General features: G+C 62.8%; 51 protein-coding genes and 2 pseudogenes (2 of these 53 running past the window's edge). 25 read left to right on the top strand and 28 right to left on the bottom strand.

Annotated features, from left to right (window positions below; genetic code table 11):
• From BM416_RS02840 to BM416_RS02810, 7 genes are all read right to left on the bottom strand, one after another.
• On the bottom strand, window positions 1–746 hold the 5' portion of the coding sequence (locus tag BM416_RS02840; protein ID WP_092485146.1) for a MocR-like pyridoxine biosynthesis transcription factor PdxR. Its footprint begins 688 nt before the window's first position; 746 of the gene's 1,434 nt are visible here — the first part of the coding sequence; it begins with the start codon at window positions 744–746; the stop codon falls past the left edge of the window.
• Window positions 747–816: 70 nt separating this feature from the next.
• Window positions 817–1,584, bottom strand: a complete 768-nt coding sequence (locus tag BM416_RS02835; protein ID WP_027608558.1) for an SDR family oxidoreductase — start codon at window positions 1,582–1,584, stop codon at window positions 817–819.
• A gap of 10 nt (window positions 1,585–1,594) precedes the next feature.
• Window positions 1,595–2,662 carry a phosphotransferase family protein gene (locus BM416_RS02830; RefSeq protein ID WP_092485143.1) on the bottom strand — a complete coding sequence of 356 codons (1,068 nt, stop codon included), beginning with the start codon at window positions 2,660–2,662 and terminating at the stop codon, window positions 1,595–1,597.
• 129 nt (window positions 2,663–2,791) lie between these two features.
• Entirely contained in the window at window positions 2,792–3,745 is a 954-nt protein-coding gene (locus tag BM416_RS02825) for a 2-hydroxyacid dehydrogenase (protein WP_092485140.1), read from the bottom strand.
• A gap of 127 nt (window positions 3,746–3,872) precedes the next feature.
• Window positions 3,873–4,397: a cysteine hydrolase family protein gene (locus tag BM416_RS02820; RefSeq protein ID WP_092485137.1), complete on the bottom strand. Its 525-nt coding sequence runs from the start codon at window positions 4,395–4,397 to the stop codon at window positions 3,873–3,875.
• Window positions 4,398–4,672: 275 nt separating this feature from the next.
• Complete coding sequence (locus tag BM416_RS02815) at window positions 4,673–5,104, bottom strand: hypothetical protein (RefSeq protein ID WP_371856027.1); 432 nt, start codon at window positions 5,102–5,104, stop codon at window positions 4,673–4,675.
• A 52-nt stretch (window positions 5,105–5,156) separates the two neighbouring features.
• The gene (locus tag BM416_RS02810) at window positions 5,157–5,657 is read right to left on the bottom strand and encodes a DUF4822 domain-containing protein (RefSeq protein ID WP_092485134.1); all 501 of its coding nucleotides are present in this window, start codon (window positions 5,655–5,657) and stop codon (window positions 5,157–5,159) included.
• Window positions 5,658–6,099: 442 nt separating this feature from the next.
• On the opposite strand from BM416_RS02810, the gene BM416_RS02805 reads away from it, so the two are divergent.
• Window positions 6,100–7,377: a serine/threonine transporter gene (locus tag BM416_RS02805; protein WP_092485131.1), complete on the top strand. Its 1,278-nt coding sequence runs from the start codon at window positions 6,100–6,102 to the stop codon at window positions 7,375–7,377.
• Between the two features lie 144 nt (window positions 7,378–7,521).
• Window positions 7,522–9,171, top strand: a complete 1,650-nt coding sequence (locus tag BM416_RS02800) for a SulP family inorganic anion transporter (RefSeq protein ID WP_092485602.1) — start codon at window positions 7,522–7,524, stop codon at window positions 9,169–9,171.
• Window positions 9,172–9,417: 246 nt separating this feature from the next.
• Here the strand turns inward: BM416_RS02800 and acnB are convergent, their stop codons facing one another.
• On the bottom strand, window positions 9,418–12,027 hold the full coding sequence (gene acnB / locus BM416_RS02795; protein ID WP_092485128.1) for a bifunctional aconitate hydratase 2/2-methylisocitrate dehydratase: 2,610 nt from the start codon (window positions 12,025–12,027) through the stop codon (window positions 9,418–9,420).
• Between the two features lie 396 nt (window positions 12,028–12,423).
• Here acnB and BM416_RS02790 point away from each other — a divergent pair, with 396 nt between their 5' ends.
• A complete protein-coding gene (locus BM416_RS02790) occupies window positions 12,424–12,894 on the top strand; it encodes a DUF1289 domain-containing protein (protein WP_065928006.1) in 471 nt (156 codons plus the stop codon).
• A gap of 34 nt (window positions 12,895–12,928) precedes the next feature.
• On the opposite strand, the gene BM416_RS02785 is transcribed toward BM416_RS02790, so the two are convergent.
• Complete coding sequence (locus BM416_RS02785; RefSeq protein ID WP_092485125.1) at window positions 12,929–13,792, bottom strand: universal stress protein; 864 nt, start codon at window positions 13,790–13,792, stop codon at window positions 12,929–12,931.
• Between the two features lie 148 nt (window positions 13,793–13,940).
• On the opposite strand from BM416_RS02785, the gene BM416_RS02780 reads away from it, so the two are divergent.
• Entirely contained in the window at window positions 13,941–14,543 is a 603-nt protein-coding gene (locus BM416_RS02780) for a MiaE family protein (RefSeq protein WP_027608547.1), read from the top strand.
• Here the strand turns inward: BM416_RS02780 and BM416_RS02775 are convergent.
• The gene (locus BM416_RS02775; RefSeq protein ID WP_092485122.1) at window positions 14,499–15,698 is read right to left on the bottom strand and encodes an MFS transporter; all 1,200 of its coding nucleotides are present in this window, start codon (window positions 15,696–15,698) and stop codon (window positions 14,499–14,501) included. The genes BM416_RS02780 and BM416_RS02775 overlap by 45 nt on opposite strands.
• A gap of 157 nt (window positions 15,699–15,855) precedes the next feature.
• On the opposite strand from BM416_RS02775, the gene BM416_RS02770 reads away from it, so the two are divergent.
• Both BM416_RS02770 and BM416_RS02765 read left to right on the top strand, forming a co-directional pair.
• Complete coding sequence (locus tag BM416_RS02770; RefSeq protein ID WP_092485119.1) at window positions 15,856–16,563, top strand: response regulator; 708 nt, start codon at window positions 15,856–15,858, stop codon at window positions 16,561–16,563.
• Window positions 16,564–17,841, top strand: a complete 1,278-nt coding sequence (locus BM416_RS02765; RefSeq protein WP_065942047.1) for an ATP-binding protein — start codon at window positions 16,564–16,566, stop codon at window positions 17,839–17,841.
• 75 nt (window positions 17,842–17,916) lie between these two features.
• Here BM416_RS02765 and BM416_RS02760 read toward each other — a convergent pair whose 3' ends face one another.
• The 4 genes from BM416_RS02760 to BM416_RS02745 form a co-directional block, all read right to left on the bottom strand.
• Complete coding sequence (locus tag BM416_RS02760; protein ID WP_092485116.1) at window positions 17,917–18,708, bottom strand: MipA/OmpV family protein; 792 nt, start codon at window positions 18,706–18,708, stop codon at window positions 17,917–17,919.
• 19 nt (window positions 18,709–18,727) lie between these two features.
• Window positions 18,728–20,551, bottom strand: a complete 1,824-nt coding sequence (locus tag BM416_RS02755; protein ID WP_092485113.1) for a serine hydrolase domain-containing protein — start codon at window positions 20,549–20,551, stop codon at window positions 18,728–18,730.
• A gap of 94 nt (window positions 20,552–20,645) precedes the next feature.
• Complete coding sequence (locus BM416_RS02750; RefSeq protein ID WP_092485111.1) at window positions 20,646–21,134, bottom strand: GFA family protein; 489 nt, start codon at window positions 21,132–21,134, stop codon at window positions 20,646–20,648.
• 33 nt (window positions 21,135–21,167) lie between these two features.
• Window positions 21,168–22,058, bottom strand: coding sequence for a LysR family transcriptional regulator (locus BM416_RS02745; RefSeq protein ID WP_092485108.1), 891 nt, complete (start codon window positions 22,056–22,058; stop codon window positions 21,168–21,170).
• A gap of 334 nt (window positions 22,059–22,392) precedes the next feature.
• On the opposite strand from BM416_RS02745, the gene BM416_RS02740 reads away from it, so the two are divergent.
• From BM416_RS02740 to dctM, 8 genes are all read left to right on the top strand, one after another.
• On the top strand, window positions 22,393–23,211 hold the full coding sequence (locus tag BM416_RS02740; RefSeq protein ID WP_092485105.1) for an HTD2 family dehydratase: 819 nt from the start codon (window positions 22,393–22,395) through the stop codon (window positions 23,209–23,211).
• Window positions 23,212–23,240: 29 nt separating this feature from the next.
• Entirely contained in the window at window positions 23,241–24,404 is a 1,164-nt protein-coding gene (locus tag BM416_RS02735) for an acyl-CoA dehydrogenase family protein (protein WP_092485102.1), read from the top strand.
• A gap of 10 nt (window positions 24,405–24,414) precedes the next feature.
• Entirely contained in the window at window positions 24,415–25,764 is a 1,350-nt protein-coding gene (locus tag BM416_RS02730) for an MmgE/PrpD family protein (protein ID WP_092485099.1), read from the top strand.
• 9 nt (window positions 25,765–25,773) lie between these two features.
• A complete protein-coding gene (locus BM416_RS02725) occupies window positions 25,774–26,967 on the top strand; it encodes a CaiB/BaiF CoA transferase family protein (RefSeq protein ID WP_092485096.1) in 1,194 nt (397 codons plus the stop codon).
• A 14-nt stretch (window positions 26,968–26,981) separates the two neighbouring features.
• Entirely contained in the window at window positions 26,982–27,794 is an 813-nt protein-coding gene (locus BM416_RS02720) for an HpcH/HpaI aldolase/citrate lyase family protein (RefSeq protein WP_092485093.1), read from the top strand.
• 155 nt (window positions 27,795–27,949) lie between these two features.
• Window positions 27,950–28,933 carry a TRAP transporter substrate-binding protein gene (locus BM416_RS02715; protein ID WP_092485599.1) on the top strand — a complete coding sequence of 328 codons (984 nt, stop codon included), beginning with the start codon at window positions 27,950–27,952 and terminating at the stop codon, window positions 28,931–28,933.
• A gap of 47 nt (window positions 28,934–28,980) precedes the next feature.
• Window positions 28,981–29,613, top strand: coding sequence for a TRAP transporter small permease (locus tag BM416_RS02710; RefSeq protein WP_027608529.1), 633 nt, complete (start codon window positions 28,981–28,983; stop codon window positions 29,611–29,613).
• Window positions 29,613–30,893: a C4-dicarboxylate TRAP transporter large permease protein DctM gene (gene dctM, locus BM416_RS02705; protein ID WP_027608528.1), complete on the top strand. Its 1,281-nt coding sequence runs from the start codon at window positions 29,613–29,615 to the stop codon at window positions 30,891–30,893. Before BM416_RS02710 ends, dctM begins: the two co-directional genes overlap by 1 nt.
• 56 nt (window positions 30,894–30,949) lie before the next feature.
• On the opposite strand, the gene ampC is transcribed toward dctM, so the two are convergent.
• A complete protein-coding gene (ampC, locus tag BM416_RS02700; RefSeq protein WP_092485090.1) occupies window positions 30,950–32,104 on the bottom strand; it encodes a class C beta-lactamase in 1,155 nt (384 codons plus the stop codon).
• 127 nt (window positions 32,105–32,231) lie between these two features.
• Between ampC and BM416_RS02695 the strand changes: the two genes are divergently transcribed.
• Window positions 32,232–33,110 carry a LysR family transcriptional regulator gene (locus BM416_RS02695; RefSeq protein WP_092485087.1) on the top strand — a complete coding sequence of 293 codons (879 nt, stop codon included), beginning with the start codon at window positions 32,232–32,234 and terminating at the stop codon, window positions 33,108–33,110.
• Window positions 33,111–33,238: 128 nt separating this feature from the next.
• Window positions 33,239–33,364: pseudogene (locus BM416_RS30295) on the top strand (DUF2252 domain-containing protein); the annotation flags it as partial.
• A gap of 147 nt (window positions 33,365–33,511) precedes the next feature.
• Here the strand turns inward: BM416_RS30295 and yghX are convergent.
• Window positions 33,512–34,399 carry a YghX family hydrolase gene (gene yghX / locus BM416_RS02690; protein ID WP_092356890.1) on the bottom strand — a complete coding sequence of 296 codons (888 nt, stop codon included), beginning with the start codon at window positions 34,397–34,399 and terminating at the stop codon, window positions 33,512–33,514.
• Between the two features lie 44 nt (window positions 34,400–34,443).
• A complete protein-coding gene (locus tag BM416_RS02685; protein WP_092485084.1) occupies window positions 34,444–34,938 on the bottom strand; it encodes a PaaI family thioesterase in 495 nt (164 codons plus the stop codon).
• 86 nt (window positions 34,939–35,024) lie between these two features.
• Between BM416_RS02685 and BM416_RS02680 the strand changes: the two genes are divergently transcribed.
• The gene (locus BM416_RS02680; RefSeq protein WP_092485081.1) at window positions 35,025–35,582 is read left to right on the top strand and encodes a YceI family protein; all 558 of its coding nucleotides are present in this window, start codon (window positions 35,025–35,027) and stop codon (window positions 35,580–35,582) included.
• Here BM416_RS02680 and BM416_RS02675 read toward each other — a convergent pair.
• Complete coding sequence (locus BM416_RS02675; protein WP_092485078.1) at window positions 35,579–36,469, bottom strand: DMT family transporter; 891 nt, start codon at window positions 36,467–36,469, stop codon at window positions 35,579–35,581. The two genes, BM416_RS02680 and BM416_RS02675, sit on opposite strands and share 4 nt — an antisense overlap.
• Window positions 36,470–36,557: 88 nt before the next feature.
• Between BM416_RS02675 and BM416_RS02670 the strand changes: the two genes are divergently transcribed.
• A complete protein-coding gene (locus tag BM416_RS02670; protein WP_092485076.1) occupies window positions 36,558–37,883 on the top strand; it encodes an aminotransferase-like domain-containing protein in 1,326 nt (441 codons plus the stop codon).
• Between the two features lie 23 nt (window positions 37,884–37,906).
• Here BM416_RS02670 and BM416_RS02665 read toward each other — a convergent pair whose 3' ends face one another.
• Window positions 37,907–38,335, bottom strand: coding sequence for a nuclear transport factor 2 family protein (locus BM416_RS02665; protein WP_024075865.1), 429 nt, complete (start codon window positions 38,333–38,335; stop codon window positions 37,907–37,909).
• Between the two features lie 222 nt (window positions 38,336–38,557).
• Between BM416_RS02665 and BM416_RS02660 the strand changes: the two genes are divergently transcribed.
• From BM416_RS02660 to BM416_RS02645, 4 genes are all read left to right on the top strand, one after another.
• Complete coding sequence (locus tag BM416_RS02660; protein WP_074846959.1) at window positions 38,558–39,652, top strand: SMP-30/gluconolactonase/LRE family protein; 1,095 nt, start codon at window positions 38,558–38,560, stop codon at window positions 39,650–39,652.
• A 101-nt stretch (window positions 39,653–39,753) separates the two neighbouring features.
• Window positions 39,754–39,972: a DUF6434 domain-containing protein gene (locus BM416_RS30745; protein WP_065928033.1), complete on the top strand. Its 219-nt coding sequence runs from the start codon at window positions 39,754–39,756 to the stop codon at window positions 39,970–39,972.
• The gene (locus BM416_RS02650; protein WP_092485073.1) at window positions 39,969–40,439 is read left to right on the top strand and encodes a RidA family protein; all 471 of its coding nucleotides are present in this window, start codon (window positions 39,969–39,971) and stop codon (window positions 40,437–40,439) included. The genes BM416_RS30745 and BM416_RS02650 overlap by 4 nt, the downstream gene beginning before the upstream one ends.
• Entirely contained in the window at window positions 40,439–41,176 is a 738-nt protein-coding gene (locus tag BM416_RS02645; protein WP_092485070.1) for a CPBP family intramembrane glutamic endopeptidase, read from the top strand. Before BM416_RS02650 ends, BM416_RS02645 begins: the two co-directional genes overlap by 1 nt.
• Before the next feature lie 493 nt (window positions 41,177–41,669).
• On the opposite strand, the gene BM416_RS02640 is transcribed toward BM416_RS02645, so the two are convergent.
• The gene (locus tag BM416_RS02640; RefSeq protein WP_092485067.1) at window positions 41,670–43,376 is read right to left on the bottom strand and encodes an amidase; all 1,707 of its coding nucleotides are present in this window, start codon (window positions 43,374–43,376) and stop codon (window positions 41,670–41,672) included.
• Window positions 43,377–43,432: 56 nt separating this feature from the next.
• A complete protein-coding gene (locus tag BM416_RS02635) occupies window positions 43,433–44,218 on the bottom strand; it encodes a helix-turn-helix domain-containing protein (protein WP_092485064.1) in 786 nt (261 codons plus the stop codon).
• Between the two features lie 83 nt (window positions 44,219–44,301).
• Between BM416_RS02635 and BM416_RS02630 the strand changes: the two genes are divergently transcribed.
• On the top strand, window positions 44,302–44,607 hold the full coding sequence (locus BM416_RS02630; RefSeq protein WP_092485061.1) for a DUF2834 domain-containing protein: 306 nt from the start codon (window positions 44,302–44,304) through the stop codon (window positions 44,605–44,607).
• A 74-nt stretch (window positions 44,608–44,681) separates the two neighbouring features.
• Here the strand turns inward: BM416_RS02630 and BM416_RS02625 are convergent, their stop codons facing one another.
• Both BM416_RS02625 and BM416_RS02620 read right to left on the bottom strand, forming a co-directional pair.
• Window positions 44,682–45,851: a GGDEF domain-containing protein gene (locus tag BM416_RS02625; RefSeq protein ID WP_092485058.1), complete on the bottom strand. Its 1,170-nt coding sequence runs from the start codon at window positions 45,849–45,851 to the stop codon at window positions 44,682–44,684.
• Between the two features lie 110 nt (window positions 45,852–45,961).
• Entirely contained in the window at window positions 45,962–47,173 is a 1,212-nt protein-coding gene (locus BM416_RS02620) for an MFS transporter (RefSeq protein WP_092485055.1), read from the bottom strand.
• Window positions 47,174–47,270: 97 nt separating this feature from the next.
• Between BM416_RS02620 and BM416_RS02615 the strand changes: the two genes are divergently transcribed.
• Complete coding sequence (locus BM416_RS02615) at window positions 47,271–48,092, top strand: AraC family transcriptional regulator (RefSeq protein ID WP_092485052.1); 822 nt, start codon at window positions 47,271–47,273, stop codon at window positions 48,090–48,092.
• Here the strand turns inward: BM416_RS02615 and BM416_RS02610 are convergent.
• From BM416_RS02610 to proP, 3 genes are all read right to left on the bottom strand, one after another.
• On the bottom strand, window positions 48,049–50,658 hold the full coding sequence (locus BM416_RS02610; protein WP_092485040.1) for a bifunctional diguanylate cyclase/phosphodiesterase: 2,610 nt from the start codon (window positions 50,656–50,658) through the stop codon (window positions 48,049–48,051). The genes BM416_RS02615 and BM416_RS02610 overlap by 44 nt on opposite strands.
• 207 nt (window positions 50,659–50,865) lie before the next feature.
• Entirely contained in the window at window positions 50,866–51,372 is a 507-nt protein-coding gene (locus BM416_RS02605) for a GAF domain-containing protein (protein WP_092485038.1), read from the bottom strand.
• 52 nt (window positions 51,373–51,424) lie between these two features.
• Window positions 51,425–52,927: a glycine betaine/L-proline transporter ProP gene (gene proP, locus BM416_RS02600; RefSeq protein ID WP_092485036.1), complete on the bottom strand. Its 1,503-nt coding sequence runs from the start codon at window positions 52,925–52,927 to the stop codon at window positions 51,425–51,427.
• A gap of 519 nt (window positions 52,928–53,446) precedes the next feature.
• Here proP and BM416_RS02595 point away from each other — a divergent pair.
• Window positions 53,447–54,850, top strand: coding sequence for an MFS transporter (locus BM416_RS02595; RefSeq protein ID WP_065942081.1), 1,404 nt, complete (start codon window positions 53,447–53,449; stop codon window positions 54,848–54,850).
• Between the two features lie 97 nt (window positions 54,851–54,947).
• Here the strand turns inward: BM416_RS02595 and BM416_RS02590 are convergent, their stop codons facing one another.
• Window positions 54,948–55,868 (bottom strand): bifunctional helix-turn-helix transcriptional regulator/GNAT family N-acetyltransferase, encoded by a 921-nt coding sequence (locus BM416_RS02590; protein ID WP_092485033.1) that lies wholly within the window; start codon window positions 55,866–55,868, stop codon window positions 54,948–54,950.
• Between the two features lie 56 nt (window positions 55,869–55,924).
• A pseudogene (locus BM416_RS02585) lies at window positions 55,925–56,196 on the bottom strand (DMT family transporter) (it continues 717 nt past the right edge of the window).

Genomic DNA, 56,196 nt, shown 5'->3' with positions numbered 1-56,196 from the left:
CGTGCGCCATCGGGGATCCGGTCGACCTGGATGCCTTGCTCATCGACGGAAACACCGATGACCCGCGCGCCCATCGCCATGAATAACTGGCGCGCAGGGCTGTAGCCGGGGTCTTCCATGGCGACGATGCTGCCCGGTTCCAGCACCACGCGGGCGATGAGGTCCAGGGCCTGCTGCGCGCCGTTGGTGACGACGATGTCGCTGTCGCGGCATTGGACCCCACGGGAAAACGCGATATGCCCGGCGATGGCGCTGCGCAGGGCCGGCAACCCTTCCGGCTGGCTGTAGAACCCACTGTCCCGGGCGATGCGCCGCAACGCGTCCTGGGTGCAGCGCCGCCATTCATCCTGGGGGAACTGGTTGCCGCTGGTGGCACCGCCGATAAATTCGTAGCGCAACGTGCTGTCGCGAGTGGGATGGCGCATGGGCGAGGGCAGTGACTGCCACTTCCCTAGGTTGGCGGCGCAGGCCAGGTCGGTGGCGGTCTGCACGCGATTCGGCTGTGGTGCCCACGCGTTGACGAAGGTGCCACGGCCAATCTTGCCCACCAGCAGGCCTTCGTAGGTCAGGGTGGCGTAGGTGTCGGATACGGTCTTGCGCGATACGCCTAATTGCTCGGCCAGCAGGCGGCTGGGTGGCAGTTGCGCGCCCGCCGAGAGGCGCCCGGTGGCGATGGCTTCACGCAACTGCTGATAAAGCTGGGCCGCCAGGTCCTTACGCCCGTTGATGACGATGTGGAGTTCCATGTTTCATCCTGAGACAGATCGATCTGCGCCAAGGTTACGCGTAAATCGATCTGTAGAAACCCAGGCGTACTCAGGACAGGAAGCCGCCATCCACATTCAGCGACACACCGGTGGTGTAGCTCGACGCATCGCTGGCCAGGTACAGCACCGCACCGGCCATCTCGCTCGGGTCGGCCACGCGCTTGAGCGGGATCTGCGCCAGGGCCATTTTCAGGATCGCGTCGTTCTTCACCAGCGCCGAGGCGAACTTGGTGTCGGTCAGGCCCGGCAGCAGGGCGTTGCAACGAATGCCGAACTCGGCGCATTCCTTGGCGAACACCTTGGTCATGTTGATCACGGCGGCCTTCGTCACCGAGTAGATGCCCTGGAACACGCCCGGCGAAATGCCGTTGATCGAAGCGACGTTGATGATGCTGCCACCGCCGTTCTCGCGCATCAGCTTGCCGGCTTCCACCGACATGAAGAAGTAGCCGCGAATGTTCACGTCAACGGTCTTCTGGAAAGCGCCGAGGTCGGTGTCCAGCACGTTGCAGAACTGCGGGTTGGTCGCGGCATTGTTGACCAGTATGTCCAGGCGGCCGAACTGTTCACGGATGCCGGCAAACACCTGGGTAATCTGCTCCATTTCACCGATATGGCAGGCAATCGCCGTGGCCTTGCCGCCGTCGGCGATGATCGCGTCCGCCACATGCTGGCAGCCTTCGAGCTTGCGGCTCGAGACGATCACGTGGGCGCCTTGCTGGGCCAGCAGCTTGGCGATGGCTTCACCGATGCCACGGCTGGCGCCGGACACAAAAGCAATCTTGCCGTCGAGGTCGAACAGGTGGGTCTTGGACATTAGCGATTCCTTAGAGGGCTGATTTACCGATGACATTCAGGCTCATCTGCTCCAGCAGCTTGTTCATCTGGATGAACTGCGCAAAGCGTTTGTCCTGGGTCTGGCCGTGGAAGAAGCGGTAGTAGATCTGCTGCACGATGCCGGCGAGGCGGAACAGGCCGTAGGTGTAGTAGAAGTCGAAATTGTCGATCTGGATGCCCGAGCGTTCGGCGTAGTAATCCACGAACTGGCGGCGGGTGAGCATGCCGGGGGCATTGCTCGGTTGGCGGCGCATCAGTTGTACCGGTGCCGGGTCGCCGGCTTCGATCCAGTAGGCAAGGGTGTTGCCCAGGTCCATCAGCGGGTCGCCGAGGGTGGTCAGCTCCCAATCCAGCACGCCGATGATTTGCATCGGGTTGTGCGGGTCGAGGATCACGTTATCGAAGCGGTAGTCGTTATGCACGATGCTCGAGGTGGGATGGTCGGCGGGCATCTTGTCGTTGAGCCACGCACGTACCTTTTCCCAGTTGGGGGCGTCGGGGGTCAGGGCCTTTTCGTAGCGGTCGCTCCAGCCACCAATCTGGCGTGCCACATAACCTTCAGGCTTGCCCAGGTCGGCCAGGCCGCAGGCGCGGTAGTCGACCTGGTGCAGTTCGACGAACTTGTCGATAAAGCTCTTGCACAACGCCTCGGTCCGGGTGGCATCCAGGCCCAGTTCGGCGGGCAGGTCGGAGCGCAGGATGATGCCGTTGACCCGTTCCATCACATAGAACTCGGCGCCGATCACCGACGCGTCGGTGCAGTGCACATAGGCCTTGGGGCAATACGGGAAACCATCCTTGAGCTGGTTGAGAATGCGGTATTCGCGGCCCATGTCGTGGGCGGACTTGGCCTTGTGGCCAAAGGGTGGGCGACGCAGCACGAATTCCTGGCCGGGGTATTCCAGCAGGTAGGTGAGGTTGGATGCACCGCCGGGGAACTGGCTGATCGTGGGCGTGCCGCTCAGGCCAGGGATATGGGCCTTGAGGTAGGGATCGATCAGGCTGGCATCAAGTTCTTCGCCTGGGCGAATCTGGGTCGATTGGTCGTTAAGCGCCATGCTTATCCCTTCTGCTTATTCTAAAGGCGTCGGACTATTTCCTAATCTAATGCGCACCACCGCCCAGCGACAAGGTCGGGGCGGCTTAATAGGTTAGCGTGTTGAAGGGTGATCAGCCTGCCTGATCGGTCATTTTTCGGGCGCGGGCAATACAACCGGGGTGAGCACCGGACGGCCGGCGAAGTATTCCACCAGGTTGTCGGCCACGCGCTGCACGGTGTCGTGGGCGGCCTCCGGAGACAGGCCGGCCACGTGGGACGTGAGCACGGTATTGCTCAAGCGCTTGAGGGCATCCGGCACCATGGGTTCATCGTCGAACACGTCCAGCGCCGCGCCCCCGATACGGCGTTGTTCAAGGGCGGTGACCAGGTCGGCGGTAACCACCACGCTGCCACGGCCGATATTCACCAGGAACCCGTTCGGGCCGAGGGCGTCCAGGGCGTGGCGGTCGATCAGGTGGCGCGTGCCGGCGCCGCCGGGCGTGGCCAGGATCAGGAAATCCGAGTTGCGCGCCAGCTCCACGGCCGTGGCGCAGTAGGTGTAGTCCACATCATCGCGCGGCTGACGGTTGTGATAGCTCACTTCCATGCCAAAGCCCAGGGCCGCGCGCCGGGCGATCTCCAGGCCCACCGCGCCGAGCCCGAGGATGCCCAATTGCTTGCCGCCCAGGGACGGGCGCATGACCTTGGGCCATTCGCTGCGGCGTACCGCTGCGTCCGTCTGGGGAATGCCGCGCACCAGCGACAACAGCAGCGCCATGGCGTGGTCGGCCACCGATGGCGCATTCACCCCGGCGCCATTGGTGACCACGATGCCGCGATTGCTCGCGGCCTGCAGGTCGACATGCTCATAACCTGCGCCGATCACGCAGATGATCTCCAGCAGCGGCAGGGCCGCGATTTCTTCGGCATACAGCCCCAACGGGCCACGGGTGAGCACCGCCTTGATCTGCCCGCCATGGGTCTTGATCGCCTGGGCGCGCTCGCTGGGTGTGGGCGCCAGGATCACATGAAAGTCGTTGCTCTCGATGATTTGCAGGTATTCATTGATGGTTTCAACCAGAACCAGAACAGTGGTGGTCATCGGAAGGCTCTTCCTGAAGGGTTTGAGGGCATCAGTATGCGGGATTTGCAGGAGGGCGCGTTTTGCTCGGGTAGAAAAAATCTACGACTGCAGGCGCGAGCACGCTTGCTCCTACAGTCTGTACCGGTCAGAACCGGACGTCAGCCGCTTTCACACTCAGCCCAAACGCCCCCGCCAGCGTGGCATTGTGATGCGCGATGATCGCCTCGGCCTTCAGCGCCGGGGTGTCCATGCAGGTATGGGCGTCTTCAGGCACGATCACCGAGAAGCCCAGCTCTACCGCCACGCGGCAGGTGGTGTCGATGCAGTACTGGGTTTTCATCCCGACGATCACCAGTTGATTAACCTCCAGGGCTTGCAGTCGTCGGGCCAGGTCGGTACCCAGGAAGCAACTGGGGCGGGTTTTGTCGAACAGATGGTCGTGAATCTCGTCTACCTGCAGCCCTTGCCACAGTTGCCAATTCGGACTGCCTGCAGCTATCGGCGAGCCCGCCGGGCCGGTATGGCGGGCGACCAGGATCGGCGCGCCGGCTTCACGGGCGCGGCCGATCAACGAGTTGATGGTGCCCAGCACGCGCTCGCGTTCAAAGGGTTTGTCGGGGCCATCGTACAAGCCGGTTTGCATATCGATGATCAACAGGGCGTCAGCCATGGTATTGCTCCTTGTGAGTGCCAGTCGACGGAGCAATAAAAAGGCCCCGTCCATTGCTGGCGGGGCCTTGGGTTGAATTCGTGAAGTGTCTAGCTCAAGCATCCACGGCAACCGCACGACCCGCCTGGAGCGGTCGTGGTGGTGGTGCGGGTGAGGAACTGCTGAAAAAGGATCATGGGCCGATCATGCTGGGACAGGTGCGGGGCTGTCAAATGCATCAGGTGCCGAAAAAGTTGCGCCCCAGCCGGAACAGGGGCGCTGCTGCCAGCAGGAGATCACTGCGGGGGGCTAAGTCGTGCCTTTTCCTGCTCGGCCTGAGCGATGGGCATGAAATTATAGGTGGGGAAGAATTCCGTGGTGTAGACCCCCCATGCGGTGTTTTCGATCGCCAGGTTGACTTCCGCCAGGCGCGACGCCGGCAGGCGCAGCACGACGACTTGCCCGATACCCATGGTGATGTTCCAACTCAGCACTTCCACCCCGGCAGGCGGGAACACCTTGTGAAATTCCTGCTTGGCCAGTTGTTGTTTCAATTCGCTCAACGGGCGTGATTGATCGTGTTTAAGAAATACGGTCAACATGACGGCGTTGTCCGCTGTGGCAGCAGCGTTTTCTGCAGGAAGGGCTGTTGAAGTGTGTGCAATCGCTGCACCGGGTAACAGTGTCACGGCCAGCAGTGCGGGTATTAACAGTTTGCGCATATTCATTATCAGGTGCCTTGTTTGTTATTCGGGTTTATCACTAAACATGAATGTTTAATCAGTTCGACATAACTGTCTTCATGGGGCCGATGTAGGGGGCGTGTACCACATAAATCCGAACGGGCGGGTTAGTGCTGACCATGTCGCGCGGCACTTCGCGGGAATAAGTGAATTCGCTGCTGTCGAGTTTTTCGAGTCTTCTGACAATGGTTCTGGTCGGGCCAACGTCAGGAACCAGGATATGGGTCTTTTTATCGCCAGTGACCAGGAAATAACCGCCGCCGCCATCGGCATGCTTCGAGCGGCCGGTATCGGTGTAGAAGAACTCATAGCGATTGCGCTGCGGGTCCCACATCGATATGCCGACCACGCCGGGGTAGCTGGCCTTGACGTCGGTGTCCGGCTCGCCTTCGATATAAACCTTGGTGGTCAGCCATTGAGGCGAGGAAGCCAGTGCGTGAACGTCAGGTTCAGACGCGGTTTGATTGGCGTAACTTTCAGACGAGCAGAGTAGGCCCGTGATCAACAATCCAGCAAAAACAACAGTGAGTCTTCGCATGTTGGAATCCTTGTTATTTTAAATAAGCATGTTGTTCTTCGATTGGAGCGGGGCGATGTTAGTTGGGTTTTTGGCGATTGCTCAATGGCTGTGTAGGGTTGTGTAACAATTGCAAAGGCGTCGTGGTTAAACTTTTAACTGGATACGAGAGATTTCTTTTTTTGCTGTAGGTGACTTCTCTAAAAGTATGGGGAGTCTCTTGACTAGAGTCTTGGATCGCGCTCGTCAATGGCGCCTGGCAGCCACTCGAGCAACCCGCGGCACTCCCCCGAAACCACTGTCCAGGGCCGCGCTTGAGCCTCTGCACCGCATAACCGTTCCTCAGCTAAGTCTTTGCTTATTCACGAGAATCCCGGACAATCCGGCCCCTTCTATGGTCGGGGCGCTGCCTGTCAGGTTTTTCTGACTCGTCCCGGCCGTGTAAATGCGGAGATCCGACCGGATGAATGATCAGGCCAATAGCGTCGACGAACGCTATGCAACGACACCTGCAACCCTCTCAAGCTGGAGCCGCCAGGACACCACCTGGATGCTTGGCCTGTTCGGCACCGCCATTGGCGCCGGCACCTTGTTCCTGCCGATCAACGCCGGCCTGGGCGGCTTCTGGCCCTTGGTGATCCTGGCGATGCTGGCGTTCCCGATGACGTTCTTTGCCCACCGTGGCCTGACCCGTTTCGTACTCTCCGGTCGCGCGGGTTCCGACATCACCGATGTGGTCGAAGAACATTTCGGCATCAAGGCCGGTGCGTTGATCACGCTGCTGTACTTCTTCGCGATCTTCCCGATCCTGCTGATCTACAGCGTGGCCCTGACCAACACGGTCAGCAGCTTCATGGAGCACCAGTTGCACATCATGCCGCCGCCACGGGCGCTGCTGGCGTTTGTGCTGATCCTCGGCCTGCTGGCGGTGGTGCGTTGCGGTGAGCAGGTGATCGTCAAGGCCATGAGCCTGATGGTGTACCCGTTTATCGTCGCCTTGCTGTTCCTCGCGGTGTACCTGGTCCCCCATTGGAACGGTGGCATCCTCAGCACCGCGAGTGTGGTGCCGGCGCCGTCCGCGCTGCTCAACACCCTGTGGCTGGCGATTCCGGTGATGGTGTTTTCGTTCAACCACTCGCCGATCATCTCGGCTTTTGCGGTCGACCAGAAGCGCCAGTACGGCGAACACGCCGATGAGCGCAGTTCGCAGATCCTGTCCCGCGCGCACCTGTTGATGGTGGTGATGGTGCTGTTCTTCGTGTTCAGTTGCGTGCTGACCCTGTCGCCGGCGCAACTGGCTGAAGCCAAACAGCAGAACCTGTCGATCCTGTCGTACCTGGCCAACCACTTCAACAACCCGACCATCGCGTTTGCCGCGCCGTTGATCGCGTTCGTGGCGATTGCCAAGTCGTTCCTGGGCCACTACATCGGCGCCAGCGAAGGCCTCAAGGGCCTGGTGCTCAAAAGCGGTCGCCGCCCGGCCACCAAGACCCTGGACCGCATGACCGCCGCCTTCATGCTGGTGGTGTGCTGGATCGTTGCCACGCTGAACCCGAGCATCCTCGGCATGATCGAGACCCTGGGCGGGCCGATCATCGCGTCGATCCTGTTCCTGATGCCGATGTACGCGATCCGCAAGGTGCCGGCCATGGCCAGGTACCGTGGGCAGGCGTCCAACGTGTTTGTCACGGCGGTGGGCCTGGTGGCGATTACCGCATTGATTTACTCGCTGCTGTCCTGACCCCGGGGTTCACGCCCGCAAGCCGATTCGCGCACACCGCGAATCGGCTTTTTTTTGCCTGCGCAAAAGCTGACGCGGCGCAACCGCCGCCGGGCAATGAGGGCTAAGCTTATGCACGCTTTTTGCCAGGATGGGTTGGGCCGATTGAAGACTGAAACCGATGCACCCGTTGCCGTACCGTCGAACCGCATCCAAGACCTGCTGGCCGGCTTATCCATTGCCGGTTTGCTGCTGCCGGAGGCCGTGGCCTATTCCAGTATTGCCGCGCTGCCGCCCCAGGCCGGGGTAATCGCCTTGTTTGCCGGGCTGGTGTGCTATGGCCTGTTCGGCAGCAGCCGTTTTGCGATTGTCTCGGCCACCTCGTCGTCGGCGGCTGTGCTGGCGGCGGCCACGGCGAGCCTGGCGGGTGACGACCCGGCGCTGAGGCTGTCCCTGGCCTTCGGGCTGGTATTGCTCACCGGGGTGTTTTTCCTGTTGGCCGGGCTGTTCAAGCTCGGCGGCGTCACCTCGTTTATCGCCAAGCCGGTGTTGCGTGGCTTCGCCTTCGGCCTGGCGCTGACCATCATCCTCAAGCAATTGGCCGGTGTGGTGGGTGTGCACCTGACCGATAACAACCTGATCCGTTTTCTGCCGCAGTTGCTGGAGCAGCTGCCGCGCTGGAACTGGCCTGCGGCACTGGTGGCGGCGCTGGCGTTGCTGGTGCTGTGGCTGTGCGCACGCCTGCCGCGCCTGCCTGGTGGGCTGGTGGTCGTGGTGCTCGGCATCGCTGCGGGGCAGTACCTGGACCTGCAGGCCTACGGGGTGGCGCAGATCGGCATGATCGACCTGCGCCTGGAGCTGGGGCATTTGCCGGTGCTGCCGTTTGCCGACTGGCTGCGCCTGGGGGAATTGGCGTTTGCGCTGGTGATGATCCTGTATGCGGAGTCCTACGGCTCTATCAGTTCGTTCGCGCTCAAGCATGGCGACCGCGTGTCATCCAACCGTGACCTGCTGGCGCTGGGCGCGGCCAACCTGGTCTCCGGGCTGTTCCACGGCATGCCGGCCGGTGCCGGGTATTCGGCGACGTCGGCCAACGAGGCGGCCGGTGCCTATTCGCGCCTGGCGGGGATTATCGCGGCGCTGGTTATCCTGCTGATTGTGCTGACGGTGCTGCCCTATGTCGCGCTCACGCCGGAGCCGGTGCTGGCGGCCGTTGTCATCTATGCCCTGGGACGAGGCTTGAGCGTGCAGCCGCTCGGGCGTTATTTCCTGTGGCGGCGCGATCGCGTGCTGGTGATCTGTGCGGTGGTGGCGGTGCTGGTGCTGGGCGTGCTGGATGGTTTGCTGGTGGCGGTCGCGATCAGCGTGATGTTGATGCTGCGTCAGATGTCCTCAGCCGACATCCAGGTGCTGGGACGCCTGGGTGACAGTCATGACTTTGTCGACCGCCAGCACCATGCCGATGCCCTGGCCGTGCCGGGGGTATTGATCGTACGGCCCAGCGAAGCGCTGTTTTTTGCCAATGCCGAACGCATCCTGGGCACGGCCTTGCGCCTGATGCGCCAGTCGCCGGTGGAGGCGGTGGTGTTGAGCCTGGAAGAATCCCCGGACCTGGACGGCACCAGCATCGAAGCCCTGGCGGCGTTTTTTGCCCAGGTGCGCGGGGAGGGCAAGCGCCTGGTACTGGCCCGTGTGCGGCATGACGCCCGCGAGGTATTGCAGGGGCTGCCCGAAGCGCTCGCGCCCCATGTGCTGCTCAGTGGCTTGAGCGTCGATGGCGCGGTGCAGCTGGCGCTTGAGGTGGGCAAAACGTGACGCGTGGGGCTTGCTCCAGATAGCAGTGGGTCAGTGGCAGCTGCATCAGCTGACACTCCCTCATCGGGGGCAAGCCCCCTCCCACATTTGGAGTGGTGTACATCAGTCGGCTCATTCTCAGGATCAAACGGTGGTGTGGTTGAAGACATAAGGTCGCCTCGGGATCAACTGGATGTGTTGGTATTCCAGGCATAAAAAAACGCCGCGTACCTTGCGATACGCGGCGTCCTTCACATCAACACACCGTTAAGCCTGGATCACCGGGATGTTGGCGCTTGCTGCAATTTTGCGGAACTCGGCGATCTGGTCGAAGTTCAGGTAGCGGTAGACGTCACTGGCCATGGTGTCCAGTTTCGCTGCGTAGCCCATGTACTCTTCGACGGTCGGCAGGCGACCCAGGGTGGAGGCGACTGCCGCCAGCTCAGCCGAAGCCAGGTAGACGTTCGCGCCGTCACCCAGGCGGTTCGGGAAGTTACGGGTCGACGTCGATACCACGGTCGAGTTCGGCTCTACACGTGCCTGGTTACCCATGCACAGCGAGCAGCCCGGCATTTCCATGCGCGCGCCAGCCTTGCCGTAGATGCCGTAGTAGCCTTCTTCGGTCAACTGGTGAGCGTCCATCTTGGTCGGCGGCGACAGCCACAGGCGAGTTGGCAACTGACCCTTGACCTGCTCCAGCAACTTACCGGCAGCACGGAAGTGACCGATGTTGGTCATGCACGAACCGATGAACACTTCGTCGATCTTCTCGCCGGCAACGCTGGACAGCAGACGGGCATCGTCCGGGTCGTTCGGTGCGCAGAGGATCGGCTCGTTGATTTCGGCCAGGTCGATCTCGATGATTTCAGCGTATTCCGCGTCGGCATCGGCTTCCATCAGTTCCGGGTTGGCGACCCAGGCTTCCATCGCTTGGGCGCGACGTTCCAGGGTGCGGGCATCGCCGTAGCCTTCGCCGATCATCCAGCGCAGCAGGGTGATGTTGGAGTTCAGGTACTCGGTGACGGATTCTTTCGACAGCTTGATGGTGCAACCGGCAGCCGAACGTTCGGCCGAGGCGTCGGAGAGCTCGAAAGCCTGCTCCAGCGTCAGGTCGTTCAGGCCTTCGATTTCCAGGATGCGGCCGGAGAAGGCGTTTTTCTTGCCTTTCTTCTCTACGGTCAGCAGGCCAGCCTGGATCGCGTAGTAAGGAATGGCATGAACCAGGTCACGCAGGGTGATGCCAGGTTTCATCTTGCCTTTGAAGCGCACCAGGATCGATTCCGGCATGTCCAGCGGCATGACGCCGGTGGCGGCGGCGAACGCGACCAGACCGGAACCGGCCGGGAACGAGATGCCCATCGGGAAACGGGTGTGGGAGTCACCACCGGTGCCGACGGTATCCGGCAGCAGCATGCGGTTCAGCCAGCTGTGGATGATGCCGTCGCCTGGACGCAGCGATACACCGCCACGGGTCATGATGAAGTCAGGCAGGGTGTGGTGGGTGGTCACGTCGATCGGCTTTGGATACGCCGCGGTGTGGCAGAACGACTGCATCACCAGGTCGGTCGAGAAGCCCAGGCACGCCAGGTCTTTCAGTTCGTCACGGGTCATCGGACCGGTGGTGTCCTGGGAACCCACGGTGGTCATCTTCGGTTCGCAGTAGGTACCTGGACGAACGCCTTTGCCTTCCGGCAGGCCGCAGGCCTTGCCGACCATTTTCTGGGCCAGGGTGAAGCCTTTGCCGGTGTCGACCGGTGCTTCAGGCAGCTTGAACAGGTCGGTAGGGCCCAGGCCCAGCTCGGCGCGCGCCTTGTCGGTCAGGCCACGGCCGATGATCAGCGGGATACGGCCGCCGGCGCGAACTTCGTCGAGCAGGACCGGGGTCTTCATTTCGAAGGTGGTCAGGACTTCGTCGGTGCCGTGTTTGCAGACTTTGCCAGCATGAGGGTACAGGTCGATCACGTCGCCCATGTTCATGTTGGTTACGTCGAATTCGATCGGCAGTGCGCCGGCATCTTCCATGGTGTTGTAGAAGATGGGAGCGATCTTGCTGCCGAAGCAGAAGCCGCCGGCGCGCTTGTTCGGCACGTAGGGAACGTCGTCGCCGAAGAACCACAGCACCGAGTTGGTCGCGGATTTACGCGAAGAGCCGGTACCGACCACGTCACCGACGTAGGCGATCGGGAAACCTTGGCCGCGCATTTCTTCGATCTGCTTCATCGGGCCGGTCTTGCCTTGCTCGTCCGGCACGATGCCTTCACGTGCCATTTTCAGCATGGCCAGGGCGTGCAGCGGGATGTCAGGGCGGGACCAGGCGTCCGGGGCAGGGGACAGGTCGTCGGTGTTGGTTTCGCCGGTGACCTTGAACACGCGCAGGCTGATCTTGTCGGCCAGGGTCGGACGGTTGCGGAACCACTCGCCGTCAGCCCAGGACTGGATCACGGCTTTGGCGTGTACGTTGCCGTTGCGGGCTTTTTCGGCGACGTCGTGGAACGCATCGAACATCAGCAGGGTGTGCTTGAGTTGGGCAGCCGCGACAGGCGCCAGCTCGGCGTCGTCCAGCAGCTCGACCAACGTCACGATGTTGTAGCCGCCCTGCATGGTGCCGAGCAGTTCAACCGCGCGTTTCTTGTCGATCAGGGGGGAAGTGGCTTCGCCCTTGGCCAGGGCAGACAGGAAACCGGCCTTGACGTAGGCAGCTTCGTCAACGCCCGGTGGAATGCGATTGGTGATCAGGTCAACGAGGAATTCTTCTTCGCCAGCCGGAGGATTCTTCAGCAGCTCAACCAGGCCTGCGGTTTGTTCGGCATTAAGCGGCTGGGGAACGATACCCAGTGCTGCACGCTCTTCGATATGTTTGCGGTAGGCTTCAAGCACAGTTATTACCCTCATCAGTGGTCCCACGGGACGCTCATCCAGAAATGAACGGCACGCATGCGCTCGGGGGCTTTTTGGGCCGCAAAGCCAGCGCTGCCGGCATTCCTTACAGAAGCTGCTTTCAAAGTTTTACGCCTGCAGAACGGAGCTGATGAGGGTTGGCGCTGATCATTACCTACCGGGTAATAACCATCGCCAACACCGTTCTGAAGGAACGACTGTGCTCGTGACGCTTTGAAAACAGCTTCCAGCGGATTATTGGCGCCTTACAAGGCCGGATGATTCTACGGCAAAAAATTTCGAAAGGTAAGTTGCATCACCAAGTTTGCTGGGTGATCAACCTTAGACAAAGGGCTAACATGGCGCACTGTTTCGCTGATTTGCGTGTCGTTGCCCATGTCCAACCAAACCATCAAGACCCCCTGCGTCGGCCTGTGCTCCACGGTCTACGGCGATCTCGTGTGCCGTGGCTGCAAGCGTTTCCACCACGAAGTGATCCAGTGGAATGGCTATAACGAGGAAGAAAAACGCGCGGTCTGGCTGCGGCTGGAGCAACTGTTGGTGCAGGTGATGGCCGGCAAGCTCGAGATTTTCGACCCCAAGACCCTGCGCGGCCAACTGGAGCAACGCAAGATCCGTTTCGTGCCGCACCAGTCCGAGTACTGCTGGGCGTACCAGCTGATTGCCCGCGGCGCGCGGGTGATCAATAACCTGGAAGCGTACGGCATGGTGCTGTTGCCGGAGTTTCGTGATTGGGCGTTGCCGGAACTGCGCGATGCCATCGACCGTGAGTTCTTCATTCTGTCCGAGGCCCATTACCAGCGCTATATCGCCCCGGGGTTCCTGAGAGACGCGCTGGCTGACTGACAACACACATCCAACTGTGGGAGGGGGATCGGCGTCAGGCCTTGGTCGCCAGTTCTTCCAGGTGATCCATCAACGTCTGCGGCTTGAGCACCAGTACATCACTGTCGACCGCATCCAGGATCACCTCCGCCGTATTACCGATCAACGCCCCGGAAATGCCGGTGCGCCCCACGGTGCCGATGATGGTCACGGCCGCTTTCAATGTGTGGGCCAGGTGGGGGATCAATACATCCGCCGGGCCCTCCTCGACATGCAGGTGCGCGTCATCCACATCGAATTCCGCCTGGAACGCCTTGCACTGCTCGCGATAACGCGCCTCGATGGTTTCCTTGAGCTGGAACGTCGGGTCCGCCGCCGACAACATCGGCGACGGATGGGCGCTGATCACATGCAACTGCGCCTTGGCCAGGCTGGCGATGTCGAAGCCATGGTCGATGATCGCGTGATGCAGCTCGCGGTGTTCCCCGTCGTTGTTGCCCACATCGATCGCCGCCAGAATCACCCCGCCCGCCCAGGGTGTGGACGTCTTGACCAGCAACACCGGCGTCGGGCAGAAGCGCAACAGCTTCCAGTCCGCCGGCGTCAGCAGCGCCTTTTTCAGCGGGCTGTCGGGAAAGTGCTGCTTGATCACCAGCCCACAGCCTTCGGCCTGCTGCACGTCGATAATGGTGTCATGCAGGCTTTCATTCCACGCCTGTTCGGTGGTCACGCTGTAACCGTCCTCCTGCAAACCGGCCTTGAGCAGGCTCAACAGCGCCGAATGCTCGTGTTTCCTGTCGCAGACCAGCAAGTGCAGGTGTGCGCCGGTGACCCCGGCGATCAGCTTGGCGCGCTTGAGGGCCAGGCTTTCCGAATGCGCGGGCTCGATGACCACCAGGATGCTGCGAATGGCTTGCATGATCGGATCTCCAAAAGGGTGGGCGTGGAACAACTATAGTTGCTGCCCGCCAGACGTCATGTTGATGCACATCAAGGCCGGTGGCTGGTGGTCTGCGGCGCGGTGGGTATAATCGGCGGCCTTTTGTGATCCTTTGCCCGTGAGCCCGATGAACCTGCCCGAAATCCACGAATTCCTCGGTTGCCGAACCCCCGATGCCTGGGTGCAGGCCGCATTGGCCGATCAGGACACCCTGTTGATCGACCACAAGAACTGCGAATTCAAAGCGGCCAGCACCGCCCTGAGCCTGATCGCCAAGTACCACGCCCATGTTGACCTGATCAATATGATGTCGCGGCTGGCCCGGGAAGAACTGGTGCACCATGAGCAGGTCATGCGCCTGATCAAGAAGCGCAAGGTCGAATTGCGCCAACTGCACGCCGGGCGCTATGCCTCCGGTTTGCGCAAGGTGGTGCGCAGCCACGAGCCGGTCAAGCTGGTGGATACCCTGGTGGTCGGCGCCTTTATCGAAGCCCGCAGTTGCGAGCGTTTCGAAGCGCTGGTGCCGCATTTGGACGAAGAACTCGGCAAATTCTACTTCGGCCTGCTGAAAAGCGAGGCGCGGCACTTCCAGGGTTACCTGAAGCTGGCCTACCAGTACGGCGACGCCAAGGACATCGCCCAGGTGATCGAGCGGGTGAGGGCGGCCGAGCAGGAACTGATCGAATCACCCGATATCGAGTTCCGCTTTCACAGTGGCGTGCCAGCCTGAGGCCACGGCCACGCCGATCAATGTGGTGATCCCGGTCAGCAGCAGGATCACAGTTTGCGTGCCCAACGGCGCCGCCAGCAGCGCAATCACCAGGCCGGCCAGCGGCTGGGGCAGGTTGTTGAGCAAGGTGATCACGCCCACGGTCTTGCCGAAGTCCTGCACCGGAATGACCCGCTGACGGGTGCTGCGCAGGTACACGTTGAACATCTTGTCGAAGCCGGTGACCAGCAGGAAGCCCAGGGTGTATGCCCACAGGTTGGGACTGACCGCCATGATCAACGCGCCGGCGCCGATCATCGAGTAAGACAGCCCGCCCAGCACTTTCAAGGGCAGGGTGGCGCGCGCCAGGTAAAACAGAATTGCGATGGTCACCCCCGCGCCGGCCGCCTGCAGCAGGGCATAGGTGTCCTTGTCGGCGGCGTACAGGCCGGTGACCATGGCGGCGGAGGTGGCCAGCGTCACCCCGATGATCAGGTTCACACCGACCGCCAGGGTAATGATCCGCTTCAGCTCCGCCAGGTTACGAATATGCCCGAAGGCGATGCGCAGCGGTTGCAGCCAGATATCCCGGTGCTGCCGATGGGTGTCCAGGCTTGCCGTGGTTTTACGCTGCCAGGCCAGCATCGCCAGGTCCGCCAGCACAAACAGCCCGGCAATTCCCAGCACCACCCAGTGCCAGGCCCACACCTCCAGCATCAGCGCGGCCACCAGCGGCCCCAGCACCAGGCCGCTCTGGTCGGCGATCTGCGAGTAGGAGAGGGTCTTGGCATAGCTGTACTGCTGGAAGACATGGGGCATCAGCACTTCGCGGGCCATGATGCCCTGGGTCGTCAGTACCCCGCATAACGCCGACAGCAGCACCAGCCAGTAGATACCGTCGAACATCCCATACAACGCCACCGCCACCACACAGGCCAGTGCCCGGTAAACCTGGCTGATATGCAGGATGCGCACCGGCGAATACTTGTCGCACAACGCCCCGCACACCGGAAACGCGAGATAGCGCGGCAGTGATTCGACGAAAAACGCCAGCCCCGCCCAGGACACGCTGTGGGTGGTCTGGAACACGATCAGCGGCACGATAAACAACAGGATCTGGTCCGCCAGCCGCGACAGGAACAGCGAAACGAAGAACGCCAGGTAATCCTTGCGCATACAACTCCCTGTGGATGGCGTTAAAAAGTGCAGGCTATTTGTTAAAAACTCTTAAAAGCATGAAGCTTCGTCCGCACCAACTGGCCAGTTGCTTTAGTTGCCCAGCTTGCCACCTATAATGCCCGCTCTTCAATCCGCCTTTGCACACTGAGAACTTATGGAAAACCTGGGTCTGGGCAAGGTCCTGCTCGTTGAGGACGACGAGAAGCTGGCAGGGCTGATCGCGCATTTTCTGTCACAGCATGGCTTTGAGGTGCGCGTGGTGCACCGTGGCGATGAAGCCCTGGCGGCGTTCCTCGACTTCAAACCCAAGATTGTCGTGCTCGACCTGATGCTGCCGGGCCAGAGTGGCCTGCATGTGTGCCGCGAGATCCGCACGGTGTCCGACATCCCCATTGTGATCCTCACTGCCAAGGAAGACGACCTGGACCACATCCTCGGCCTGGAGTCGGGTGCCGACGACTATGTGATCAAGCCGATCAAGCCGCCGGTACTGCTCGCACGCCTGCGCGCGCTGCAACGTCGCCAGGCGCCCGAGCCGACGGTGCGCGGCGCCCTCGCGTTCGGCCGGTTGGCGATTGACCGCAGTTGCCGGGTGGTCAGCCTGGGGGACGAGCAGATCGACCTCACCACCATGGAGTTCGAGCTGCTGTGGTTGCTGGCCAGCAGCGCGGGCAAGATTCTTTCCCGCGACGACATCCTCAACCGCATGCGCGGCATCGCCTTCGACGGCCTTAACCGCAGCGTCGACGTGTACATCAGCAAGCTGCGCGGCAAGCTCAATGACAACCCCCGTGAGCCGGTGTGCATCAAGACCATCTGGGGCAAGGGCTATCTGTTCAATCCGTTTGCGTGGGAGGTCTAGATGCTGCGCCTGTTTCTGCGCCTGTATGTGATTCTGGCGATCGGCCTGGCGGGGGCGATCTGGCTGGTCAACTACACCTTCGACGAACTGCTCCCCGAAGCCAACGAAACCTACAACCGCGAAGCCATGCGTGGCCCGGCATACGGCTTGGTGGAGCAACTGCGGCCGTTGCCCGTGGAGCAGCGCGCCGCACGGCTGGCCGAGTTGCAGTCCCACTACGGCCTGCGCCTGAAGCTGGTGCAAAAGGATGCCCAGGCCCTCACCGAGCGCGAACAGAAGCTTCTGGAACAGGGCTTGCTGGTGGTGCGCGGCGACTTCATGGAGTTTCTCACGGGCATCGACGGTGGCGCGCAACTGCTGGAAATCAAACTGCCGGAAGAGCCCAAGTGGTTATACCTGTGGGCCTACGGTTTTCTCGGGCTGTGCCTGGCCATCGTCCTGTATTTCTGGGTGCGCCCGCACTGGCGCGACCTGGAACATATCCGCCTGGCCGCGCAGCGCTTCGGCGACAACGACCTCGGCTCGCGCATCCTGCTGCCGCGCAGCTCCACCGTGCGTGCGCTGGCCGGGCACTTCAACCAGATGGCCGAGCGCATCGAAAGCCTGATCGCCAACCAGCGCGAACTCACCAATGCGGTGTCCCACGAGCTGCGTACGCCGATTGCACGGTTATCGTTCGAACTCGACCAGCTCAAGCAACAGGCCGACCCGCACCAGCGGGGCGAATTGATCGCCGATATGTACGCCGACCTCGGCGAGCTGGAGGAGATGGTGTCCGAGCTGCTCACCTACGCCAGCCTGGAGCGCGGTGCCACCCAGGTCACCCGCGAGCGCATCGAGGCCCACAGCTGGCTCGACAGCGTGATCGGCAGCGTCGCGCTGGAAGCGGAGGCGGCCGGCATCCAGTTGTCGTTGCGCACCTGCGAGGTCGACGTTATCCAGATCGAGCCGCGCTTCATGGCCCGCGCCGTGATCAACCTGCTGCGCAATGCCATCCGTTATGCCGAGCGCCGGGTCGAGGTGTCGCTGGTCAAGTTCGGCGAGGGCTACGAAGTGCGTGTGTGTGACGACGGCCCCGGCGTGCCCGAGGAGGGCCGGGCCAGGATCTTCCAGCCCTTCATGCGCCTGGATGCCAGCCGCGACCGCCGCACCGGCGGCTTCGGCCTCGGCCTGGCGTTGGTGCAACGGGTGTCGCAGTGGCATGGCGGGCACGTGCACGTGATGGATTCGGAGTGGGGCGGGGCGTCGTTTCGCATGACGTGGGCGTATGCCGAATAGGTATCCGGAGAACAATGGGAGGCAAATGTGGGAGGGAGCAAGCCCCTTCCCACATTTTCTGACGGGCTTACCCGATCAAAAGGTGTATTCCAACACCCCCATCACCGAGGTCTGCAAGCGCCGCTCCACAATCGGGCTCTTGCCGGCGTCATCCGCCAGGTATTGCACATCCAGCAGGGTCGAGAACTGGGTGTGCTCGCTGATCGGCAGGCTCCACACCAGGTTCATGCCATTGCTGATATTGCCCGCACCGGCCTTGTAGGCCTTGAAGCGACTTTGCGCGGCCTGGCCGGTGGTCACGCCGTACCAGGTCTGCAGGTAATTGCGGTCACCAAAGTGACTGTTGAGGCGGGCATCGACCGATCCGTAGCGGCCGTCGTAGAGCGTGGTGCCCAGGCTCAGCTCCAGGTGGGTGAACGCCTTGCCGCTGTCCTTGTGGTCATCTTCCTTGAGCGCGTGTTCCAGGGTCGCGCCGGCAATCACGCCACCCAGGTTATAGCTGGCACTCACTCCCACTTGCGGGCGGGCCTTGATCTCGCCCATGCCCTTGAGCCGCTTCGAGCCGGCGTGCAGGCTTTGATTCTTGTCCTTGCGTGAATGGCTGGCACCGATGTAGGTGCTGAAGCTCAAGGCGTTGCCTTCATAGCCCCAGCCCAGACCTTTGTCGGTGTCGAGGAAGATCCCCCAGGGGCTGACGACTTTGCCACCCAGCACCGGCGCGGTCATGCGTTCGTCGCTGCCGCTGTAGCGGGGTACGTTGGCCATGCCGGCCTTGAGGCTGTATTGCCAGTCTTCGGCAATTGCGCGGTCGGCAGCGGCCAGCAGGCACAGTGAGGAGAGCGACAGGTACAGGGGGGTTGAGCGCATAAAGGGTTCCATATGAGGGTTAGAAGGCCAAGGGTTTATGAGGGGATCGGGTGCGTTTGAAGGCGTAGCCCGAAGCGCTGAGACCGTTGATCTGGCGGCTCACCGTATCGCCCAGGCCGTAGCCGTTACCGGCGAGGACGGCATGGGCGTTGTCGATCGGCAGCAGGATGTAGTCGGTCAGCGGTTCGTCGTGCAGTTGGCCGCGGATCACCAGGAAGCCGTCTTCCAGGCGCACGCTGATGCCGCTCAGGGGGGCGTCCGGCTCATGGGTGTTGAGCACTTGATAGGTGCCGATGGTGTCGGCCCAGGCCGAGGACAAGGGCGGCGGTTCGATGCGCTCACCGATAGCCACGCGCTGGCCGTGGCTGCGGGCGGTGAGCATCTGGCGGCCTTGCACGGTGACCACGTCCAGTTGCACGCGGCCCAGTTCGCCGAGGTCCTTGAACCAGAAGCCGAGCACTTTCTTCTGCGCGCGCAACCAGCCGTCGTCGTCGCGCAATAATTCGAAGGTGTAGCCGGCCAACTCGCCCGACAGCCGCTGATCGTCATCCTTGATCCGGAACACGCCCCAGGCGGTGGCGTAGAAGCCGGCCAGGCGCTTGCGGTCGATGGCGGCCGGCACGTGGCGCAATTTCAGGCCGTGGCTCGGCGCCTGGCAATCGTCGGCGCAGACCGCGTGGCCGGTTTGCGCCTGGAGCAGCAGGCGCAGGGTGTCGGTGGCCAGGCCGGCCACCAGGTCTTCGGCGTTGCTGTCATTGGCCATGATGATCACGGCCAGTTGCTGGTCGGGCAGCAGGCTCAGCTGCGCGGCAAAATCGTCGCCACCACCGCTGTGCTGGTAAGTGCGTATACCGGGGCCGACGGGCTCGTCACCGCATGGGGCGAGGAACCAGCCCATGCCCATCTGGCAATCGAAGTCCAGCGCATTGCCGGTATTCTGCTGGGTGAACATCGCGTCAATCGAAGCGCTGCCCAGCACGCGGTTGCCTTTGTAGACGCCTTGGGCGAAGAGCATGTGCACGTAATGCGCGAGGTCTTTCGGGCTGGCCCACAGGCCGCTGGCGGCGAGGTCGCGCACCGGGGCATCGGTACTGGCAACGCCGTCCGTGTAGCCCAGGGCGCGGAACGCCTGCTGGCTGGCGGTGCCGACAAAACTCGACTGGTTCATTTCCAGCGGCTTGAGCAGGCTGTTTTGCAACTGGGCTTCAAAGCTTTTGCCGCTGCTGCGCTCGATGGCCGCGCCCACCAGGGCATAACCGAGGTTGGAATACGCCACCTGCGAGCCTGGCGGGCTGCTCAGCCAAACCCCCGACACGCGCATCGGCATCTGCCCCATGGCGTAGGTGCTGCGCAGGTCACGCAGGTGTTCGCTGGGCAGGCCGGACTGGTGGCTGAGTAAACGCCGCAGGGTGACAGCGCGGTCGGCAGCGGCCTGGTCGTCATGAAAGCGCGAGCGCACGTAAAACTCGCGCAAGGTCTGCTGGATCGGCGCATCCAGCGCCAGCCGCTGTTGTTCCACACATTGCAGCGCGGCCGTGGCGGTGAGCAGCTTGGAAATGCCACCGGCACGGAACGCGGTGTTGGGCGTGACCGGCACGCCCCGGGCCTTGTCGGCCAGGCCGAAGCCCTGGGCCCAGATCAGCTCCTGGCCATTGACCAGGGCAATCGACAGGCCGGCGATATGCTCTTGGGCGATCGCCCGGGGAATGCGGGCTTGCAGGTAGCGGATGATGGCGCCGTAGTCACTCTTCTGAATGGGCGGCGGTGCCGGCGGCTGCCCATGGCAACCGAGGCTGCCCAGCAGGCAACCCAGCAGCGGAATACCGCGCAATCTGCGAAACATGAGGAGCACCCGAATGGCTGTTTGGATGCTCGAATGCTAGGGAAGGGCCGTCCAACAATCTTTGCGAGCTTTGTCGGGAAACTGTCAAAGACTGTTAACGGCTGAGCCCATGGCGTTCATGCCACTGCGCGATGGATTCTTCGGGGTATTCCTCAAACTGCAGGTCGCCCTTGCGCACGCTGACCTCGACCCACGGCGCCTTTGAGCCCAGCATCAGGTGCGTATGCGCCGGCGGTACTGGCAACGGCGTGTCGATGGCCGAGGCAAACGGGTGGATCAGCTCCGGCCACTCCGGGCTGAACAGCCATAGCGCAGTGCCGCACTGCGAACAGAAATGCCGCTCGGCGCTACTCGAATGGGCACGGCTGGCGCCCTCGGGTTTGAGTCGGGCGTGGTAGATCGAAATCTGTTTGCGTCCGCGCACTTGCAAGCTATTGGCATCCCCGGCCAGGTTGATCGCATAACCGCCGCCGCCTTGGGTCTTGCGGCAGATCGAGCAATAGCAACGCTGGTAAGGGTACGGGTGGGCGCTGGTGAGGCTGAACGTCACGGCGCCGCAGTGGCAGGATCCTTCAAGCTGCATGGGAGGTTTCCTCTGGCAAGGTGACTTCTGAGCTTAGGTGCTTTCCGGCATCAACGTGGCAATCAATGCCCGTATGGTGCCGGGCAGTGCCTCAAGCTCCCTGACCAGAATACTGCGCTCGCGAATCGCCCACGGCTCCTCCAGCGTCACCGCCACCAGTTGCATGGTGCGGCTGTGCCTTACGGCAGCGGACTCGGGGATGATGCCGATGCCCACGCCCGCTTCGACCATCCGGCAAATCGCCTCGAAACTCGACACTTGGATGCGCAGTGACAACTGCTTGCCCAGCCGCTCGACGTGTTCACGCAGGAAGCTCAGCAAGGTGCTGCCTTCATGCAGGCCGATATGCTGATAGGCCAGGGTCTGCTCCAGGGTGACCGAGGCTTGACCGGCCAAGGCGTGGCCGACGGGCACCATCAGCACCAGTTTGTCGGTGCTGAAGTGCAGCACCTGCAAACCCGCCGCCTCCACGGGGCCGGCGATGATGCCCATGTCACTGGTGCCATCCAGCACGCCGCGCACGATATCCCGGGATAAGCGCTCCTGCAGGTCGACGGTCACGCCAGGACGCTGGGACAGGAAGCCGGCCAGCACCTCCGGGAGGAACTCGGTGACCGCCGTGGTGTTGGCGAAGATGCGGATATGCCCGGCGGAATCCACGCCGTATTGGGTGAATTCACTCTTGAGGTAATCCACCTGGCGCATGATCAATCGCGCATGGTGCAGCAGTCGTTCACCCGCCGGGGTGATCTCTACGCCACGGCTGTCGCGGTACAGCAGGCGGGTGTCGAGCTGGCCTTCCAGCGCCTTGATCCGCGCACTCGCGGCGGCCGGCGAGAGGAACGCGCGCCGGGCGCCCTGGGTCAGGCTGGGGGATTCGGCGATATGGATAAACAGGCGCAGGTCGGCCAGGTCGAAGTGCATGCAAAACTCCCGAATGAATGACCCCGGTATATACCGTCCTATCCAACACCGCCCAAATCCCCGTAGCAGCTGCGGAGCGCAAGCGAGGCTGCGTAGGCCGTCACTCGGTCCTGAATCGACAGCGCGCCCGACGCAGCCTCGCCGGGGCTCGACAGCTGCTACGGATTTGCGCGGTGTTGGATAAGACGGTATCTGCGGATCTGGGCCGCGCGGGATGTCGGGGAAAGAGCGTTCAGCATAACCGAACGCTGGTTTATTGAAATGCAAATTCTCAGAACGGGGCCGTGCTTGCATGATCCGGGGCAGACACTCACTGCCCGAGGACCTGTACCCGATGAGCGCCACTGACTGGATCGGCCGAAGCGAAACCGCCCACGACCACCTGAGCCATAACCTGCTCAAACGCATTGCCGCCACCTTTGGCGAAGCCGTCCCCGAGCAGGGCGCGGACCTGCCGCCGCTGTGGCAGTGGTGCTTCTTCCAGGACCCACTGCCGGAAAGCGCCCTGGGCGGCGACGGCCACCCGGCCCGTGGCGGCTTCCTGCCGCCGGCGGATAACCGCAATCGCATGTGGGCCGGCGGGCGTATCGAGTTCCTGCACCCGCTGCGGGCCGGCGAGGCGGCAACCCGTGTGTCGACCATCACCCAGGTCGAAGAAAAGACCGGGCGCAGCGGCTCGCTGTTGTTTGTCACCGTGCGCCATGACTATGTCCAGGACGGTCGCCTGGCGATCCGCGAAGAACAGGACATCGTCTACCGCGAGCCGACGCCGCCCAAGCCGGGCAGCGGCGAGGCCCCGGCCCAGGGTGAGTGGCAGGAAACCATCGACCCCACGCCGACCCTGCTGTTTCGCTACAGCGCCGTGACTTTCAACGGTCACCGCATTCACTACGACTACCCCTATGTCACCGGCACCGAAGGCTACGCCGGGCTGGTGGTGCATGGTCCGCTGATCGCGACCTTGAGCCTGCGCGCGTTTTGCCGCGCCCATCCCGAAGCCAGCGTGCGCCGCTTTACCTATCGCGGCGTGCGCCCGTTGATTGCGCTGCAGCCGTTTGCCGTGGGCGGTCGCATCAGTGAAGCGGGGGTGGCGGCGTTGTGGGCCGGGAATACCGATGGCCTGGCGCAGACCGCTGAAGTGCATTTCGAATAAGCCAAGAACAACAGGCGGAGAGCCGTGAGATGAACCCGAATGACAACGAAGCACTCAATGCCATCCGCGACGGCGTGCGCGCCTTGTGCGCCGCATTCGACGCGGCCTACTGGCGCCGGATCGACGAAGAAAAGGGCTTCCCCGAAGCCTTCGTCAAGGCGCTGACTGACGCCGGCTGGCTGTCGGCGATGATTCCCGAGGAGTACGGCGGCTCCGGCCTGGGCCTGGCCGAAGCCTCGGTGATCCTCGAGGAGGTCAACCGCTGCGGCGGTAACTCCGGCACCGTGCATGGGCAGATGTACAACATGTTCACCCTGTTGCGTCACGGCAGCGAAGCGCAAAAACGCTTCTACCTGCCCAAGCTCGCCAGTGGCGAATTGCGCCTGCAATCCATGGCGGTCACCGAGCCCACCACCGGCACCGACACCACCAAGATCAAGACCACCGCGATCAAGCGTGGCGACAAATACGTGATCAACGGCCAGAAGGTCTGGATCTCGCGGGTGCAGCATTCCGACCTGATGATCCTGCTGGCGCGCACCACCCCGTTGGCCGAGGTGAAGAAAAAGTCCGAAGGCATGTCGATCTTCCTGGTGGATCTGCGTGAGGCCATCGGCAACGGCCTGACCGTGCAGCCTATCGCGAACATGGTCAACCACGAGACCAATGAATTGTTCTTCGACAACCTTGAACTGCCCCTCGATAGCTTGATCGGCGAAGAGGGCAAGGGCTTCAAATACATTCTCGACGGCCTCAATGCCGAACGCACCCTGATCGCCGCCGAATGCATCGGCGACGGCCGCTGGTTTATCGACAAGGCCAGCGCCTACGCCCGCGACCGCGTGGTGTTCGGCCGGCCCATCGGGCAGAACCAGGGCGTGCAGTTTCCGATCGCCGAAGCCCATATCGAAGTCGAGGCGGCCGACCTGATGCGCTGGCGCGCCTGCGCGGAATACGACAGCGGCGCGAATGCCGGCGCCAGCGCGAACATGGCCAAGTACCTGGCGGCCAAGGCGTCCTGGGAAGCGGCCAATGCCTGCCTGCAGACCCACGGCGGCTTTGGCTTTGCCTGTGAGTACGACGTCGAGCGCAAATTCCGCGAGACGCGCTTGTACCAGGTGGCGCCGATCTCCACCAACCTGATCCTGTCCTACGTGGCCGAGCACCTGCTCGAGCTGCCACGCAGCTTCTGAGGGCCTGCCCATGAGCCATACCCAAGCCCTGTGTCGGTTCCTGGCCGAGCTGACCTACGAGCAATTGCCCGAACCCGTGCTGGCGCGCACCGAAGACCTGTACCTGGATTGGCTGGCGTCCGCGTTGGCCAGCCAGGGCGCGCACCCGATCCCGTTGTTCGAACGCTATGCGCAGAAGATGGGCCCGAGCAGCGGCCCGGCCCAGGTGATCGTCAATGGCACCGGCAGCAGCGCGTACTTCGCCGCATTGGTCAACGGCGCTTCGTCCCACCTGGTGGAGCAGGATGACCTGCACAACAGCTCGGTGCTGCACCCGGCCACCGTGGTGTTTCCCGCTGCCTTGGCCGCCGCCCAGGACCTCGGTAAATCCGGCCGTGACTTGTTGCTGGCCTCGGTAGCCGGTTATGAAGCCGGAATCCGCATCGGCGAATTCATGGGGCGCTCCCACTACCGCATCTTCCACACCACGGCCACGGTGGGCACCCTGGCGGCGGCCGTGGCGGTGGGCAAGTTGCTGGATTTCAATCAGGACCAGTTCATCCATCTGCTCGGCAGCGCCGGCACCCAGGCCGCCGGGCTGTGGGAATTCCTGCGCGATGCTGCCGACTCCAAGCAACTGCACACGGCCAAGGCGGCCGCGGACGGTTTGCTCGCCGCCTACCTGACGGCGGATGGCCTGACCGGTGCGCGCAATATCCTCGAAGGCGACCAGGGCCTGGCGGCGGGTATGTCCACGGATGCCGAACCGAGCAAATTGTCGGCTGGCCTTGGTAGCCGTTGGGCACTGCTGGAGACCTCGTTCAAGTTCCACGCGTCGTGCCGCCATACCCATCCGGCCGCCGATGCGTTGCTGGCGTTGATGCAATGCGAAGGCCTGGAGGCCGTCGATATCGCCGGTGTGGAAACCCGTGTGCACCAAGGCGCCATCGATGTGCTGGGGCGGGTAAGCGTGCCGACCAGCGTGCATCAGGCCAAGTTCTCCATGGGCACCGTGCTGGGGTTGATCGCCGTGCATGGCAAGGCCGGGCTCACCGAGTTTCATGAGTCGGCGTTGACCGATCCTGCCGTCGCCGCCTTTCGCGACAGGGTCAGCATGACCCTCGACCCCGAGGTCGATGGCGCCTACCCGCAGCGCTGGCTCGGCCGCGTCACCGTCACCACGGTTGACGGCCGCACCCTGCACGGCGCCATCGACGAACCCAAGGGCGACCCGGGCAACACCCTGAGCCGTGCAGAGCTGGCGGATAAATTCCAGCGCCTCGCCCGGTTCAGTCACGCCCGCACACCGGCCCAGGCCGACACATTGATCGCCAGGGTCTGGGATGTGCGCAACGCCGCGTCCATGGCCCACTGGCTCTGAGGAACTGTCATGACTGACCCACGACCGCTGGACGGCATCACCGTTGTCAGCCTGGAACACGCGATTGCCGCGCCCTTTTGCACCCGTCAACTGGCCGACCTCGGCGCCCGCGTGATCAAGATCGAACGCCCCGGCGCCGGTGACTTCGCCCGTGGCTACGACGAGCGCGTGCGTGGCCTGGCCTCGCATTTCGTGTGGACCAACCGCTCCAAGGAAAGCCTCACCCTGGACCTCAAGCAGGACGAAGCCGGCGCCATTCTCGACAGCCTGCTGGCGGATGCCGATGTGCTGGTGCAGAACCTTGCACCGGGCGCGGCGGCGCGCATGGGCCTGTCGTTCGAGGCGCTGCATGCACGCTTTCCACGACTGATCGTCTGCGACATTTCCGGCTATGGCGAAGGCGGGCCCTACGAGAAAAAGAAAGCCTATGACCTGCTGATCCAGAGCGAGGGCGGCTTTCTCTCGGTGACCGGTGGCCCGGGCGACGAGCAGATGGCCAAGGCCGGTTGCTCCATCGCCGACATCTCCGCCGGCATGTACGCCTACAGCGGCATCCTTTCCGCGCTGCTGCTGCGCGGCAAGACGGGGCAGGGCAGCCGCATCGACGTGAGCATGCTCGAAAGCCTGGTGGAATGGATGGGCTACCCGATGTACTACGCCTTCGACGGTGCGCCGCCGCCCCCGCGTGCCGGCGCGGCGCATTCGACGATCTACCCCTACGGGCCGTTTCCCACCGGTGACGGCGGCACGGTGATGCTCGGTTTGCAGAATGAGCGCGAATGGGCGGCGTTCTGCGACAAGGTGCTGCTCACGCCTGGGCTGGCGACGGATGAGCGCTTCAGCGCCAACTTCAAGCGCTCGGCCAACCGCGAGGTGCTGCGCCAGATCATCGTCGACAGCTTTGCCCAACTGGATGCCGAGGCCGTGATCCAGCGCCTGGAGGACGCGCAGATCGCCAGCGCCCGCGTCAACGATATGCAAGGCGTGTGGGACCACCCGCAGCTCAAGGCCCGCGACAGTTGGCGTGAAGTCGCAAGCCCTGCCGGCCCGCTGCCGTCGCTGCTGCCGCCGGCGCGCAACGGGGCGTTTACCCCGCGCATGGATGCCGTGCCGGCGCTGGGGCAGCACAGCCAGGGCATTCTCGAGCAGCTCGGTTACTCCGTCGACGCCATCGACAGCCTGCGTGCGCGCGGCGTTATCTAATAAGGAAGTGCGTTATGCCAAACCCTCTTGTGCGCTCTGCGCTGTTTGTTCCCGGCAGCCGACCGGAGCGATTTTCCAAGGCGCTGGCCAGTGGCGCCGACGCGGTGATCGTGGATTTCGAAGACGCGGTGGAAGAGCCGCTCAAGCGCCAGGCGCGGGATAACCTCGGGGCGTTCCTGCAAAGTCACCCGCAGGCCCGGGTGTGGGTGCGCATCAATGCGCCGGAACATGCCGGGCATTTCGACGATGTGGCGTTTTGCAAAGCCCACGCCAACGTGGCGGGTGTACTCCTGCCGAAAGTGGAAAGTGCGGCCCAGGTGGCGGTGGTCGCCACGGCGGGCAAGCTGATCTGGCCGATTATCGAAAGCGCCCGCGGCTTACTGGCGCTGGCCGACATCGCCCGGGCGCCGCAGGTCGAACGTCTGTCATTCGGCGGCCTGGACCTGGCACTGGACCTCAACCTGAGCAGCAACTCCCCGGCCGCGCAGTTCGCCCTCGACCAGGCGCGCCTGGCGCTGATCGTGCACTCCCGTGCCGCCGGCCTGGTGGCGCCACTGGATGGCGTGCACCCGGCCATCGACGACCCCGACGGTCTGCGCCGTTCGATCCGGCATGCCTATGAAATGGGCTTTGCCGGCGCGTTGTGTATCCATCCCAGGCAGGTGGCGGTGATCCATGACGCGTTGGCGCCCAGCGCCGCAGACCTGGCCTGGGCGCGGCGGGTGGTGGACGCGGGGGCGCATGGGGCGGGGGCTTATCAGATTGATGGGCAGATGGTGGATGCGCCGGTGTTGTTGCGGGCGCAGCGGTTGCTCGCACAGTTATAGCTGACGGAACCGAATCAAATGTGGGAGGGGGAACTGCATTTTTCTTGAGGTTGGTGTTCGGCGTGGCCGAACGCAGGTATCAAAAATTCGAAATTCACTACACGCGTCATATCAGGCACCTTGCCCTACAACACAACAATAAGAAGGTGATTTCCATGCTCAAGCTTTCTCGGGCGCTGTTCTGCGCCGCCACCTTGTTTGCCGCAGGCCTGGCCCAGGCGGCGGACCCGATCGTGATCAAGTTCGCCCACGTGGTTGCTGAAAACACCCCCAAGGGCCAGGGCGCGTTGCTGTTCAAGAAGCTCGCCGAAGAACGCTTGCCCGGCAAGGTCAAGGTCGAGGTGTACCCCAACTCGTCACTGTTCGGCGACGGCAAGGAAATGGAAGCCCTGCTGCTGGGCGACGTGCAGATGCTGGCGCCGTCCCTGGCCAAGTTCGAGCAATACACCCGGCAAGTGCAGATCTATGACCTGCCGTTCCTGTTCAACGACCTGGCCGCCGTCGACCGCTTCCAGGCCGCCGAGGGCAAGCAACTGCTGACCTCGATGCAGAACAAGAACATCCTCGGCCTGGCGTATTGGCACAACGGCCTCAAGCAACTCTCCGCCAACAAGGCGCTGCATGAACCCAAGGACGCCCGTGGCCTGAAATTCCGCGTGCAGGCCTCCAGCGTGCTGGAGGAGCAGTTCAAGGCGATCCGCGCCAACCCGCGCAAGATGAGCTTTGCCGAGGTGTACCAGGGCTTGCAGACCGGCACCGTGAATGGCACCGAGAACACCTGGTCCAACTATGAAAGCCAGAAGGTCAACGAAGTGCAGAAGTACTTCACCGAATCCAACCACGGCCTGATCGACTACATGGTCATCACCAATGCCACCTTCTGGAACGGCCTGCCGCCGGACATCCGCAGCACCCTGGAGCAGGTCATGGTCGAGGTCACCGTCGAGGTGAACAAACAGGCCGAAGCCCTGAACCAGTCGGCCAGGCAGAAGATCATCGACGCCAGGACCAGCGAAATCATCGAGCTGACCCCCGAGCAACGCCAGCTGTGGCGCGACGCGATGCGCCCGGTGTGGCAGAAGTTCGAAGGCGAGATCGGGGCCGACCTGATCAAGGCGGCGGATGCCGCCAACCAGTAAGGCCGGTTTCCGCCCTGACATCTCATTTGCTTTCGCGAGGTTTTGCCATGCAAACGCTAAGGCGCGTCTGGGAGCACCTGGAGGAAGGCTTTATTGCCTTCCTGCTGGCGGCCATGACCCTGGTGACATTCGTCTACGTCATGCTCAACAACATCTACACGCTGTTCTTTGCCCTGGCCGACAAGTGGGCCTTCAGCAGCAACTTCTTCAGCGCCCTGGGCGACGGCACCATGACCTGGGCCCAGGACATGACCTGGAGCGTGGCGCTGACCAAGGCCATGTTCGGCTGGCTGATTTTCTTCGGCATTTCCTATGGGGTGCGCACCGCCGGGCACCTGGGGGTGGACGCGCTGGTCAAGCTGACCCGGCGTCCGGTGCAGCGCGTGCTGGGCATGCTCGCCTGCCTGTGCTGCCTGGCCTATGCCGGGCTGTTCATGGTCGCCAGCTACAAGTGGGTCAGCGCGGTGATGACCGCCCATATCGGCGCCGAAGACCTCGATAAGTTCGGCATCGACGTGGGTGACATCGTGATCATCGTGCCCATCGGTTTTGCCCTGGTGTTTATCCGCTACCTGGAAATCTTCTACCGCATCTTTACCCGCCGTCAGGTCGGGTTGGGGCTGGCCGACGAGGCCGGTGAGGCCAGCAAGTTGGCCGGCAGCCATGGGGAGCGTCACTGATGGCCGTGCTCTGTCTGTTCCTGCTGTTGTTCGTGTTCATGTTCCTCGGCGTGCCGATTGCCATTGCGCTGGGTTTGTCGGGTGCGGTGTCGATCCTGATGTTCAGCCCGGACTCGGTCAGTTCCCTGGCGATCAAGCTGTTCGAAACCTCCGACGCCTATACCTTCCTGGCGATCCCGTTCTTCCTGCTCTCCGGTGCGTTCATGACCACCGGCGGCGTGGCGCAGCGGCTGATCGACTTTGCCAACGCCTGTGTCGGGCATATCCGTGGCGGCCTGGCGATTGCGGCGGTACTGGCGTGCATGCTGTTTGCGGCGCTGTCCGGCTCATCCCCGGCGACGGTGGCGGCGGTGGGGTCGATTGCGGTGGCGGGCATGGTGCGCTCCGGTTATCCGAAGGAATTCGGCGCGGGGATCATCTGCAACGCCGGCACCCTGGGCATCCTGATTCCTCCGTCGATCGTGATGGTGGTGTACTCGGCGGCGACGGAAACCTCGGTGGGCAAGCTGTTCATGGCCGGGGTGATCCCGGGCTTGCTGCTGGGCCTGATGCTGATGGTGGCGATCTACATTGTCGCGCGCATCAAGAAGCTGCCGGCCCAGCCACGGGCGACGTTTCGTGAGTGGCTGAGCTGTGCGCGCCGCGCGTTCTGGGGCCTGTTGCTGCTGGTGATCATCCTCGGCGGCATCTACAGCGGCATGTTCACCCCCACCGAAGCGGCGGCGGTGGCGGCGGTGTACTCGGCCTTTGTAGCGTTGTTCGTCTACAAGGACATGAAGCTGCGCGACTGCCCCAAGGTGCTGCTGGAGTCCGGGCGCCTGGCGATCATGCTGATGTTTATCATCGCCAATGCCATGCTTTTCGCCCATGTGCTGACCACCGAGCAGATCCCCCAGGAAATCACCGCCTGGGTGCTGTCCGAGGGCCTGACGCCGATTGGCTTTTTGATCATGGTCAACGTGGTGCTGCTGATCGCCGGCAGCTTCATGGAGCCTTCGGCCATCGTGCTGATCCTGGCGCCGATCTTCTTCCCGATCGCCATGAAGCTGGGCATCGACCCGATTCACCTGGGCATCGTGATGGTGGTCAACATGGAAATCGGCCTGGTGCACCCACCGGTGGGGCTGAACCTGTTCGTCACCTCGGCGGTGACCGGGTTGACGCTGGGGCAGACCATTCGTGCGGCGTTGCCGTGGCTGATGATCCTGCTGGTGTTCCTGATCATGGTCACGTACTTGCCGTTTATCTCGCTGGCCTTGCCGCACTGGTTGGGGATGTAGTGCGGGTCAACAGGTGGGAGGGGGCCAGTCGAATCGTCGCACCGCCCCCACCACCATTAGTGGTCCAGCGCACTCAAGATTGCATGGGCGACCTTTACCCGTTCGGCATTCGGGTAGTTCTTGTTCGCCAATATCACCACGCCCACTCCCTTGCTCGGCACGTACGCCACGTAGGCGCCAAACCCATTGGTGGAGCCGGTCTTGTTCACCAGGGTGTCGGCGTGGGGCGCCTGGGGCGGGGTCAGCCAGCTGACCCTGTGCGGTTCCATTGCCATGGGGGTGGAGTTGCCGGCCATCAACCCATCGAGCGGGATGGGGTAGGGGTACATTTCCCAACCCAGGCCCTGGATCATGCCGTCCACGCTGTAGTAGCCCGTGTGAGTGACGCTGATCGCCTGCTGCAGGGTTTTATCCAGCGTTGCCGGGTGCATGTTCGCGTCAACGTACTTCAGCAAGTCCGCAGCGCTGGTCTTGATGCCGTAAGCCTCGCTGTCCATGGCACCGGGGCCGACGCGTACCGGTTTGCCATCTTTGCCATAGCCTTGGGCGTACAGGCTCATCTGGCTTTGCGGCACCTTGATGAAGGTGTGCTTGAGCCCGAGTGCGGGCAACAGGGTCTTTTCCATCGCCTGATCGAACGGCTGCTTGAGGCTCTGCGCCGCCAGGTGGCCGAACAACCCCAGGCTCGGGTTGGAGTACAGGCGCTGGGTGCCAGGGGCGAAGTCGGGTTGCCACTGCTGGAAGTAGCTGATCATGCGCTGGCTGTTATCCGCGTTGGCGGGAAATTGCAGGGGCAAGCCGCCGGCGGTGTAGGTGCCGAGGTTGAGCACGCTGATACGGTCGAACTTGCCGCCGCCCAATGCCGGCAGGTAATGGCTGGCCGGATCCGAGAGCGTGAGTTTGCCGCGGGCTACCGCGTAACCGGCCAGGGTCGCGGTGAAGGTTTTGCTTACCGAGCCCACTTCGAACAGGGTGTTTTCGCTGACCGGCTGGCGGGTATCGGTGGCGGCGATGCCGTAGTTAAAGTATTGCGCCTTGCCGTCCTGCACCACGCCGACCACCAGGCCGTTAATCGACTGCTGCTGCATCAGCGGTTTTACATTGGCATCCACCACCGCCTGCAGGTCGGTGGACGCCAGGCAGTTGCCGGCGGCGATAAACACCGCGAGGGCGGTGAAATTACGCACGCCAGACAGTAAATGTTGGGGCATGATAACGCTTCCATGAGAATGATCGATTGGATGAAGAGCCTGCGCGGGCGAGGCAAATGTAGGCCGTTCGCCGGCGCTGGGCAAACGATGATATCTCGCAGTAGCCATTAGAAATATTGGGGTCAATATGCTCCGCTCCCACTTACCGTTGAACGCCTTGCGCGCCTTCGAAGCGGCCGCCCGGCATTTGAGCTTTACCCGCGCTGCCATCGAGTTATGCGTGACCCAGGCGGCGGTCAGCCATCAGGTCAAGAGCCTGGAGGCGCAGCTCACTGTCACCTTGTTCAAGCGCCTGCCCCGCGGGTTGATGCTCACCCGCGAGGGCGAAACCCTGCTGCCGGTGGTGCGCGAGTCGTTCGACCGCATTGCCCACACCTTGGGCCAGTTCGAGGGCGGGCATTACCGCGAGGTACTCACAGTGGGCGCGGTCGGCACCTTTGCCGTCGGCTGGCTGCTGCCACGTCTGCCGGACTTCCAGAGCCGCTACCCATTCATCGACCTGCGCCTGTCCACCCATAACAACCGTGTCGACGTGGCTGCCGAAGGCCTGGATTACGCGATTCGTTTCGGTGCAGGTGCCTGGCACGGCACGGATGCGCTGGAGTTGCTGGAAGCGCCGCTGACGGTACTGTGTGTGCCGTCACTCGCCGCGCAGTTGCACACGCCGGCCGACCTGTTGAAACACACGCTGCTGCGCTCATACCGTGCGGATGAGTGGAGCCTGTGGCTTCAGGCCGCCGGGCTGCCCGCCGACACCCTGGTACCGCGCAGCATCGTGTTCGACTCGTCGCTGGCGATGATGGAGGCGGCACTGCAAGGCAGCGGCGTGGCGCTGGCGCCGGCGATGATGTTCTCGCGGCAACTGGAGAGTGATGTGATTCGCCAGCCTTTCGACGTCGGCATCAGCACCGGCAGCTACTGGCTGACGCGTCTGCAGTCGCGGGCCGAGACCTCGGCGATGCAGGTCTTCAAGGCGTGGTTGCTGGAGGAGAGTGGGCGTGTTTGAGTTTTCTTGGAACATAAAGAAATATTTGCTCAGGACCGGCGTTTTACCGCTACACCTGCACTGAGTTACTCGATGAAAATCCCGCGTCCCTCCGCCTGCATGCCCTACCTGATCCAACTGTGCAACCGACGTGTAAGGACTGGATGGCGGTGTTGCAGGAAAACCGCTCCACACCGCTGGATTCACCGTCCTGGTTATGGACCGGTGGGGTGCAGTTGGTGGGTAGCCATGAACAGGGCTACCTCAACCATTGACGCTGGTATGCGCTGGAACGCTGATCTGGAATGTGGTGATGGTCAATGTGGGAGGGGGCTTGCCCCCGATAGCGGCGGGTCAGTCACCTCAATGGTTGCTGATACACCGCAATCGGGGGCAAGCCCCCTCCCACATTTGGACTGCACTTAGGCCAAGTATTTGCGGAACCAACCCAGTGTCCTTTCCCACGCCAGATTCGCCGCGGCCTCGTCATAACGCGGTGTCGAATCGTTATGGAAACCATGGTTGGCGCCCTTGTAGATATACGCTTCATAAGTCGTGCCGGCGGCCTTCAGGGCCTTTTCATACGCCGGCCACCCCTCGTTGATCCGCGTATCCAGCTCGCCGTAATGCAGCATGATCGGCGCCTTGATGCGCGGTACGTCCTTGGCTTCCGGCTGGCGCCCGTAGAACGACACCGCCGCGCCCAGTTCCGGGTAAGCCACCGCCGCCGCATTGGTCACGCCGCCGCCATAGCAGAAGCCGGTGATGCCGACCTTGCCGGTGCTGCTGTCGTGGTGCATCAGCCATTCGATGGCGGCGAAGAAGTCGTTCATCAGCTTGGTCGGGTCGACTGTCTGTTGCAGCGCCACGCCTTTTTCATCGTTGCCGGGATAGCCGCCCACCGAGGTCAGGCCGTCCGGCGCGAGGGCGATAAACCCGGCTTTGGCCAGGCGCCGGGCGACGTCTTCGATGTAGGGGTTGAGGCCACGGTTTTCGTGGACCACCACCACGGCCGGCAGCTTGCCGGTGGCCTTGGCCGGGCGCACCAGGTAGCCACGCACGGTGCCGTTGCCCTTGGGCGAGGGGTAGGTGATGTAGTCGGCAACGATGTCCGGGTCGGTGAATTTCACCTGTTCGGCCAGGGCATAGTTGGGGCTCAGGGCCGCCAGCAGGGCCGAGGCGGTGAGGCCGCCAAAGGTGAACAGCGCCGCGCGGTCGAGAAATTCGCGGCGGTTGAGCTTGCCGTGGGCGTAGCCGTCGTAGAGTTCCAGCAGTTCGGGGGCAAAGTCTTTCGCGGTGAGACGAGTCATCGGTTCGGTCCTCGATTAGCGGTGCCAGTCAATGTAGACCAGGATCAGCCGTCACGGCCATGGGCGGACGCAGCCAGTTCGCGGGTGTCGACGCGCACGAACAGCGAATCGCCGATGGCCGTGAGCACCTCGCCGGCGTACACCTCGCAGACCACGCGGCTTTTGCGGCCCACTTCGCCTTCGACCCGAGCGCGCAACGTGAGGGGCACGCCCATCGGCGTGGGCTTGATAAATTTGATGCCCAGGTTGCCGGTGACGCAGTCGATGCGCGGCAGGCTGCCGGGTTCGCGTTGTTCGGCACGGTAGTGGTAGGCCATGGCGGTCCAGTTGGAATGGCAGTCCACCAGCATGGCGATCAGGCCGCCGTAGACCAGGTCGGGCCAGCCGCTGTATTTTGCCTCGGGGTGATGTTCGGCGATGAGATGGACACCATCGGCATCCCAGCGGCTCTTGATATGCAAACCATGGGGGTTACTGCCGCCGCAGCCGTAGCAGATGCCTTCCGGCGCGGTGATGTCCTGTAGAGAAGGGGTGGGCATGCAGCGTCCTTATTGTCGTAAGCGGCTAATCTGTTTAGCAGGACAGGCACCTGATGGGAATACATCCTTTTTTTGCGGAGCGTGGCATGAAGCGTCGAATTCTCCCGTTGGTCCTGGTCCTGGGTGCTATCGGCTGTGCCCAGGCGGCGGAGTACACCGACGTCAACCGCACCGCCAGCCAGATCAGTTTTACCTATAAGCAGTTGGGGCAGCGGGTGTATGGCACCTTCGGCGACTTCGAAGGCACGCTGAGCTTTGACACGCAAAAGCCCGAAAGCGGACATGCCTTGCTCAAGATCCAGCTGGCGAGTATCGATGCCGGCAGCCCCGATGCCAACGACGAGCTGCAACGGGCCTCGTGGTTCGATACCGCGACCTATCCGGTGGGCGTGTATGAGTCCACCGCTGTAAAGGCCCTGGGGGATAACCGCTTCAACATCAGCGGCAACCTGACGATCAAGGGCACCACGCGCCCGGTGGCGGTCAACGTGGTGCTCAAGGAGCTGGATGGTATCGGCGTGTTCGACGGTGAGTTCATCCTCAGGCGCGGCGACTTCAGGATCGGCGAAGGCGAATGGGCCGGCAACAGCGTGGTGTCCGACGACATCAACATCAAGTTCAAGATGGTCGCGCCCCAGCGTTAGCGCGCGAACCGCTTGGCCCCGGCCACGCAGCCGATCACCGCGACCGTCACCAGCAGCATGCCCAGGCTGACCTGTTCATGCAGCAAGCCCGCTGCCAACGCCAGGCCGAAGAACGGTTGCAGCAGTTGCAACTGTCCGACGGCGGCGATGCCACCCTGGGCCAGGCCGCGATACCAGAACACAAAGCCGATCAGCATGCTGAACAGCGACACATAGCCCAGGCTCAGCCAGGCGGGCAGGCTGATACCGCTGACGCTCGACGGCGTCAGCACCAGGCTCAACGGCACCACCACCGGCAACGACACCACCAGCGCCCAGCAGATCACCTGCCAGCCGCCCAGGCTGCGCGACAGTGTGGCGCCTTCGGCGTACCCCAGGCCGCACACCAGCACTGCCAGCAGCATCAGCACGTCACCCGCCGGTGCGGCGCTCAAGCCCTGGGCGAAGGCGTACCCCATCACCAACGCACTGCCGAGGATCGAAAACAGCCAGAACACCGGGCGTGGACGCTCGCCGCCACGCAGTACAGCAAACACGGCGGTCGCCAGCGGCAGCAGACCGATGAAGACGATGGAGTGGGCGGAGGTCACGTATTGCAGCGCCAGCGCGGTGAGCAGGGGAAAGCCGATCACCACGCCGAGGGCGACGATGGCCAGGGGCATCCATTGCTGGCGCGCGGGACGTTTCTCCTTGAACAGCCCCAGCAAGGCCAGCCCCAGCAGCGCGGCAATGGCGGCGCGGATCATGGTCAGGAACACCGGGTCGAATTCCATCACCGCCAGGCGCGTGGCCGGCAGCGAGCCGCTGAAGATCACCACGCCGATAAAACCGTTGATCCAGCCTTGGGTGCGGGTGTCCAGGTTACTGAGGGGAGCTGTACGTTCCATAAGGGGCGTCCGAAAGGAGGAGTTGCGTGGCAGGCATCCTAGGGTTGAAGATAAAGACAATCAAAAAATTGTCATGGATACATCGCTTATGCCCCGTGCCCGCTACAAGTCGTTGGTCGACAGCTTCGCCGAGGCTATTCGCTCAGGCCGCATGCCCCCCGGCACGCGACTGCCGACCCACCGCCAACTGGCCGCCGAGCATGGCCTGGCGTTGGTCACCGCGAGCCGGGTGTACGCCGAGCTGGAGGCCATGGGCCTGGTCAGTGGCGAAACGGGCCGAGGCACCTTCGTGCGCGAAATCTCGCTGCCGCCGGGGCAGGGCAGTGGGCAGATGAGCGTGGCGGCGGGCATGCTCGATCTGAACTTCAACTACCCGTCCTTGCCGGGCCAGGCCGACTTGCTGCGCACCGCATTGCGCCAGTTGGCGCTGTCCGGCGACCTTGAAGCGCTGCTGCGTTACCAGCCCCACGCCGGTCGCCTGCATGAGCGCGCGGCTGTCGCGCGGCACCTGTTGAGCCGAGGGCTGACGGTCGAGGCCGAACAGGTGCTGGTGGTCAGCGGCGCCCAGCACGGGTTGGCCGTGACCATGATGGCCTTGCTCAAGCCCGGTGATGTGATCGCCGTCGACGCCTTGACGTATTCGGGGTTCAAGGTGCTGGCCGAGACCCTGCACCTGGAGATCGTCGCCATTCCGGTCACCGCCGACGGCCCGGACCTGGACTACCTGCACAGCCTGTGTCGCAAGCGCCCGGTGCGTGCCGTGTACAGCATGCCGACCCTGCATAACCCGTTGGGCTGGGTGCTGAGCCTGGCGCAGCGCGAGCAGTTGGTGGCGATTGCCCGTGAGCACAACCTGATGCTCATCGAGGACGCGGCCTACGCGTTCCTGGCCGAGGACGCACCGCTGCCCGTGGCCAGATTGGCGCCGGAGCGCACGGTCTACGTGGGCGGGCTGTCGAAAAGTGTCGCGACCGGCCTGCGCGTGGGATTTATCGCTGCCCCTTCGGGTTGGGTGAAGGCACTGGAGCGCACCATCATGGCCACCACCTGGAACGTGCCGGGGGTGATGAGTGCGATTGCGGTGGCCTGGCTCGAGGATGGCACGGTGGCGCAACTTGAAGCACACAAGCGCCAGGATGCGCGGGCGCGGCAAGCCTTGGCGGCGCAGGTGCTCAAGGGGCTGGCCTACACCAGCCACCCGTCATCGTATTTCTTGTGGCTGCCCCTGGCGGAAGAGGCCCGCGCCGATCAAGTCGCCATGACCTTGCAGCGCGACGGCATTTCCGTTTCCACCGCCGAGCCCTTTGCCGTCTCGGCCCACGTGCCCCATGCGTTGCGCCTGGCCTTGGGCTCGGTGGACATGCCGGCGCTGCGCGAGGCGTTGCTGAAGGTGCGCAAGGCGGTGCAGTGGTGAGCCCGATGGCCCACCGCTAGCCATCAGAATTTGAACGCCTGGCGCCCGATCAGCAGCCAGTGGCCTTTCTGCTTCTGCCAGATCTGGAAATTCTCGATTTCGGTGGGCACTTCCTTGCCGCTGTTCACCGCCAGGGCGGAGAAGTGGTTGCGTACCAGCGCTGTATCGCCGCTCAAGGTGATGGTCTGTTTCTGCATTTCCAGGGTCTTGAAGCCGCTGCGTCCGGTCTCGATGTCGGCGATGAATTCCTGCTTGTTCTGGATCTTGCCGCTGGAGTGGCCGTAGGTGAGGTTCTCGGCGGTCAGGCTCTGGAGCTGCTTGAGGTCTTTATGCAGCATCGCCTGGGTGAGGTGGTCGACCGCTTGGGCGACGTCTTTGTCGGCGGCAGGGGCGGCGGCCACATAGCCGCTGAACAGGCACAGAAAACCGATCAGTACTTTGACGTTTTGCATGGGTGTTTCCTTATTGTTGTTGGGGAGGTGTACGGGCAATACGTTACTGAATTTGTTGTCGTACAACATTGCAATAGTCGAAGGGCTTTTGGAAAGTAAAATTTGGAATATTTGCGCAGCACCTTGCGTTGTATAGGGTGAGTGAAGTCTTCAATCTTGTACGATGTCTCATCACAGGTTAAAACTAGTCTCCCGTCTAACAATAAAATAACGGAGATACCCATGGATTTTCCCCCTTCGCCTGCCCGCTCCGAACACAGCCGCCGGGTCTTTCTCCAGCGATCCCTGGCGGTTTCCGCGTCGGTGGCGGTGCTGGGCAACCTGCCTCGCCTGGCAGACGCGGCCGAACCCTTGAGCCAGCGTTATCCAGACCCCCTGATCAAGGTGCTCGACGACAGTTTCCTCGAGCTGCGCCTGTTCAATGCCAGCGTTGAGCGCCTGGCGACCGGCCTGCGCTGGGCCGAAGGACCGGTGTGGATCGGCGATGGCCGCTACCTGCTGCTCAGTGATATTCCCAACAACCGCATCGTGCGTTGGGATGAGGTGACCGACAGCCTGTCGGTGTACCGTGAAAACGCCAACTTCTCCAACGGCATGTGCCGCGATCGCCAGGGCCGCCTGCTGGTGTGCGAAGGTTCGACCACCTCTGGCGAGGGGCGGCGTATCACTCGCACCGAACATAACGGCAGCATCACGGTGCTGGCGGACAGCTTTGACGGCAAACCCTTCAACTCGCCCAACGACATCGTGTGCAAACGCGATGGTTCGGTGTGGTTCAGCGACCCGCCATTCCAGACCGGCAACAATTACGAAGGCCACAAGATCACCCCCACCCAGCCCCATGGCGTGTATCGCATCGACGCTGACAGCGGCAAGGTCACGCGGGTGATCGACGACCTCAACGGTCCCAACGGCCTGTGCTTTTCGCCGGATGAAAAGACCCTCTACGTGGTGGAAGGGCGTGCCAAGCCCAACCGACTGATCTGGGCGATTGACGTCAAGGATGACGGCACCCTGGGCGAACGGCGCAAGCATATCGAAGGCCTCGAATACGCAGCGCTGGACGGCATCAAGTGCGACGAGAGCGGCAATCTCTGGTGTGGCTGGGGCGGCAATGGCGACCCCAAGGCCGACCTGGAAAAGCTCGACGGCGTGCGCGTGTTCAATTCCCAGGGCAAGGCCATCGGGCATATCTCGCTGCCGGAACGCTGCCCCAACCTGTGCTTTGGCGGCCGCGAAGGCAACCGCCTGTTCATGGCCGGCAGCCATTCGATCTACGCGTTGTTCGTCAACACGCGAGGGGCGGATTTCGCCTGATAGGCGCTGAAAAAATCCACTGTCGGCGCCGGTTGGCCGGCGTTCACAGTGGCTATTTAGCGCTATGCTGCGTGCTCCTGAAACATCAGAGCGTTACGCAAATGGACTTTGATTGGCACAGCGCCCCTATCACCCGCAGCACGCCTGTCACTTCACACTACAAAAACACCCAGAACGTACGCCGTTTCATGCGTGAGCACTGCGGCGCGGGGTTCACGTTCGACCGGCCTTTCATGGCGTGGATTCGCAACGCAACGCCCAAGACGATGGGCGACGTGGTGGATGAGTGGCAGCGTCGCAACGAGGACTCCCGAGCATGACACCGGATGAAAAATACCAAGCCGTGCAAGAACGCCTCGGCTATCAATTGGATGAATTCAAAGTCGGCGGCAACTACACGCCGCTGGTGCGCGACGGCAACCACCTGTACATCAGTGGGCAGATCCCTCGCGTCGGTGACACGATCATGCTGCCGGGTAAAGTCGGTGCCACCTTGACCCTGGCCCAGGCACAAATCGCCGCCGGCATCAGTGCCTTGCGCTGCCTGGGCCTGCTCAAGCAGGCGCTCGGTTCGCTGGATCGGATCAAGGCCATCCCGCGCATCACCGTGTATGTGCGCAGCGCCGAGGACTTCGATCAGCAGAGTGAAGTGGCCAACGGCGCCTCGGACCTGTTGCACGAGATCCTCGGCAGTGCCGGGGTGCATTCGCGCACGTCGGTGGGGGTGATGCAACTGCCGAAGTCGGCGGCGGTGGAGATCGACATGATCGCGGTCGCGCACGACTGATGGTCAGCCAAGGCCTGGTCGTCCTGCTCAACTACGGCCTGCACCTGGCACCGGGCGTGTTGCTGTTTGGCCTGTGGTTCGGGTTGACGCCGAAGTCGTTGCCGGCCATGCGCATCCTGATTCTGCTCGCGGCGTTCGTGCTGATGCGCGATGCGATGACGCCCCTGGGCATGTGGGCGCTCAGTGACGACGTGCAAATCGCCTTCACCGCGAATGCCTTTGTATTGGCGGCGCTGGGTGGCCTGTCGGTGCTGCTGGTCGTAGGGTTGGTCCGGGTGGCGCCGGAGTTGTGGCGCCTGGTGGTATGGACCCGGGGCCACCGCGCCCTGGGCCTGGCGGTGGGGCTTGCGGTCGGTAGCCTGATCGGTGTGCCGTTGCGGCTCTATCAAGGGATAGAGCCGCACGCGATCCCCGGCTACTGGGTGTGGCTGCCGGGCATGGTGGTGTTGGCCTATGGCGCCAATGCGCTGGAGGAAGTGTTGTTTCGCGGGTTTTTGCAGGGCTACCTTGAACAGCAGGTGACACCGCTGCGAGCGGCGCTGATCAGTGGCGTGGCGTTTGCCGCCTGCCATGCCTTCCTGGCCTTGAGCGTGACTCAACTGGGCTGGCCGGTGTTGCTGTTTACCCTGATCGAAGGGCTGGCCTGCGCACTGGTGCGCATGCGTCATGGCGTGTTGGCGGCGACGGCCTGCCATGGCACGGCAATCCTGCTGATTGCCGTGCCCTACATGGCCTGACTTGAAATGCGGTTAGAACGGTGGGAGGGGGCTTGCTCCCGATTGCAGTGGGTCAGCCACTGATGCATCAACTGACACTCCCTCATCGGGGGCAAGCCCCCTCCCACATTTTTTACCGAGTACACCAGCCCAACTCCAGTTGGCTCCAAGGCCGAAAAAGCCAGAGTAAAAGCAGACCGAGATCTACCTGATATATGCAGTTCCAAATGTGGGAGGGGGCTTGCTCCCGATTGCAGTGGGTCAGCCACTGATGCATCAACTGACACTCCCTCATCGGGGGCAAGCCCCCTCCCACATTTTTTACCGAGTACACCAGCCCAACTCCAGTTGGCTCCAAGGCCGAAAAAGCCAGAGTAAAAGCAGACCGAGATCTACCTGATATATGCAGTTCCAAATGTAAGAGGGGGCTTGCTCCCGATTGCAGTGGGTCAGCCACAGATGCATCAACTGACACTCCCTCATCGGGAGCAAGCCCCCTCCCACAGTGAATCAGTTAGTTTGTCGCCAGCGGCGGCGTGCGCGGCGGGATCAGGCGTTTGCTGCCGGTGGCTTCATACGCCGCCGCAAAGCGCAGCAATGCCGAATCATCGTAGGCGCGCCCGGCAAAGGTCAGCCCGACCGGCATGCCGATGTCCGCCATCACGCCCATGGGCACGGTAACGGTGGGCACGCCCAGGTGGCGGATGGCGAGGTTGCCGTTGGCCACCCACACGCCATTGCTCCAGGCGATATCGGCACTGGCTTCGTTCACGTCGGCATCCGCCGGGCCCACATCGGCCACGGTCGGGAACAGCACCGCGTCCAGGCCAAGGCCGTCCATCCAGTCTTCCAGGTCGATCCGCCGGGTTTGCTCGAGGCCGCGCAGGCCATCGGGCACGGTGCTGATCTCGTTCCACGGGGTGATGCCGCGCTCGGCCATGCGCACGTACTCGTCCATGCCGGCGGCCAGGTCGTCTTCACGGTTGGGCAGGGTGCCGGGGTCGTGGGGGAAGATTTTCGGCCCGTCCACATCGGCCAGGCGGTTCAGGGCCGGGTCGTTGTTGGCGCGCAGGAAATCATCGAAGGCCCAGGCCGACAGTTCCCACAGTTCATCGTGCAGGAATTCCCTGGACACCAGGCCACGGGTAAACACGGTGGGCGCGCCGGGGCGGTCGCCTTCGCAGTTGGACACCAGTGGGAAATCCACCTCGATGACTTCGGCACCGGCGGCTTCAAGAGCCTTGCGTGCGGCTTGCCAGAGGTCGATCACGCTGGCACGGGTGTTGATTTTCTGCCCGGTGGGGCCGCCGATGCCGGGCTTTTCGCTGGTGCCGGCCTCGGGGTCGGCGTTGATGTACATGCGCGGCACGCCGAAGCGTTTGCCGGCCAGGGATTCGGCCGTCGCCGCCAATTCAGGGTAAGACGCCGGGCGTACCGAAGCGACGCTGGGGATCGGCACCCACGGCTGCAGGCGCCACAGGTCGCCACGGGTGTGCGGGTCTTCAGCCACTACCACGTCGAGCACTTCCAGCAGGTCGGCCATGGTGCGGGCGTAGGGCACCACCACGTCCATGGTCGGGGTCAACGGCCAATTGCCGCGCACCGAAATCATCCCACGGGACGGGGTGTAGGCGCACAGGCCATTGTTGGACGCCGGGCCACGCCCGCTGGACCAGGTTTCCTCCGCCAGGCCGAAGGCGGCGAAGCTGGCGGCGGTGGCGGTGCCGGCACCGTTGGATGAACCGGAGGCAAACGGCGCGGTGAGGTAGTCGGCGTTATACGGGCTTTCCGCGCGGCCATACACGCCGCGCTGCATGCCGCCATTGGCCATCGGCGGCATGTTGGTCTTGCCCAGGCAGATGGCGCCACCGGCGCGCAGGCGCTCGATGGTGAACGCATCGCGCTGGGCGACAAGGCTGGCAAAGGCCGGGCTGCCCGAGGCGGCCGTCAGCCCTTTGACCAGGTAGCTGTCCTTGGCGGTGTAGGGAATACCATCCAGTGGCCCCAGGGTTTCACCCTTGGCCCGGCGGGCATCGGAGGCCTCGGCTTCCTTCAGGGCGTCGGGGTTGCGCACGACGACGGCGTTGAGTGCGGTAGCGGTCTGCGGACCGTCGTAGGCATCGATCCGCGCGAGGTAAGCCTGCACCAGTTCAACGGCCGTGGTCTGGCCGGATTCGAGCGCCGCGCGCAATTGGGCAATGGAGACTTCGGTAACTTGCATGACGTTTTCTTCGCCGCCTTAAGTTGAGGTATGGCGGCAGTCTACGTACAGATATTTCACAAAACCAGTGCGGCATTTTCCCCATGGGCGGCACGCATCACCTGCCAGGTGGCGTCGTCTGCGGGAATCAGATGTTCGATGCGCAGGGAGGCGAGGGTGATGTCCTGGGGCATGCCGAAGGTGGTGAAGGTGGACAGAAAGCTCAGCTCGCCCCGGCTGGTATGCACGCGGGTCAACACCAGCGGCGGCATTTCAGGCGGCGGCGTGGTATGGACGGGGGCGGGCAGGCTCGCCAGGAGAGCGGCCAGCACAGGATTGTCCAGCGCCTCGCGGCTTGCCCGTTGCCAGGCCAGGGTGCGGATTTCTTCGGCGTTGACCAGCTGGTCGCCCAGGCCGCCGGGCTGCAGCAGGGAGGTCAGCAGGTTCAGGCCTTCCATCGGCGGCGTGACCCCCGCCAGTGCCAACAGCACGCCGGTACTCGCATTCGCGGCCAGTACTTCCCAGTGGCTGCCCAGCAGGATCGCCGGGGCCGGGTTGTTGGCGTGCAGGACATGGTTGACCGCCTCGCGAATTGCGGCCATGGCCGGGGAGGCGAGCGGGGTAGCGGTATAGCGGGGCGCGAAGCCGGCGGCGAGGAACACGCGGTTGCATTGCTCCAGCGGTGTTTCCAGCGCGCTGAGCAGGTGATGCAACGTACCTGGGCCCGGCTTGGCGCGTCCGGTTTCGAGGCAACTGAGGTGGCGCTGGGACACGCCGGTCATCAGGGCCAGGTCAAGTTGGCTCAGACCAGCCTGTCGGCGTAGCTGGCGCAAGTGTTCGCCGGCAGTAGCGGGGTTATCCATGGCGCGACTATGACCTCCGAGGTCATTGCGAGGAGGGCAACCTTATCACTAGGGTGGGCCTCGATCACGTCAAGGAGCCGACCATGCGCACACCTTACCTGGCCCTCGCCGCTCTGCTGGGCTTTTCGCTGTACACCCTGGCCACGCTGCTCACGGCCGAGCAATCGCTGCTGGCCTTCGGGCGTGAGTTAATGTCGCGTCCGGACACCGCGCAAGTGGTGATCGACCTCTACCTGATGGCCACGCTGGCCTGTGTGTGGATGTACCGGGATACGCGGTCACGGGGACGGTCGCTGGCGTCGGTGCTGCCGTATTTCTTGCTGACGGCAGTGTTCGTGTCGGTGGGGCCGTTGCTCTACATCGTGCTGAAGGGATTTCGGGATGAATGAGCTGTTGCACATCTACGCCCTGGGCCTGCGGGTGCTGTGTTCTTTGTGATCGGCCGGTTGTGTGTGGCAGTGAGTTAAGACCTGTAGGCGTTGGCCCCGGTCCGATCCACCAACCGAATGCTGTCCCGTCCGCCACGCTTGGATTCATACAGCGTGGTATCTCCCTGTTCGATCAGCGCCGCCAGGCTGGCCGGCGGCTGGTCGAACAGGGTAGCGCCGATGCTCAGGGTCACCGGCGCGGGCGTGGCGAAGGTTTGTGCGGCCAGTTGCTGGAACTGCTCGCGCAGGCTGCTGCCCAGTTCGACGATCTGCTCGGTCGAGGCCGGGTTGAGCAGGATCACAAACTCATCACCGCCCAAACGTGCAGCCAGCGCGCCTCGGGGCACGACGGCGCGAATCATCTCGCTCAAGGCGATCAACACACGGTCGCCGGCGGTATGGCCGTGGAGGTCATTGACCGACTTGAAGTTGTCGATATCGATCAGCAGCAGGGCGCCCGGTTGTTGCGCCGACACCTGGGCCAGCAGGCGCGGCGCGCGCAGGTCGAGGGCGCGGCGGTTGTAGAGGGCGGTGAGCGGGTCGCGGGCGGCGAGGCGGGCGATCTGCTGTTCGCGGCGGTAGCGTTCCGAGCCGGTCATCGACAGCGCAATCAGCATGATCGCCATGGCGCCTTCCACCAGGGACACCTGGATGATCTCGCCCTTGAACGCCGCAAGGTCGATCAAGGTGCCGGGGATCACCACCGACAGCGCCTTGGCCACGTAGAACATGCCATGGACCAGCAGCACATAACGCAGTTGCACCGCGCCGATGCTCAATGATCGGCCGTGGGGCCGCAGCAGGAAACTGGCGCGCAGGGTCGGCAGCGCGACCAGCAGCGACTGCACGCCCAGCATGGCTTTGGACCACGGCAGGTCGGTCGGGAGCATCAGCATGCCCAGCCACACGCCCAGCAGCAGCCACCACCGCGGCGACAGGCGTACCTGGGTAAAGCGCGCGACCCCGAGCAAGAACAGGCAGTGCGCGGCCACCAGCAAGCCGTTGGCAAACCAGATGCCGATGAGCAGATAGCCATTGATGCGCAGCAGAGCCAGGGTGGAGCCGACGGTGATGGTGGCGAAACCGGCGCTCCAGAACAGCAGCGAAGGTTCGCGTACGCTGCGCCATTCTATGGCCAGGTACAGGGCAGCAGCGGCGGCCAGGGCAACGGTGAGTGCCAGAATCGTAGGAGGGTCGAGCGTCATTTCGTGCCGGGTCTGCCTGGGTGTGCGTTGAAGGCGGGGATTGTAAGCGCACACGCAGGTTTTTCAGAGCCCAAACGATAATGGCATACAGCCATCCGATGATCGGCGGTCTAGACGCCTTTGGTCGACGGCAGCAGTATCGTCAGGATGCCCACCAGCGGCAGGAACGAGCACAGTGTGTAGACGTACTCGATGCCGTGGCTGTCGGCGAGCAGGCCGAGCAAGGCCGCGCCGATCCCGCTGAAGCCGAACATCAGGCCGAAAAAGATCCCGGCGATCATGCCGACATTGCCCGGCACCAGTTCCTGGGCAAATACCACGATGGCCGAGAACGCCGAGGCGAGGATAAAACCGATCACCACGCTGAGCACGGCGGTCCAGAACAGGTCGACGTAGGGCAGGGCCAGGGTGAACGGCGCGGCACCGAGGATCGAGAACCAGATGACTTTCTTGCGCCCGATCCGGTCGCCGATCGGCCCACCCGCGAAAGTGCCCACGGCCACCGCCCCGAGGAACAGGAACAGGTACATCTGGGAACTCGATACCGACAGGTGGAATTTTTCAATCAGGTAGAACGTGAAGTAGCTGGTCAGGCTGGTCATGTAGAAGTACTTGGAGAACACCAGCACCGCCAGCACCACCAGGGCAAACGTCACGCGTCCTTTGGACAGGCCGTGGGTTGCCTTGCCGCCTTGCTTGAGCTTGAACAGGTTGAGGTGGTTGCGGTACCAGCGGCTCAATCCATACAGCACCAGGATCGCGAACACGGCAAACAGCCCGAACCAGGCGATGTTGCCTTGGCCATAGGGAATGATGATCGCCGCCGCGAGCAACGGCCCCAACGCGCTGCCGGTGTTGCCGCCGACCTGGAAGGTCGATTGCGCCAGGCCATAGCGCCCGCCGGAGGCCAGGCGCGCGACGCGCGAGGTTTCCGGGTGGAAGGTCGACGAGCCGACGCCCACCAGGCCTGCCGCCAGCAGGATCGCCGGGAAGCTGCCGACAAACGCCAGCATCAGGATGCCGACCAGGGTACAGACCATGCCCGCCGGCAGCAGCCACGGCTTGGGATGCCGGTCGGTGTGGTAGCCGATCCAGGGTTGCAGCAGCGAGGCGGTCAGCTGGAACGTCAGGGTGATCAGGCCGACCTGGGTAAACGTCAGGCCGTAGTTGGCCTTGAGCATCGGGTAGATCGACGGTAATACGGCCTGGATCAGGTCATTGATCAGGTGCGCCAGGGCACAGGCGCCGAGGATACGCACGACTAACGGGCTTACTTGGGGCGGACTCGAAGTGGCGGCAGGTGATGCGGTCAAGGTCGACATGCAGGCATTCCATACAAGGCAGCGAACAGGGGCAGCGAGTACTTAGGCTGGCTGCCCATTTCAATTTGTTTCGGAGCTTATGCTAGATTCGGCAAAAATGCCTGTCTCGCGTAATTCGGGAGATAACCATCGTAAAAAGGGCGAAATGATCAAATCACTGGATAAATTTTTGCAGGAAATCGATGAGGGCGACTGGGCTGTCATCAGTTCGGCCACCGATTATCCGGAAAACTGGGTGATCCCCGACCACAGTCACGAAAAGCATCAATTACTCTACGCCACCGAAGGCGTGATGGTGGTGCATTCGGCGCATAACCAGTGGACGGTGCCGCCCAATCGCGGCTTCTGGATGCCCTGCGGGCACGTGCACTCCCTGCGCTGCGTGGGCGCCCTGAAAATGCGCAGCGTGTTCGTGCGCCCCGACAGTTTCCCCAACCTGCCGACCGAGACCAAGGCGGTGAGTATCTCGCCGCTGCTCAGCGAGCTGATCAAGGCCTCCGTGAGCTTGAAACCGCCCTATGCCGAAGACTCCCGCGATGCGCGGATCATGCACCTGATCCTCGACGAGCTGGCGCTGTTGCCGGCTTTGCCGCTGTCGCTGCCGCAGCCCGCCGACCTGCGTATCCAGCAGATCTGCCTGGCGTGGCAGGAGGACCCCGGCGATGCCTCCACCGTGGCGGATTGGAGCGAGCGCCTGGCCCTTGACCAGAAAACCATCCAGCGCCTGTTCCGCAAGGACACCGGCATGACCTTCGGCCAATGGCGCCAGCAGGCGCGGCTGCTGCTGGCACTGGAGCGTATCGCGGTGGGGCAGAAGATTATCGACGTGGCCCTGGAGCTGGGCTACGAAAGCCCCAGCGCATTTACCAGCATGTTCAAGAAACAGTTTGGCAAGACCCCGAGTCATTTTTTCCGCTGACATCGGCGCAGTAGTCGTCCAGCAAGCCGTTGAATGCGTCGATATCCAGCGGTCGGCTGAGGAAGTAGCCCTGGCCTTCTTCACACGCCACGCTTTTGAGCATGGCCAGGTGCTCAGCGGTTTCGATGCCTTCGGCCGTGACCGTCAGGGCAAGGGCACGGCCCAAGCCGACAATGGCTTGGATAATCGCCTTGTCATCCTCGCTTTCCTCCAGTCGGGTCAGGAAGCTGCGGTCGATTTTCAGGCCATCGAACGGGAACGCCCGCAGGTAGCTGAGAGACGAATAGCCGGTGCCGAAGTCATCCATGGCAATGCGGATGCCCAGTTGCTTGAGTGTGCGCATCACCTCAAGTGCGCCGACGGCGTCCTCGAGCATGACGCTTTCGGTCATTTCCACCTCAAGGCGCGCAGGGTCGATACCCGAGGCGTCCAGGGCGTGGCGCACGCGCTCCACCAGGTTGCCGCGCTTGAATTCGGTGGGTGACAGGTTCACCGAGACGAACAGCGTGTCCGGCCACTGCGCCGCGCATGCACACGCGGTTGCCAGTACCCAGTCACTCAGCGCCAGGATCAACCCCGACTCTTCGGCAATCGGAATAAAGGTGTCCGGGGCGATCAGCCCGCGTACCGGGTGCTGCCAGCGCACCAGGGCTTCGGCCCCGACCATCTGCCCATCGGCGATGCGATAGCGCGGTTGGAAGTGCAGGCGCAGTTCGGCGTGCTTGATCGCAAAGCGCAGATCGCTCTCCAGGCGCCGCCGCTCGATGATCCGCGTATTCATGTCCCCGGAGTAAAAGCGCCAGGTATTGCGCCCGGCCGCCTTGGCCTCATACAGGGCGATATCGGCGTAGCGCAGCAGTTCGGTGGCATCGCGGGCATCGGTGGGCGCCAGGGCTATGCCGATACTGGCACTGATAAACACCTCTTGTTCGTCGATTTTGATCGCCTGCTCGATGGACTCGATCAAGCGCAGGCATAGGTTTTCCACTTCATCCTGGCTGCCGGCGTCGCTGAGGATCAGCACAAACTCATCGCCGCCGACGCGGGCCACCAGGTCACCATGGCGCACGCAAGCGGCCAGGCGGCCGGACACTTGATTGAGCACCCGGTCACCGGCGGCGTGGCCGAGCAGGTCATTGACCGGCTTGAAGCGGTCCAGGTCGAGGCTGAGCATCACCAGCGGCTGCTCGGCGCTGGGCAGGGCCTTGAGTTTGCCGTCCAGGAACGCCTGCAGGCGTGTGCGGTTGGGCAGCCCGGTCAGGGCGTCGTGTTGAGACAGGTACTCGATGCGCCGACGTGCTTCGACTTCTTCGGTGACGTCGGTGGCCGTACCGCGAAACCCGCCACAGGGCATTTCCCGGGCCGACAGCCGGGTTGTACGCTCCTGTCCCTGGGCATCGATATAGCGGCATTGCACACTGATGTCCACGCGCCGGCCCGGGGTGCTCAGCCACTGCGACAGCAGGTCGGCCTCGGTGTCCAGCAGGTCGCTCATGGCCGCCCCGAGCCAGGCTTGCCGGGTCAGGCCGGTGACGCTTTCGAAGCGTTCCGACAGGTAGATAAAACGCCAGCCGGCATCGATTTCCCAGACCCAGTCCGAGCTGGCCTCCACCACGTCGCGAAAGCGCGCCTCGCTGGTGGCCAGGGCGGCCTGGCTGTCCAGCAGAGAGGTGTGGCTGGCATCCAGGGCGAGGGCGGCGGCGGTGGCGCGACGCAGAATGACCCAGGTCATCAGGCACACCAGCAGCGCGGCCAGCCCCAGCAGCGGCAAGCCTACGCTCATCAAGCGTAGGCCGGGTCGCGCAGGTTCCCAATGCAGGCTGCCAGCGGCGCCGTTATCGCCAAGGGGGAAAACCAGGGTCTGGCCGATGTCATCGGGCGTGGCTACATGCAGCTTGCCCACGCCGAAGTCATCGCCGATTGCGCTCAACTTGGCGCTGTTGAGGACGTCGACGAAGATCAATACCGAGGCCGGCCGGCCATCGGGCACTACCGTGGGGTCGGTGCCGGGCGTGATCGCGGCGGCGGCCACCAGTGCCGGGCTGCCGCGTACATTGATGAACGCCGTGACCGGTGTTTCGTTTTCAGCCCCGGCACGCGCCTGCTCGATAATTTCGGTCAAGGGCTGGTCGAGCCACTGCGAGAGCTCGATGCTTTGCAGCTCGCCCTTGATCACCGAGTAGACCGTGCCATTGTCGTTATCGACCACAAACAGGCCTTGGAAACCGAAGTCCTGATACAGCGTGGCGCCGACGTTGCCGCGCGCGTAGGCCCAGTCGCTGTCCACGGTCACGTGCAGGTGCTTGTAGGCATCGCTCCAGAAGGCGTAGTCCTTGACGGTCACCCGCAGGGACTTCTCCAGGGATTGCACGGCTTTACGCGTATAGAACGCGCTTTCCTGCTGTTCGGAGTGATCCAGTTCGTGCGCGAGGTAAACCAGGGAATAGGCGGCGGCGGCAAAGACCAGGGCCAGCAACGCCACGAAATTGAACAGCGACGTGCGCGCCAGCGACAGGCTGCTGCGGTCGGACAAGGTGCGGACGATAGGGGCGAGAGAGTTCGGCATGGTTTCCCGCAGGACGTCGCTGCAAGTCATTGGTATGACGGGTTATCGGCGGCGCGGGTAAAAAACTTAGCGCTTCGGTGTTGGCGTCAACCGAGGCCGCTGCAGTATCAGAAATGGCTGCGCCTCAACGAGGCGCGGCGCTTGATGTCGAGCGAGTGCCGCGTGTCCAGCATGGCGATATGGCCATGCTGCGCGGCAAAGCGCCGGTCAGCGATCCGTTGGCGTCAAGTTAGCGTAGAAGATGCAGCCGATCAGCCGCGCAAACAGGCTGAGGGTTTCCGGCAGGTTGGGGTCGTCAAACAGCATCGCCCGGGAATCCAGCGCACACAGTGCACCGAACAGGCGGCCATCCGGCAGGAAGATCGGCGCCCCGGCGTAGCTCTCGATGGCGTATTGCTTGACCACCGGGCGCGTGGCAAAGCGGCCATTGGCGCTGACCTGCGGGATAAACAGCGTCTGCGGGTTGATACAGAACTCGCTGCACAGGGTGGTTTCCAGGTCGAGCACGTCATCGGCATGAATGCCCATGTCGAAGGGGTCGTGCGCTGAACAGACAATCCATTCCAGGTCAGTGAACTTGGCGATGCCTGCAAAGCGCATGCCCGTCAGGCGGGTGACCAATTGCAGGATGCTGGTGGTGGCTTCGATTTCGGCGATGGCAGCGCGTTCGTCGGCGCTGAGTAACGCGTGTGCGGCGGTGAAGCTTGGAAGCATGGTTGAACACTCCACTGGCGTGGCGGCCCTTGCCACCACGCTTGGTCAGGTCTTAGTTGATACGCGGATGCTGCTGCACCAGGTTCTGGCGCTTGGCTTCCAGTTCGGCAATCTCGGCGTCGATGTCTTCGATTTTCTGCTCGATATTGTCGTGATGCTCCTGCAGCAACTCCTTCGCTTCTTCCATGTCCGACGCAGCCGGTGCTGCGCCGCGCAGGGGTTTGTTGGCGGTTTCCTTCATGGTCAGGCCGGTGATCAGGCCGACCACCGCAAACACCATCAGGTAGTAGGCGGGCATGTACAGGTCGTTGGTGCTTTCCACCAGCCAGGCCACCGCGGTAGGGGTGACGCCGGCGATCAATACGGAGACGTTGAACGCACTGGCCAAGGCACTGTAGCGCAGGTGCGTGGGAAACATCGCCGGCAGCGTGGACGCCATGACGCCGATGAAGAAGTTAAGCACGACGGCCAGGATCAGCAAGCCGGCGAAGATCAGGCCGGTCTTGCCGCTGGTGATCAGCATGAAGGCCGGGATGGCGAGGAACAGCAGGCCGATGCTGCCGGCGATGATGAAGGGCTTGCGGCCGATCTTGTCGCTGACAAAACCGATGAACGGCTGCACGAACAGCATGCCGACCATGATCGCGATGATGATCAGCACACCGCTGTTTTCGGCGTAATGCAGGTTATGGGACAGGTAGCTCGGCATGTACGTGAGCAGCATGTAGTACGTCACGTTGGTGGCCGCGACGATGCCGATGCAAGTCAGCAGGCTGCGCCAGTGCTTGGTGGCGATCTCCTTGAACGACACTTTCGGGCCATGGGTCAGGCCTTCGCGGTCACCCTGTTCGAGCTTGTCGACATGCTGTTGGAACGCCGGGGTTTCTTCCAGCGCATGGCGCAGGTACAGGCCGATCATGCCCAGGGGCAGGGCCAGGAAGAACGGCAGGCGCCAGCCCCAGGCCTCGAAGTCGGCTTCGCCCAGCACGCTGGAGATCAGCACCACGACACCGGCACCGAGCACGAAGCCGGCGATGGAGCCGAAGTCCAGCCAGCTGCCGAGGAAGCCGCGCTTGCGGTCCGGCGCATATTCGGCGACGAAGATCGAGGCGCCGGTGTATTCACCGCCCACCGAGAAGCCCTGGGCCATTTTGCACAGCAACAGCAGGATCGGCGCCCAGATGCCGATGGAGGCATACCCGGGAATCAGGCCGATGGCGAAGGTGCTCAGCGACATGATCACAATGGTCGCGGCGAGGACTTTCTGGCGTCCGTATTTATCGCCCAGCGCGCCGAAGAACAGGCCGCCCAGGGGACGAATCAGGAACGGCACGGAGAACGTCGCCAGTGCCGCGATCATTTGTACGCTGGGGGAGGCGTCGGGGAAGAACACCTTGCCCAATACATAGGCGACAAACCCGTAGACACCAAAGTCGAACCACTCCATGGCGTTACCCAGTGCGGCGGCGGTGATCGCCTTGCGCATCTTGGCGTCGTCAACAATGGTGATGTCTTTCAAACCGATGGGCTTGACGCTTTTCTTACGTAATTTCATGCGGACCACTCTAAAACAGAACAGGGGAGGTGCCATCGTTGCGATGGCACCGCTCTGTCAGTTCAGATACAAGCGGACATGAAATAATTCACCGCTATTTGCGTTTTTTTGCCTGGGGCGCAATTTGCGTGCAATTGCCTGGGTTTTCGGGGTGAGCACCTACCCTGTGGCGATCCGGCATTCTGTGGTGAGCGGGCTTGCCCCGCGTTGGGCTGCGAAGCGGCCCCAATTGAGTCTCCGCTTTCCTTCAGGCAGAAATGCGGTGTTTAGTTTTGGGGCTGCTTCGCAGCCCAACGCGGGGCAAGCCCGCTCGCCACAAGAAGCCTGTTCGCCACGTCATGCGCATTTGTCGTCCTACAACCTAGCGGCGCCTGGCACTTTTTACCCCCGTGAGATAGCCCGCAAAAGCCGTAATCTTTCAGATTGACAGCGGGTAGGTAGCCCGATATAAAAGCCACAGTTGTACGACGACATATGACGTTACATATGTCCTACCTAACAAAAATAAAAAGTGATGCCATGAACTTGATCGAGCCCATCAACGCCCAGCGCGTTGGCCAAGCTGTAGGCAACTATCGCTGGACCATCTGCGCGATGTTGTTTTTCGCGACCACCGTCAACTACCTCGACCGCCAGGTGCTCAGCCTGCTCGCGCCGCAGTTGTCGACGCAATTTGGCTGGAGCAACACCGATTACGCCAATATCGCGGCGGTGTTCCAGTTTGTGTATGCGATCTCCATGCTGTTTGCCGGGCGGTTCGTCGACAAGATCGGCACCAAGGCGGCGTACGTGATCGCGATTGCGGTCTGGTCCACCGGCGCCATCATGCATGCGTTTTCGGTGCCGATGGGCGAGGGCATCGCGGCGGTCAGCGGCGCGCTCGGCCTGGCGGTGATCCCCGTGTCCATCGCCGGCTTCATGCTGTCCCGGGCGGTGCTGGCGATCGGCGAGGCGGGTAACTTCCCGATTGCGATCAAGGCCACCGCCGAATATTTCCCCAAGAAAGAACGCTCGCTGGCCACCGGGATCTTCAACTCCGGCGCCAACGTCGGTGCGATCCTGGCGCCGATCTGTGTGCCGCTGATCGCCGGGATGTGGGGCTGGGAAGCGGCCTTTATGGTCATCGGCATGTTGGGCTTTGTGTGGGTGGCGGTATGGGCGGCGGTGTATGAGAAGCCGGAGCAGCAAAAACGCCTGTCGGCCGAAGAGCTGGCCTATATCCGCAGCGACCAGGCGCAGCAGCCCTCTATCCCGCCGGTTGCAGGCGCGGTACAGAAAAAAGTCTCGTGGTTCAAGTTGCTCACCTACCGCCAGACGTGGGCGTTTGCCTTCGGCAAGTTCATGACCGATGGCGTGTGGTGGTTCTTCCTGTTCTGGCTGCCCACCTACCTGTCGGCGCAATACGGCATGAAAGGCGCCGATATCGTCATGCCGCTGGCCGTGCTGTACAGCATGACCATGGTCGGCAGCATCGGCGGCGGCTGGTTCCCCAGTTACTTCATGGCCCGTGGCGATGCCCCCTATGACGGCCGCATGAAAGCCATGTTGGTGATCGCACTGTTCCCGTTGGTGGTGTTGCTGGCGCAACCGTTGGGCTACATCAGCTTCTGGGTCCCGGTATTGCTGATCGGCGTCGGCGCCTCTGCGCACCAGGCCTGGTCGTGCAACATCTTCACCACCGTGTCCGACATGTTCCCGCAGAAAACCGTGGCCTCGGTGGTCGGCATCGGCGGCATGGCCGGCGGCATCGGCGGTGTGGTGATGACCAAGATCGGCGGCTGGGTGTTCGACTATTACAAGTCCATCAATGACATCCACACCGGCTACATGATCATGTTCGCGATCTGTGCGCTGGCGTACCTGGTGGCGTGGAGCGTGATGAAGACCCTGGTGCCGCGCCACAAGGAAATCACTGACCTGTAAACACCACATTGGTGTCTTAATCCGTGGCGAGGGAGCTACCCATAAAGTTGTGTAGATACCCATGCCCTCAGTGGCCTGAGTGCTTCAAACGTCTTTTCTACAGCGCGCGCGCCCAGGTCTGGCTGACCAGTTGCTTGCCGAAACTCAAGGTCGGCTCCTCTTCCACCAACTCGAAACCGGCTTTCTGGTAGAGCTTGCGTGCATCGGTCAGGGCGCTCATGGTCCACAGCATCATGCGGGTGTAGCCGGCATCGCGGGCAAAGCGCAGGCATTCGTCCACCAGGCGCTGGCCGATGCCCAGGCCCCGCGCACTCGCATCCACGTAGAGCATGCGTAGCTTGGCGGTTGTATCGTCATGGCGCACGACGAACACCGAGCCCACCACCTCGCCATCCTTCTCCGCGATCCAGCAGCGCTCCCGCGCCGGGTCGAACTCGCGCAGGTACTTGGCGACGATCTCCGCCACCAGCGCTTCAAACTCCCAGTTCCAGTGGTATTCGCGGGCATACAGCGCGGCTTGCTGCTGCACCACCAGGCCCATATCCCCGGGGCGTGGGTCGCGCAGCAGGTAGCTCGACGGGCGGCCTTGCAACAGGGCCTGGATGCGTTGCATGGCGTCGGTCAATTGCTGCTGCTGGGGTTCGGGCAGGCTCTCGAGCAGGGCGATGACTTCATCCTGGGTCTGCTGTTCCAGGGGCGCCAGGACCGCGCGGCCGAGATCGGTGAGGTGCAATTGCACCGCGCGCGCATCGGTGGCGCAGCGGACTTTCTGGATCAGGCCGTTTTTCTCGAAGCCACTGGTCAGGCGACTCAGGTAACCCGCGTCAAGGCTGAGCATCTGGCACAGGTCGGCGCTGGTGAGGTCGCCACGGGAGGACAGCTCGTACATCACCCGAATTTCAGTCAGGGAATAGTCGCTGTGTAGCAGGTGTTCCTGCAGCACGCCGATCTGGTGGGTGTAGAAGCGATTGAAGCCGCGCACGATGCCGGCGCGTTCCACAAGCAGGGGGGTGGACATGGTGGATGCTCGAATGGTTGCCTGAGGCAATTATATTGTTGCTTCAGGCAAGCATGTCAATGGCTTTGCTCGACGGTCACCGTCCTCCCTGCACTGGCCGTCGCCTGGGGGCTCGTCAATATGATTCGAATCGCCATGGCCACGCCGATCAGCACCGCGCCCAGGCCCGCGGCTTCCATGAGTGTGGGCCAGCGCCCGTGGAACCCCAGGCCAAGCAGGGTGGCGAAGAGGGATTGAGGGCGATCAATTGGCCGCTGAGCACCATCGGCAGGCGTCGGGTCGCGGCGTTCCAGGCCCAGGCGCCGACGAGGGTCGACATCACCGCAAT

This window comes from Pseudomonas sp. NFACC42-2 (assembly GCF_900116055.1).
Classification (GTDB): Bacteria; Pseudomonadota; Gammaproteobacteria; order Pseudomonadales; family Pseudomonadaceae; genus Aquipseudomonas; species Aquipseudomonas marginalis.
Note: the sequence above shows the minus strand (reverse complement) of the source record. Positions and strands in the feature narration are given on the sequence as shown.

Excerpts from the sequence above, each read along its gene's own strand:
- BM416_RS02835 (WP_027608558.1), bottom strand. The coding sequence starts at position 1,584 with ATGTCCAAGACCCACCTGTTCGACCTCGACGGCAAGATTGCTTTTGTG.
- BM416_RS02830 (WP_092485143.1), bottom strand. The coding sequence starts at position 2,662 with ATGGCGCTTAACGACCAATCGACCCAGATTCGCCCAGGCGAAGAACTT.
- BM416_RS02825 (WP_092485140.1), bottom strand. The coding sequence starts at position 3,745 with ATGACCACCACTGTTCTGGTTCTGGTTGAAACCATCAATGAATACCTG.
- BM416_RS02820 (WP_092485137.1), bottom strand. The coding sequence starts at position 4,397 with ATGGCTGACGCCCTGTTGATCATCGATATGCAAACCGGCTTGTACGAT.
- BM416_RS02815 (WP_371856027.1), bottom strand. The coding sequence starts at position 5,104 with ATGAATATGCGCAAACTGTTAATACCCGCACTGCTGGCCGTGACACTG.
- BM416_RS02810 (WP_092485134.1), bottom strand. The coding sequence starts at position 5,657 with ATGCGAAGACTCACTGTTGTTTTTGCTGGATTGTTGATCACGGGCCTA.
- BM416_RS02805 (WP_092485131.1), top strand. The coding sequence starts at position 6,100 with ATGAATGATCAGGCCAATAGCGTCGACGAACGCTATGCAACGACACCT.
- BM416_RS02790 (WP_065928006.1), top strand. The coding sequence starts at position 12,424 with ATGTCCAACCAAACCATCAAGACCCCCTGCGTCGGCCTGTGCTCCACG.
- BM416_RS02785 (WP_092485125.1), bottom strand. The coding sequence starts at position 13,792 with ATGCAAGCCATTCGCAGCATCCTGGTGGTCATCGAGCCCGCGCATTCG.
- BM416_RS02780 (WP_027608547.1), top strand. The coding sequence starts at position 13,941 with ATGAACCTGCCCGAAATCCACGAATTCCTCGGTTGCCGAACCCCCGAT.
- BM416_RS02775 (WP_092485122.1), bottom strand. The coding sequence starts at position 15,698 with ATGCGCAAGGATTACCTGGCGTTCTTCGTTTCGCTGTTCCTGTCGCGG.
- BM416_RS02770 (WP_092485119.1), top strand. The coding sequence starts at position 15,856 with ATGGAAAACCTGGGTCTGGGCAAGGTCCTGCTCGTTGAGGACGACGAG.
- BM416_RS02765 (WP_065942047.1), top strand. The coding sequence starts at position 16,564 with ATGCTGCGCCTGTTTCTGCGCCTGTATGTGATTCTGGCGATCGGCCTG.
- BM416_RS02760 (WP_092485116.1), bottom strand. The coding sequence starts at position 18,708 with ATGCGCTCAACCCCCCTGTACCTGTCGCTCTCCTCACTGTGCCTGCTG.
- BM416_RS02755 (WP_092485113.1), bottom strand. The coding sequence starts at position 20,551 with ATGTTTCGCAGATTGCGCGGTATTCCGCTGCTGGGTTGCCTGCTGGGC.
- BM416_RS02750 (WP_092485111.1), bottom strand. The coding sequence starts at position 21,134 with ATGCAGCTTGAAGGATCCTGCCACTGCGGCGCCGTGACGTTCAGCCTC.
- BM416_RS02745 (WP_092485108.1), bottom strand. The coding sequence starts at position 22,058 with ATGCACTTCGACCTGGCCGACCTGCGCCTGTTTATCCATATCGCCGAA.
- BM416_RS02740 (WP_092485105.1), top strand. The coding sequence starts at position 22,393 with ATGAGCGCCACTGACTGGATCGGCCGAAGCGAAACCGCCCACGACCAC.
- BM416_RS02735 (WP_092485102.1), top strand. The coding sequence starts at position 23,241 with ATGAACCCGAATGACAACGAAGCACTCAATGCCATCCGCGACGGCGTG.
- BM416_RS02730 (WP_092485099.1), top strand. The coding sequence starts at position 24,415 with ATGAGCCATACCCAAGCCCTGTGTCGGTTCCTGGCCGAGCTGACCTAC.
- BM416_RS02725 (WP_092485096.1), top strand. The coding sequence starts at position 25,774 with ATGACTGACCCACGACCGCTGGACGGCATCACCGTTGTCAGCCTGGAA.
- BM416_RS02720 (WP_092485093.1), top strand. The coding sequence starts at position 26,982 with ATGCCAAACCCTCTTGTGCGCTCTGCGCTGTTTGTTCCCGGCAGCCGA.
- BM416_RS02715 (WP_092485599.1), top strand. The coding sequence starts at position 27,950 with ATGCTCAAGCTTTCTCGGGCGCTGTTCTGCGCCGCCACCTTGTTTGCC.
- BM416_RS02710 (WP_027608529.1), top strand. The coding sequence starts at position 28,981 with ATGCAAACGCTAAGGCGCGTCTGGGAGCACCTGGAGGAAGGCTTTATT.
- dctM (WP_027608528.1), top strand. The coding sequence starts at position 29,613 with ATGGCCGTGCTCTGTCTGTTCCTGCTGTTGTTCGTGTTCATGTTCCTC.
- ampC (WP_092485090.1), bottom strand. The coding sequence starts at position 32,104 with ATGCCCCAACATTTACTGTCTGGCGTGCGTAATTTCACCGCCCTCGCG.
- BM416_RS02695 (WP_092485087.1), top strand. The coding sequence starts at position 32,232 with ATGCTCCGCTCCCACTTACCGTTGAACGCCTTGCGCGCCTTCGAAGCG.
- yghX (WP_092356890.1), bottom strand. The coding sequence starts at position 34,399 with ATGACTCGTCTCACCGCGAAAGACTTTGCCCCCGAACTGCTGGAACTC.
- BM416_RS02685 (WP_092485084.1), bottom strand. The coding sequence starts at position 34,938 with ATGCCCACCCCTTCTCTACAGGACATCACCGCGCCGGAAGGCATCTGC.
- BM416_RS02680 (WP_092485081.1), top strand. The coding sequence starts at position 35,025 with ATGAAGCGTCGAATTCTCCCGTTGGTCCTGGTCCTGGGTGCTATCGGC.
- BM416_RS02675 (WP_092485078.1), bottom strand. The coding sequence starts at position 36,469 with ATGGAACGTACAGCTCCCCTCAGTAACCTGGACACCCGCACCCAAGGC.
- BM416_RS02670 (WP_092485076.1), top strand. The coding sequence starts at position 36,558 with ATGCCCCGTGCCCGCTACAAGTCGTTGGTCGACAGCTTCGCCGAGGCT.
- BM416_RS02665 (WP_024075865.1), bottom strand. The coding sequence starts at position 38,335 with ATGCAAAACGTCAAAGTACTGATCGGTTTTCTGTGCCTGTTCAGCGGC.
- BM416_RS02660 (WP_074846959.1), top strand. The coding sequence starts at position 38,558 with ATGGATTTTCCCCCTTCGCCTGCCCGCTCCGAACACAGCCGCCGGGTC.
- BM416_RS30745 (WP_065928033.1), top strand. The coding sequence starts at position 39,754 with ATGGACTTTGATTGGCACAGCGCCCCTATCACCCGCAGCACGCCTGTC.
- BM416_RS02650 (WP_092485073.1), top strand. The coding sequence starts at position 39,969 with ATGACACCGGATGAAAAATACCAAGCCGTGCAAGAACGCCTCGGCTAT.
- BM416_RS02645 (WP_092485070.1), top strand. The coding sequence starts at position 40,439 with ATGGTCAGCCAAGGCCTGGTCGTCCTGCTCAACTACGGCCTGCACCTG.
- BM416_RS02640 (WP_092485067.1), bottom strand. The coding sequence starts at position 43,376 with ATGCAAGTTACCGAAGTCTCCATTGCCCAATTGCGCGCGGCGCTCGAA.
- BM416_RS02635 (WP_092485064.1), bottom strand. The coding sequence starts at position 44,218 with ATGGATAACCCCGCTACTGCCGGCGAACACTTGCGCCAGCTACGCCGA.
- BM416_RS02630 (WP_092485061.1), top strand. The coding sequence starts at position 44,302 with ATGCGCACACCTTACCTGGCCCTCGCCGCTCTGCTGGGCTTTTCGCTG.
- BM416_RS02625 (WP_092485058.1), bottom strand. The coding sequence starts at position 45,851 with ATGACGCTCGACCCTCCTACGATTCTGGCACTCACCGTTGCCCTGGCC.
- BM416_RS02620 (WP_092485055.1), bottom strand. The coding sequence starts at position 47,173 with ATGTCGACCTTGACCGCATCACCTGCCGCCACTTCGAGTCCGCCCCAA.
- BM416_RS02615 (WP_092485052.1), top strand. The coding sequence starts at position 47,271 with ATGCCTGTCTCGCGTAATTCGGGAGATAACCATCGTAAAAAGGGCGAA.
- BM416_RS02610 (WP_092485040.1), bottom strand. The coding sequence starts at position 50,658 with ATGCCGAACTCTCTCGCCCCTATCGTCCGCACCTTGTCCGACCGCAGC.
- BM416_RS02605 (WP_092485038.1), bottom strand. The coding sequence starts at position 51,372 with ATGCTTCCAAGCTTCACCGCCGCACACGCGTTACTCAGCGCCGACGAA.
- proP (WP_092485036.1), bottom strand. The coding sequence starts at position 52,927 with ATGAAATTACGTAAGAAAAGCGTCAAGCCCATCGGTTTGAAAGACATC.
- BM416_RS02595 (WP_065942081.1), top strand. The coding sequence starts at position 53,447 with ATGAACTTGATCGAGCCCATCAACGCCCAGCGCGTTGGCCAAGCTGTA.
- BM416_RS02590 (WP_092485033.1), bottom strand. The coding sequence starts at position 55,868 with ATGTCCACCCCCCTGCTTGTGGAACGCGCCGGCATCGTGCGCGGCTTC.